The organism is Glutamicibacter bergerei (genome assembly GCF_054495185.1).
Genome location: NZ_CM137131.1, coordinates 2,415,827 through 2,473,497, shown reverse-complemented (window position 1 = coordinate 2,473,497; position 57,671 = coordinate 2,415,827). Strand labels below are relative to the sequence as shown.

At 56.6% G+C, this 57,671-nt stretch carries 54 protein-coding genes and 2 pseudogenes (2 of these 56 running past the window's edge); 44 read left to right on the top strand and 12 right to left on the bottom strand.

Annotation, left to right across the window (positions count from 1 at the left end):
- The 16 genes and pseudogenes from rplE to rplQ all read left to right on the top strand — a co-directional run.
- Window positions 1-224 carry the 3' portion of a 50S ribosomal protein L5 gene (gene rplE / locus ACX5K5_RS11465; protein ID WP_096256887.1) on the top strand. Its footprint begins 346 nt before the window's first position, so the window shows 224 of its 570 coding nt (coding positions 347-570); its start codon lies beyond the left edge, outside the window; the stop codon is at window positions 222-224.
- 57 nt (window positions 225-281) lie between these two features.
- Window positions 282-680 (top strand): 30S ribosomal protein S8, encoded by a 399-nt coding sequence (gene rpsH, locus ACX5K5_RS11460; RefSeq protein WP_096256886.1) that lies wholly within the window; start codon window positions 282-284, stop codon window positions 678-680.
- Window positions 681-700: 20 nt separating this feature from the next.
- Window positions 701-1,237, top strand: coding sequence for a 50S ribosomal protein L6 (gene rplF / locus ACX5K5_RS11455; RefSeq protein ID WP_096256885.1), 537 nt, complete (start codon window positions 701-703; stop codon window positions 1,235-1,237).
- Between the two features lie 2 nt (window positions 1,238-1,239).
- Entirely contained in the window at window positions 1,240-1,611 is a 372-nt protein-coding gene (gene rplR, locus ACX5K5_RS11450; RefSeq protein ID WP_096256884.1) for a 50S ribosomal protein L18, read from the top strand.
- A 29-nt stretch (window positions 1,612-1,640) separates the two neighbouring features.
- Window positions 1,641-2,321 carry a 30S ribosomal protein S5 gene (gene rpsE, locus ACX5K5_RS11445; RefSeq protein ID WP_170947910.1) on the top strand — a complete coding sequence of 227 codons (681 nt, stop codon included), beginning with the start codon at window positions 1,641-1,643 and terminating at the stop codon, window positions 2,319-2,321.
- A gap of 3 nt (window positions 2,322-2,324) precedes the next feature.
- A complete protein-coding gene (gene rpmD / locus ACX5K5_RS11440) occupies window positions 2,325-2,531 on the top strand; it encodes a 50S ribosomal protein L30 (protein WP_096256882.1) in 207 nt (68 codons plus the stop codon).
- A gap of 2 nt (window positions 2,532-2,533) precedes the next feature.
- On the top strand, window positions 2,534-2,989 hold the full coding sequence (gene rplO / locus ACX5K5_RS11435) for a 50S ribosomal protein L15 (RefSeq protein ID WP_096256881.1): 456 nt from the start codon (window positions 2,534-2,536) through the stop codon (window positions 2,987-2,989).
- A gap of 252 nt (window positions 2,990-3,241) precedes the next feature.
- Window positions 3,242-4,546, top strand: a complete 1,305-nt coding sequence (gene secY / locus ACX5K5_RS11430; protein ID WP_324093130.1) for a preprotein translocase subunit SecY — start codon at window positions 3,242-3,244, stop codon at window positions 4,544-4,546.
- The gene (locus ACX5K5_RS11425) at window positions 4,543-5,115 is read left to right on the top strand and encodes an adenylate kinase (protein WP_459174420.1); all 573 of its coding nucleotides are present in this window, start codon (window positions 4,543-4,545) and stop codon (window positions 5,113-5,115) included. The genes secY and ACX5K5_RS11425 overlap by 4 nt, the downstream gene beginning before the upstream one ends.
- Window positions 5,116-5,246: 131 nt before the next feature.
- The gene (gene map / locus ACX5K5_RS11420) at window positions 5,247-6,077 is read left to right on the top strand and encodes a type I methionyl aminopeptidase (protein WP_188684930.1); all 831 of its coding nucleotides are present in this window, start codon (window positions 5,247-5,249) and stop codon (window positions 6,075-6,077) included.
- A 207-nt stretch (window positions 6,078-6,284) separates the two neighbouring features.
- Window positions 6,285-6,506, top strand: coding sequence for a translation initiation factor IF-1 (infA, locus tag ACX5K5_RS11415; protein ID WP_096256877.1), 222 nt, complete (start codon window positions 6,285-6,287; stop codon window positions 6,504-6,506).
- A gap of 133 nt (window positions 6,507-6,639) precedes the next feature.
- A complete protein-coding gene (rpmJ, locus tag ACX5K5_RS11410) occupies window positions 6,640-6,753 on the top strand; it encodes a 50S ribosomal protein L36 (RefSeq protein ID WP_013349661.1) in 114 nt (37 codons plus the stop codon).
- Window positions 6,754-6,901: 148 nt separating this feature from the next.
- Window positions 6,902-7,276: a 30S ribosomal protein S13 gene (gene rpsM, locus ACX5K5_RS11405; protein WP_096256876.1), complete on the top strand. Its 375-nt coding sequence runs from the start codon at window positions 6,902-6,904 to the stop codon at window positions 7,274-7,276.
- 43 nt (window positions 7,277-7,319) lie between these two features.
- Window positions 7,320-7,721 carry a 30S ribosomal protein S11 gene (rpsK, locus tag ACX5K5_RS11400; protein ID WP_096256875.1) on the top strand — a complete coding sequence of 134 codons (402 nt, stop codon included), beginning with the start codon at window positions 7,320-7,322 and terminating at the stop codon, window positions 7,719-7,721.
- Between the two features lie 166 nt (window positions 7,722-7,887).
- A complete protein-coding gene (locus tag ACX5K5_RS11395; RefSeq protein WP_096256874.1) occupies window positions 7,888-8,892 on the top strand; it encodes a DNA-directed RNA polymerase subunit alpha in 1,005 nt (334 codons plus the stop codon).
- Window positions 8,893-8,975: 83 nt separating this feature from the next.
- Window positions 8,976-9,425: pseudogene (rplQ, locus tag ACX5K5_RS11390) on the top strand (50S ribosomal protein L17); the annotation flags it as partial.
- Window positions 9,426-9,560: 135 nt separating this feature from the next.
- Here rplQ and ACX5K5_RS11385 read toward each other — a convergent pair.
- Together ACX5K5_RS11385 and ACX5K5_RS11380 are read right to left on the bottom strand one after the other, a co-directional pair.
- Window positions 9,561-9,983 (bottom strand): hypothetical protein, encoded by a 423-nt coding sequence (locus ACX5K5_RS11385; RefSeq protein WP_443438556.1) that lies wholly within the window; start codon window positions 9,981-9,983, stop codon window positions 9,561-9,563.
- 133 nt (window positions 9,984-10,116) lie between these two features.
- Entirely contained in the window at window positions 10,117-10,527 is a 411-nt protein-coding gene (locus ACX5K5_RS11380; RefSeq protein ID WP_459174419.1) for a hypothetical protein, read from the bottom strand.
- Window positions 10,528-10,820: 293 nt separating this feature from the next.
- Between ACX5K5_RS11380 and truA the strand changes: the two genes are divergently transcribed.
- From truA to ACX5K5_RS11355, 5 genes are all read left to right on the top strand, one after another.
- Window positions 10,821-11,678: a tRNA pseudouridine(38-40) synthase TruA gene (gene truA / locus ACX5K5_RS11375; protein WP_459175439.1), complete on the top strand. Its 858-nt coding sequence runs from the start codon at window positions 10,821-10,823 to the stop codon at window positions 11,676-11,678.
- A 308-nt stretch (window positions 11,679-11,986) separates the two neighbouring features.
- The gene (gene rplM / locus ACX5K5_RS11370) at window positions 11,987-12,430 is read left to right on the top strand and encodes a 50S ribosomal protein L13 (RefSeq protein ID WP_096256869.1); all 444 of its coding nucleotides are present in this window, start codon (window positions 11,987-11,989) and stop codon (window positions 12,428-12,430) included.
- A gap of 38 nt (window positions 12,431-12,468) precedes the next feature.
- Window positions 12,469-12,969: a 30S ribosomal protein S9 gene (rpsI, locus tag ACX5K5_RS11365; protein WP_096256868.1), complete on the top strand. Its 501-nt coding sequence runs from the start codon at window positions 12,469-12,471 to the stop codon at window positions 12,967-12,969.
- A 164-nt stretch (window positions 12,970-13,133) separates the two neighbouring features.
- Window positions 13,134-14,480, top strand: a complete 1,347-nt coding sequence (glmM, locus tag ACX5K5_RS11360; protein WP_443461737.1) for a phosphoglucosamine mutase — start codon at window positions 13,134-13,136, stop codon at window positions 14,478-14,480.
- A gap of 126 nt (window positions 14,481-14,606) precedes the next feature.
- On the top strand, window positions 14,607-15,944 hold the full coding sequence (locus ACX5K5_RS11355) for a UDP-glucose dehydrogenase family protein (RefSeq protein ID WP_459174418.1): 1,338 nt from the start codon (window positions 14,607-14,609) through the stop codon (window positions 15,942-15,944).
- Between the two features lie 73 nt (window positions 15,945-16,017).
- Here ACX5K5_RS11355 and ACX5K5_RS11350 read toward each other — a convergent pair whose 3' ends face one another.
- From ACX5K5_RS11350 to glmS, 3 genes are all read right to left on the bottom strand, one after another.
- Window positions 16,018-17,544: an NAD(P)H-hydrate dehydratase gene (locus ACX5K5_RS11350; RefSeq protein ID WP_443445075.1), complete on the bottom strand. Its 1,527-nt coding sequence runs from the start codon at window positions 17,542-17,544 to the stop codon at window positions 16,018-16,020.
- Window positions 17,545-17,602: 58 nt separating this feature from the next.
- Window positions 17,603-17,953 (bottom strand): holo-ACP synthase, encoded by a 351-nt coding sequence (locus ACX5K5_RS11345; protein WP_096256865.1) that lies wholly within the window; start codon window positions 17,951-17,953, stop codon window positions 17,603-17,605.
- A gap of 355 nt (window positions 17,954-18,308) precedes the next feature.
- Entirely contained in the window at window positions 18,309-20,177 is a 1,869-nt protein-coding gene (gene glmS, locus ACX5K5_RS11340) for a glutamine--fructose-6-phosphate transaminase (isomerizing) (RefSeq protein WP_443461724.1), read from the bottom strand.
- 251 nt (window positions 20,178-20,428) lie between these two features.
- Here glmS and coaA point away from each other — a divergent pair, with 251 nt between their 5' ends.
- The 7 genes from coaA to tsaD all read left to right on the top strand — a co-directional run bounded on the left by coaA (window position 20,429) and on the right by tsaD (window position 25,925).
- On the top strand, window positions 20,429-21,304 hold the full coding sequence (gene coaA / locus ACX5K5_RS11335; RefSeq protein WP_229677066.1) for a type I pantothenate kinase: 876 nt from the start codon (window positions 20,429-20,431) through the stop codon (window positions 21,302-21,304).
- Window positions 21,305-21,426: 122 nt separating this feature from the next.
- Entirely contained in the window at window positions 21,427-21,792 is a 366-nt protein-coding gene (gene mscL / locus ACX5K5_RS11330; RefSeq protein WP_229677065.1) for a large conductance mechanosensitive channel protein MscL, read from the top strand.
- 143 nt (window positions 21,793-21,935) lie between these two features.
- Entirely contained in the window at window positions 21,936-23,135 is a 1,200-nt protein-coding gene (gene alr / locus ACX5K5_RS11325; RefSeq protein WP_096256863.1) for an alanine racemase, read from the top strand.
- The gene (gene tsaE, locus ACX5K5_RS11320; protein WP_229677064.1) at window positions 23,128-23,706 is read left to right on the top strand and encodes a tRNA (adenosine(37)-N6)-threonylcarbamoyltransferase complex ATPase subunit type 1 TsaE; all 579 of its coding nucleotides are present in this window, start codon (window positions 23,128-23,130) and stop codon (window positions 23,704-23,706) included. Before alr ends, tsaE begins: the two co-directional genes overlap by 8 nt.
- Complete coding sequence (tsaB, locus tag ACX5K5_RS11315; RefSeq protein WP_459174417.1) at window positions 23,699-24,376, top strand: tRNA (adenosine(37)-N6)-threonylcarbamoyltransferase complex dimerization subunit type 1 TsaB; 678 nt, start codon at window positions 23,699-23,701, stop codon at window positions 24,374-24,376. The genes tsaE and tsaB overlap by 8 nt, the downstream gene beginning before the upstream one ends.
- Window positions 24,373-24,846: a ribosomal protein S18-alanine N-acetyltransferase gene (gene rimI / locus ACX5K5_RS11310; protein ID WP_096256860.1), complete on the top strand. Its 474-nt coding sequence runs from the start codon at window positions 24,373-24,375 to the stop codon at window positions 24,844-24,846. The genes tsaB and rimI overlap by 4 nt, the downstream gene beginning before the upstream one ends.
- On the top strand, window positions 24,843-25,925 hold the full coding sequence (gene tsaD, locus ACX5K5_RS11305) for a tRNA (adenosine(37)-N6)-threonylcarbamoyltransferase complex transferase subunit TsaD (RefSeq protein ID WP_459174416.1): 1,083 nt from the start codon (window positions 24,843-24,845) through the stop codon (window positions 25,923-25,925). The genes rimI and tsaD overlap by 4 nt, the downstream gene beginning before the upstream one ends.
- A 336-nt stretch (window positions 25,926-26,261) precedes the next feature.
- On the opposite strand, the gene ACX5K5_RS11300 is transcribed toward tsaD, so the two are convergent.
- From ACX5K5_RS11300 to ACX5K5_RS11290, 3 genes are read right to left on the bottom strand one after another with little or no spacing between them, the layout of a single operon-like run.
- On the bottom strand, window positions 26,262-27,557 hold the full coding sequence (locus ACX5K5_RS11300; RefSeq protein WP_459174415.1) for an MFS transporter: 1,296 nt from the start codon (window positions 27,555-27,557) through the stop codon (window positions 26,262-26,264).
- Window positions 27,558-27,593: 36 nt separating this feature from the next.
- A complete protein-coding gene (locus tag ACX5K5_RS11295; protein WP_459174414.1) occupies window positions 27,594-28,499 on the bottom strand; it encodes a carbohydrate kinase family protein in 906 nt (301 codons plus the stop codon).
- A complete protein-coding gene (locus tag ACX5K5_RS11290) occupies window positions 28,496-29,968 on the bottom strand; it encodes a glycoside hydrolase family 32 protein (protein ID WP_459174413.1) in 1,473 nt (490 codons plus the stop codon). Before ACX5K5_RS11290 ends, ACX5K5_RS11295 begins: the two co-directional genes overlap by 4 nt.
- 120 nt (window positions 29,969-30,088) lie before the next feature.
- Here ACX5K5_RS11290 and ACX5K5_RS11285 point away from each other — a divergent pair, with 120 nt between their 5' ends.
- From ACX5K5_RS11285 to ACX5K5_RS11245, 9 genes and pseudogenes are all read left to right on the top strand, one after another.
- Window positions 30,089-31,117 carry a LacI family DNA-binding transcriptional regulator gene (locus ACX5K5_RS11285; protein ID WP_459174412.1) on the top strand — a complete coding sequence of 343 codons (1,029 nt, stop codon included), beginning with the start codon at window positions 30,089-30,091 and terminating at the stop codon, window positions 31,115-31,117.
- Between the two features lie 395 nt (window positions 31,118-31,512).
- Window positions 31,513-32,538 (top strand): LacI family DNA-binding transcriptional regulator, encoded by a 1,026-nt coding sequence (locus tag ACX5K5_RS11280; protein WP_459174411.1) that lies wholly within the window; start codon window positions 31,513-31,515, stop codon window positions 32,536-32,538.
- A gap of 44 nt (window positions 32,539-32,582) precedes the next feature.
- A complete protein-coding gene (locus ACX5K5_RS11275) occupies window positions 32,583-34,259 on the top strand; it encodes an ABC transporter substrate-binding protein (RefSeq protein ID WP_443462053.1) in 1,677 nt (558 codons plus the stop codon).
- A gap of 72 nt (window positions 34,260-34,331) precedes the next feature.
- Window positions 34,332-35,309, top strand: a complete 978-nt coding sequence (locus ACX5K5_RS11270) for an ABC transporter permease (protein WP_096256852.1) — start codon at window positions 34,332-34,334, stop codon at window positions 35,307-35,309.
- Window positions 35,310-35,314: 5 nt separating this feature from the next.
- Window positions 35,315-36,289, top strand: a complete 975-nt coding sequence (locus ACX5K5_RS11265) for an ABC transporter permease (RefSeq protein WP_459174410.1) — start codon at window positions 35,315-35,317, stop codon at window positions 36,287-36,289.
- Window positions 36,286-37,203, top strand: coding sequence for an ABC transporter ATP-binding protein (locus tag ACX5K5_RS11260; protein WP_459174409.1), 918 nt, complete (start codon window positions 36,286-36,288; stop codon window positions 37,201-37,203). The genes ACX5K5_RS11265 and ACX5K5_RS11260 overlap by 4 nt, the downstream gene beginning before the upstream one ends.
- On the top strand, window positions 37,200-38,147 hold the full coding sequence (locus ACX5K5_RS11255) for an ABC transporter ATP-binding protein (protein ID WP_459174408.1): 948 nt from the start codon (window positions 37,200-37,202) through the stop codon (window positions 38,145-38,147). The genes ACX5K5_RS11260 and ACX5K5_RS11255 overlap by 4 nt, the downstream gene beginning before the upstream one ends.
- Window positions 38,144-39,736: a glycoside hydrolase family 32 protein gene (locus ACX5K5_RS11250; RefSeq protein WP_459174407.1), complete on the top strand. Its 1,593-nt coding sequence runs from the start codon at window positions 38,144-38,146 to the stop codon at window positions 39,734-39,736. Before ACX5K5_RS11255 ends, ACX5K5_RS11250 begins: the two co-directional genes overlap by 4 nt.
- Before the next feature lie 631 nt (window positions 39,737-40,367).
- Window positions 40,368-41,141, top strand: a pseudogene (locus ACX5K5_RS11245) (tRNA (adenosine(37)-N6)-threonylcarbamoyltransferase complex transferase subunit TsaD); the annotation flags it as partial.
- 76 nt (window positions 41,142-41,217) lie between these two features.
- Here the strand turns inward: ACX5K5_RS11245 and ACX5K5_RS11240 are convergent.
- From ACX5K5_RS11240 to ACX5K5_RS11230, 3 genes are all read right to left on the bottom strand, one after another.
- Window positions 41,218-43,332: a GmrSD restriction endonuclease domain-containing protein gene (locus ACX5K5_RS11240; protein WP_459174406.1), complete on the bottom strand. Its 2,115-nt coding sequence runs from the start codon at window positions 43,330-43,332 to the stop codon at window positions 41,218-41,220.
- 815 nt (window positions 43,333-44,147) lie between these two features.
- Complete coding sequence (locus ACX5K5_RS11235) at window positions 44,148-45,302, bottom strand: glutamate--cysteine ligase (RefSeq protein WP_459174405.1); 1,155 nt, start codon at window positions 45,300-45,302, stop codon at window positions 44,148-44,150.
- A 133-nt stretch (window positions 45,303-45,435) separates the two neighbouring features.
- A complete protein-coding gene (locus tag ACX5K5_RS11230; RefSeq protein WP_459174404.1) occupies window positions 45,436-46,677 on the bottom strand; it encodes a THUMP-like domain-containing protein in 1,242 nt (413 codons plus the stop codon).
- Window positions 46,678-47,085: 408 nt separating this feature from the next.
- Here ACX5K5_RS11230 and groES point away from each other — a divergent pair, with 408 nt between their 5' ends.
- The 5 genes from groES (at window position 47,086) to ACX5K5_RS11205 (ending at window position 54,985) form a co-directional block, all read left to right on the top strand.
- The gene (gene groES, locus ACX5K5_RS11225; protein ID WP_096253924.1) at window positions 47,086-47,382 is read left to right on the top strand and encodes a co-chaperone GroES; all 297 of its coding nucleotides are present in this window, start codon (window positions 47,086-47,088) and stop codon (window positions 47,380-47,382) included.
- A gap of 101 nt (window positions 47,383-47,483) precedes the next feature.
- Window positions 47,484-49,082, top strand: coding sequence for a chaperonin GroEL (groL, locus tag ACX5K5_RS11220; RefSeq protein ID WP_443438172.1), 1,599 nt, complete (start codon window positions 47,484-47,486; stop codon window positions 49,080-49,082).
- A 311-nt stretch (window positions 49,083-49,393) separates the two neighbouring features.
- Window positions 49,394-51,511, top strand: coding sequence for an acyltransferase family protein (locus ACX5K5_RS11215; protein ID WP_459174403.1), 2,118 nt, complete (start codon window positions 49,394-49,396; stop codon window positions 51,509-51,511).
- Between the two features lie 97 nt (window positions 51,512-51,608).
- Entirely contained in the window at window positions 51,609-53,114 is a 1,506-nt protein-coding gene (gene guaB, locus ACX5K5_RS11210; RefSeq protein ID WP_188686813.1) for an IMP dehydrogenase, read from the top strand.
- A gap of 137 nt (window positions 53,115-53,251) precedes the next feature.
- On the top strand, window positions 53,252-54,985 hold the full coding sequence (locus tag ACX5K5_RS11205; RefSeq protein ID WP_459174402.1) for an HNH endonuclease signature motif containing protein: 1,734 nt from the start codon (window positions 53,252-53,254) through the stop codon (window positions 54,983-54,985).
- Here the strand turns inward: ACX5K5_RS11205 and ACX5K5_RS11200 are convergent.
- Window positions 54,982-55,446, bottom strand: a complete 465-nt coding sequence (locus tag ACX5K5_RS11200; RefSeq protein ID WP_459174401.1) for a VanZ family protein — start codon at window positions 55,444-55,446, stop codon at window positions 54,982-54,984. The two genes, ACX5K5_RS11205 and ACX5K5_RS11200, sit on opposite strands and share 4 nt — an antisense overlap.
- A 178-nt stretch (window positions 55,447-55,624) precedes the next feature.
- Between ACX5K5_RS11200 and ACX5K5_RS11195 the strand changes: the two genes are divergently transcribed.
- The gene (locus ACX5K5_RS11195) at window positions 55,625-56,959 is read left to right on the top strand and encodes a DUF4872 domain-containing protein (protein ID WP_459174400.1); all 1,335 of its coding nucleotides are present in this window, start codon (window positions 55,625-55,627) and stop codon (window positions 56,957-56,959) included.
- 146 nt (window positions 56,960-57,105) lie between these two features.
- Window positions 57,106-57,671, top strand: partial view of a GuaB3 family IMP dehydrogenase-related protein gene (locus ACX5K5_RS11190; RefSeq protein WP_096257372.1) — the start only. The gene runs 586 nt beyond the window's last position; the window shows 566 of its 1,152 coding nt (coding positions 1-566); the start codon lies at window positions 57,106-57,108; its stop codon lies off the right edge, out of view.

Sequence of the window (57,671 nt, the reverse complement as noted above, 5' to 3'; positions counted from 1 at the left end):
TGCCTCGTATCCGCGACTTCCGCGGTCTGAGCGACCGTCAGTTCGATGGCAATGGCAACTACACTTTCGGTCTGACCGAACAGTCGATGTTCCATGAAATCGATCAGGACAAGATCGATCGCGTGCGCGGTATGGACATCACTGTGGTGACCACCGCCAAATCTGACGATGAAGGCCGTGCCTTGCTCAAGGCTCTGGGCTTCCCGTTCAAGACCTCCAACTAATCTCACTACGTTACAGGTCCGCTAAGGAAACCGTAACGAGGAAGGGCTGAAGCCCACATGTCTATGACAGATCCAGTCGCAGATATGCTGACTCGACTGCGTAACGCTAACTCGGCATACCACGACACTGTGTCGATGCCATCGAGCAAGCTCAAAGTACGCATTGCTAACATCCTCAAGGAACAGGGCTACATTGCCTCGTTCGAGGAAGTTGCAGCAGAAGTCGGCAAGACGCTGACCATCAACCTGAAGTTCGGCCCATCGCGTGAGCGTTCAATCGCTGGCGTACGCCGTATCTCCAAGCCAGGCTTGCGTGTATACGCAAAGTCCACCAACTTGCCTCACGTGCTCGGTGGTCTTGGTATCGCAATCCTGTCCACCTCCTCCGGTCTGCTTACTGACCGTCAGGCTGCAAAGAAGGGCGTAGGTGGGGAAGTCCTCGCCTACGTCTGGTAACGGAAAGGGAGCAACAGACAATGTCACGTATTGGACGTCTTCCGATTACCGTCCCAGCAAACGTTGAGATGACTGTGGATGGCCAGAAGGTCACCGCTAAGGGCCCGAAGGGTGAGCTTACGCACACCGTTCAGGCACCTATCACCGTTGCCAAGGATGAGAACACCGTTACCGTGTCCCGCCCGAACGACAACCGCGAATCGCGCTCGTTGCACGGCTTGAACCGCACCTTGATCAACAACATGATCATCGGTGTGACCGAGGGATACGAAAAGAAGCTTGAAATCCACGGTACCGGTTACCGTGTGGTTGCCAAGGGCTCAGACCTGGAGCTTGCTCTGGGTTACTCGCACCCTGTCAAGGTAAACGCCGTTGATGGCATTACCTTTACCGTCGAAGGCAACAACAAAATCACCATCGCTGGTATTGATAAGCAGCACGTCGGTGAAGTTGCCGCCAATATCCGCAAGCTGCGTAAGACCGAGCCTTACAAGGGCAAGGGCATTCGCTACGCTGGCGAGATCATCCGCCGCAAGGTCGGAAAGGCTGGTAAATAATTATGGCTATCGGAATCAAGGGCAAGAGCCGCTCCGCTTCACGCGGACGTCGCCACATCCGTGTGCGCAAGCGCATCGTTGGTACCTCGGTACGCCCACGCCTGGTCATCAACCGCTCGGCTCGTCACATGTTCGTACAGATCGTGGACGACTCACAGGGTCTTACCCTGGCCAGCGCTTCGACCATGGAAGCAGATCTTCGCGCAAGCGATGCAGACAAGACCGCAAAGTCCAAGCGCGTTGGTGAGCTCGTTGCAGAGCGCGCCAAGGCTGCTGGGATTGAAGCAGTTGTCTTCGACCGCGGTGGCAACCGCTACCACGGTCGCGTGGCAGCTATTGCTGACGGCGCACGTGAAGGTGGGCTGGCACTGTGAGCGAAGCTACTAACAAGAAGGAAACTCAGGTGTCTGAAGCTACTGAAGCAGCCTCGACCGCTGCAGCTCCTGCCACGGAAAAGACCGGCGCCGCTCGCGGCGAAGGACGTGGACGTGGTGGAGAAGGCCGTGGCCGTGGCGAGGGTCGTGGCCGTGGCCGCGATTCGAAGGACAGCCGCAATGACGACAAGGACAAGTTCCTTGAGCGCGTTGTAGCTATCAACCGCGTATCCAAGGTCGTCAAGGGTGGTCGTCGCTTTAGCTTCACCGCACTTGTCGTTGTAGGCGACGGCGACGGAATGGTCGGCGTTGGCTACGGTAAGGCCAAGGAAGTTCCAGCAGCTATCGCCAAGGGCGTTGAAGAGGCTAAGAAGTCCTTCTTCCGCGTTCCACGCGTTGGCGGAACCATCCCACACCTGGTCAAGGGTGAGGCCGCCGCTGGCGTCGTCTTGCTCCGTCCAGCATCCCCGGGTACCGGCGTTATCGCCGGCGGTCCGGTGCGTGCCGTGTTGGAATGTGCTGGTATCCAGGACATCCTTTCGAAGTCGATGGGTTCAAGCAACCAGATCAACATCGTGAAGGGCACCATTGCCGCGCTGAAGGGTCTCGAAGAGCCTGCAGCAGTTGCAGCTCGCCGTGGTCTTCCACTGGACGAAGTTGCTCCAGCAGCTATGTTGCGTCACATCCAGACCCAGAAGGCTGGTGCTTAATCAATGGCTAAGAACATTGTTCCAAGCGACGTCACTCTGGAAATCACCCAGATCAAGTCCATCATTGGTGGTAGCCAGGTTCAGCGCGATATCGTTCGCTCGCTGGGTCTGAAGCGTATCGGACACACCGTTGTCCGCACCGCTGACCCTGTGACCGTAGGTATGGTCAACAAGGTCCCGCACCTGTTGAAGGTTGAGGAGGCTAAGTAAAGATGGCTATAAAAGAATCCGCACTTAAGATCCACCACCTGCGTCCCGCTGAAGGTGCCAAGAAAGCTAAGACCCGTGTTGGTCGTGGCGAGGCATCCAAGGGTAAGACTGCAGGCCGTGGTATGAAGGGCACGAAGGCTCGTTACCAGGTCAAGGCAGGCTTCGCAGGTGGACAGCTTCCGCTGCACATGCGTCTGCCAAAGCTGCGAGGCTTCAAGAACCCATTCCGCGTCGAGTACCAGGTTGTAAACCTGGACAAGATCTCGGAATTGTTCCCAGAGGGTGGCGAAGTCACCGTCGAGGCACTTGTTGCTAAGGGCGCAGTTCGCAAGAACCAGCCAGTCAAGGTGCTTGGCACCGGCGACCTAACGGTCAAGGTTGACGTGAAGGTTAACGCCTACTCGACTTCCGCAACCGAGAAGATCGCTGCTGCTGGCGGCCAGGCAGAAACCCTCTAAATCAGGGTTTGAGCTTAAGCTAAATCCCCGGTGAGCTTGTTTAGACAAGCTCACCGGGGATTTTCTTATCTTTCATCATGCGACTATGACGCGAAGTAAATCCACGTAACACGCCGATTTTATGCCAATAACGCTAAAAAACGGCTGCTGACTGTGTGGCGTATTTGGCACGATAGTACATTAGACGGCTAGAATCATTAGGTCATAGCAAGAGTCTTTATCGAGACTCAGGCACATACTTCAGGAGGACGCTTGTTCAGCGCCATAGCCCGAGTTTTTCGGACGCCTGACCTGCGCAACAAATTGCTTTTCACCCTCGGGATCATTGCGATCTATCGAGTCGGCGTTTTCATTCCGGCCCCGGGTGTCGATTACAGCAACGTTCAGCAGTGTCTGGCGATGGGTTCAACCACCGGTGGTCTTTATCAGTTCGTTAACCTCTTCAGCGGCGGCGCCCTGTTGCAGGTATCGATCTTTGCCATGGGTATCATGCCGTACATTACGGCCGCCATCATTGTGCAACTATTGCGTGTGGTGATCCCGCACTTCGAAGAGCTGCATAAAGAAGGCCAAGCAGGCCAAGGCAAACTGACCCAGTACACCCGCTACCTGACCATCGCGTTGGCCCTACTTCAGGGCACCACGTTGATCACCTTGGCGCGTACCGGCGGACTTTTCCCAAGCTGTACCCTTCCGCTGATCCCAGATGATTCCATCATGGTGATCTTGCTGATGATCTTCGCACTGACCGCAGGCACCGGCCTGATCATGTGGATGGGCGAAATGATCACCGAGCGCGGTATCGGCAACGGCATGTCCATCCTGATCTTCATCTCGATCGCTTCGGGCTTCCCATCGGCTATGGGTGCTATCCAGCAGTCGCAGGGTTGGGGCACCTTCCTTGGTGTTATCGCCGTGGGCTTGTTGGTGATTGCACTTGTGGTGTTCGTGGAGCAGTCTCAGCGCCGTGTTCCGGTGCAGTACGCCAAGCGCACCATCGGGCGACGTACCGTGGGTGGAACGTCCACCTACATCCCGCTGAAGGTCAACATGGCGAACGTGATCCCGGTGATCTTCGCCAGCTCGATTCTTGCACTGCCGCAGATGATTGTTTCGTTCAATCAGAATGATGACGGCACGCTGCCTGAATGGGCGATGTGGTTGCAGACCCACTCGGCGTCCTCCTCGCCGTGGTACATGCTTGTTTACACGCTGTTTATCATTGGCTTCACCTACTTCTATGTGGCGATTACCTTCAACCCTGTTGAGGTCTCGGACAATATGAAGAAGTACGGTGGCTTCATTCCAGGCATTCGTGCCGGTAAGCCAACCGCAGATTACCTGCAGTTCGTGATTTCACGAATCACTTTTGCGGGCGCCTTGTATCTGGCGTTCGTTGCGTTGATCCCGCTGATCGCCTTTGTGCTGTTCAACGCTGACCAGAACTTCCCATTTGGCGGCACCTCGATTCTCATCATGGTTGGTGTGGGTCTGGAAACCGTCAAACAAATCAATGCTCAAATGCAGCAACGAAACTACGAAGGGCTACTGCGATGAGTCGACTGCTAATTATTGGTCCGCCAGGTGCCGGCAAAGGCACCCAGGCAGTGAAGATCTCCGAGCGTCTGGAGATCGTCGCGATCTCCACCGGTGACATCTTCCGTGCCAACGTCAAGGGCGGCACCCCACTGGGTGTTGAAGCTAAGAAGTACATTGACGCCGGCAACTTCGTCCCAGACTCGGTCACCAACAACATGGTTGAAGATCGTCTGGCACAAGAAGACGTAGCCAACGGCTTCTTGCTTGATGGCTACCCACGCACCAGCGCACAGGTTGATGCTTTGGATGCAATGCTCAAAGCTCAGAACGTTGAGTTGGATGCAGTCTTGCAGCTCACCGCAGATGATGATGAGCTCGTAGCTCGTCTGCTCAAGCGTGCAGAAATCGAAGGCCGTGCAGATGATACCGAAGAGGTCATCCGTCACCGCCTGAGCCTGTACAACGAAGAGACCCGCATCGTGGTTGACCGTTATGAAGAGCGTGGCATTGTCCGCAAGGTAGATGGCCTCGGTGCCATTGACGAGGTCACCGAGCGCGTGCTCGCGGCCTTGAACGTCAGCGCCTAGCAAATACCAGTTCACACATAGGGACCGAGCCACAACCAGCCTGTGCAGGCCGTGGCCCGGTCCCTATGTAGTTTCAGCGAAGCAAACAACCCGCATGCGGATTGTAAATATAAGAATTAAGGAGCATTACCTTGGCTCTAGGTCAGCCGCGAATTGAGTACAAAACCAATTCGCAGATACTAAAAATGCGCGAGGCCGGTCTGGTTCTCGCCGAAGCACTGGATGAAGCCAGCGCCGCCGCTCGCCCGGGCGTCACCACCAAGTCAATCGACGCGATCTTCGCGAAGGTTCTCGAACGCCACGGAGCTACCAGTAACTTCTTGGGTTACCACGGCTTCCCGGCATCCATCTGTGCCTCGGTAAACCACGAAGTGGTTCACGGTTTCCCCAGCGACTATGAACTCAAAGATGGTGACGTACTCAAGATTGACGGCGGCGCGATTATCGACGGCTGGCACTCGGACTCGGCTCGCACCGTGCTGATTGGCAACGTTGATCCTGCCGACCAGCGTTTGAGCGAGATCACCGAGCAGGCTATGTGGGCCGGCATTGCCGCGTTCTCCAAGGCACGTTTCATCGGTCAGATCGGTGAAGCCATTGATGACTTTGTCAGCTCTCAGCCAGGTGCTCCGCTGGGGATCTTGGAAGACTACTGTGGCCACGGGATCGGCTCGGCCATGCATATGGCTCCGGACGTGTTGAACTACAACACCGGACACCGTGGCCCACGGATCAAGCCAGGGATGGCTTTGGCTATCGAGCCAATGTTGGTTCGTGGCCAGATCGGCACCTCGGTGTTGGAAGATGACTGGACCGTCGTCACCGACGATAAGGCCAACGCCTCGCAGTGGGAGCACACCGTGGCCATCCACTTGGGTGGCATTTGGGTACTCAGTGCCCATGATGGGGGAGCGGCCGGACTGGCACCATTTGGCGTCACTCCATCGCCCATCACAGCGTAATTCGTAGTTCCGGTACCCACGAGGTGCCGGAACTAACATTTTTAGTGCGCCCTTGGATTTGTCCTTGGCTCTGCTGATGGCGTATTCTTAATTTTTGGTTGTCTATTTAATGCGCCTAAAACTCTCAGGAGCTTTGGCGAAGTTGAAACAATCAGAACCAATTACTTGTTAATGGAAAATCATTGGCAACAAAAGTTAGCGGGGAAAATGGGCAAGAAGGAAGGCGTCATCCAGGTAGAGGGCTCTGTGTCCGAAGCGCTGCCGAACGCGATGTTTCGCGTAGAGCTGCCAAACGGTCACGTAGTACTTGCAACTATCTCGGGTAAGATGCGTCAGCACTACATTCGTATCCTCCCAGAGGATCGTGTGCAGGTTGAAATGAGCCCATACGACCTCAACAGAGGCCGTATCGTTTACCGCTACAAGTAAATCTGCAGTCCATAGACATTTTTGACGGACGTTGACGAGAAATCGTTGCTAACGTCCGTCTGACTAATGTTCTTGGGACAAGCTGTTTGTTTACTGCTCCACACAATAACTGCAACCGCCAAAGGACAAAGCCTTGAAGGTTAACCCTAGCGTGAAGCCGATCTGCGATAAGTGCAAGGTGATCCGTCGTAATGGCGTGGTCATGGTGATCTGCGAAAATCCACGCCACAAGCAGCGTCAGGGCTAATTCCGTTCTTCGGAATTTCCCACGCGTAGTCATATAGGCAGTACCGTATCGAGAAATCGATGCACACCCCCGGGTTCGGAGGCCGGGGCCAGGAGAAATCATCCTGGGTGGTACTGTTCCAGACCTCCGTTGGTTGAAAGGTAGCCACTTGGCTCGTTTAGCAGGCGTGGATATTCCACGCGAGAAGCGCGTAATTATCGCGCTGACTTACATCTACGGCGTGGGCAAGACCCGTGCAGAAGAGACCCTCGCAGCGACCGGCATTAGCCCGGACACTCGCGTGAAGGATCTCAGCGACGCTGAACTCGTTCAGTTGCGTGACTTCGTCGAAGGCACTTACAAGGTAGAAGGTGACCTGCGCCGTGAGGTTCAGGCTGACATCCGCCGTAAGGTCGAGATCGGATCCTACGAAGGTATTCGTCACCGTAAGGGCCTGCCGGTCCACGGTCAGCGCACCAAGACGAACGCACGCACCCGTAAGGGACCGAAGCGTACCGTCGCAGGTAAGAAGAAGACTCGCTAAATCTTAGCGATCTAGTTCAAATACTTTTTTCGTAGGAGAAGAAATGCCCCCTAAGACTCGTGGAGCGGTACGTAAGCCGCGTCGCAAGGACAAAAAGAATATCGCGATGGGACAGGCGCACATCAAGAGCACCTTCAACAACACCATCGTATCGATCACCGATCCGACTGGCGCTGTGATCTCGTGGGCTTCGGCCGGCGAGGTAGGCATGAAGGGTTCACGCAAGTCGACCCCATACGCCGCTCAGATGGCTGCTGAATCTGCCGCTAAGCGCGCGCAGGAGCACGGCATGCGCAAGGTTGACGTTTTCGTCAAGGGCCCGGGCTCGGGACGCGAAACCGCGATCCGCTCGCTGCAGGCTGCTGGCCTTGAGGTTGGATCCATCTCGGATGTTTCCCCAAGTGCTCACAACGGTTGCCGCCCATCAAAGCGTCGCCGCGTCTAATTGATTCGCTAGGCTGAGCCTGAAGAAGTCACCGAGCCATTCGAGAGAATGGGTCGGTGACGTTCTTGGACTCTCTTGCCTGCAACAGACGAACGGCCAACTGGCTACCGTCGTTTCCACCCCCGTGAGGCGTCATATAGCGGACGCTCGCTGAAAGGAAATGTAAGTGCTCATTACGCAGCGCCCAACCCTGACCGAAGAAGTAGTTTCCGAGAATCGCTCCCGGTTCGTCATTGAACCGTTGGAGCCAGGCTTTGGTTACACCCTAGGTAACTCACTACGTCGTACCCTGTTGTCCTCGATCCCTGGTGCAGCTGTCACCAGTGTTCGAATCGACGGAGTACTGCACGAGTTCTCTACCGTAGCCGGCGTCAAGGAAGACGTCACCGAATTGGTTCTTAACATCAAGAACCTGTCGGTCTCTTCCGAGCACGACGAGCCGGTCGTCGCCTACCTGCGCAAGCAGGGCCCAGGCGTCGTTACCGCAGCGGATATCACCCCACCAGCGGGTGTAGAGTTCCACAACCCTGACCTGCATATCGCTACCTTGAATGCCAATGGCAAGTTCGACATGGAACTGACCATTGAGCGTGGCCGTGGCTATGTGTCAGCAGCTCAGAACAAGAACGTTGACGCAGAGATCGGTCGAATCCCAGTTGATTCGATCTACTCGCCAGTTCTGAAGGTAACTTTCCGTGTGGAAGCTACCCGTGTTGAGCAGCGCACCGACTTCGATCGTTTGATCGTAGACGTTGAGGCCAAGTCATCGATCACCCCGCGCGATGCTGTGGCATCCGCAGGTACCACTCTGGTTGAGCTGTTCGGTTTGTTCCGCGAACTGAACACCGCAGCAGAAGGTATCGAAATCGGCCCATCGCCAACCGACGCAGCTTTGGCTGCTGACATGGCGTTGCCGATCGAGGATCTGGAACTGACCGTTCGCTCGTACAACTGCTTGAAGCGTGAGGGCATCCACTCTGTGGGCGAACTCGTAACTCGCTCCGAGGCAGACTTGATGGACATCCGTAACTTCGGTGCGAAGTCCATTGACGAAGTCAAGGCCAAGCTGGTTGAACTAGGTCTAGCTCTGAAGGATTCCCCTCCAGGCTTCGACCTTGCCGCTCGTAGCGCCATGGAAGATGGCGACGACGTCTTCGACGACGGTCTGTAAAGACTTTAGTCTCGCGACACACTACTTCACCCGATCTGCCGGTATAAACCGACAGGCTCGGTCATTCATCTAGGAGAATTACCATGCCTACCCCTACTAAGGGTCCGCGTCTCGGCGGCAGTGCAGCACATGAGCGATTGATCTTCGCTAACATGTCAGCACAGCTCTTCGAGAACAAGAAGATCACCACCACCCTGACCCGCGCCAAGCGTCTGCGTCCACACGCAGAGCGCCTGATCACCTTCGCTAAGCGTGGGGATCTGGCATCGCGTCGTCGCGTCCAGGCCGTGATCGCATCGCGCTCGCGCACCAACAAGTCGATCGTTCACGAACTATTCGCGAACATCGCACCAGCAATGGCTGACCGCCAGGGTGGCTACACCCGCATCACCAAGATCGGTAACCGCAAGGGCGACAACGCTCCTATGGCAGTTATCGAACTGGTTATGGAACCGGTTTCGCCAAAGCAGGCCGTAGTCAAGGAAGCCACCAAGGCTACCGAGACCGCTGCTGAGCCAACCACCGAAGAGGCGTAAGCTTCCTTCGAGCTAAAGCTCCGTCACCGTCATAAGTGACATAAAGATTCCCGTTGGATCCGTAAGGAACCAACGGGAATCTTTTATTTAAGCCTTGGAAATCTTGAGGAACAGATGGGCGCTGCCTGGTGGCTACAGGTGGCATATGGTGCCATAGGTTTCCTGAGCTTCGAGCAGCCGCGGTGTTTGTAGTTCCATGAGATGCTCCGACTTTTCTTCTGCGCTCAGATCCTTGTTTGCCAGGAGCTGAGCCGTCTTACTGTCGTTACCCCCGACAGCGATGAGCGCCTGTTTAAGATCCTCATCTTTGGTCTTCTCGGCTGCTTCAGAAAGGACCAATGCTCGATCGCTCATGATGCTGATGTCTTCGGTGAGATCCTCATCCAGCGGTGTCGGCGAAGAATTTTCAATTCTCTGGTTCAATTGGATCTCGCCGAAGCGACTAATAATCAAGGCACAAGTTTCTTCTGCAGACAGTTTCCCTGATCCGCAACCGGAGAGCGCCGTGGCAGTCAGAAGTGTCACCGCTGCTGCAGTGGAGAATTTCTTGATCATGGCATTCCTCAGGGTGATTCGTTGGGGGAGTAACACGGCCCTAAAATCCGATACAGCTTTGGTTTGAATAGATCTTTGTCGGCAACGATATCAGGCGTGGCTCTAACTCGGTTTGACGTTCCAGACCCAAGTTTTACAGATCCGATAACCCGGGGCACGTGGTTTCCAACTTCTCAGAACGTGCACGTGTTTCTTCAGTAGTCATCCGCGACAGTTTCATTTGCATCTGCTGAAGATCTAACGAGTCGTCGGTGAACACAGCAAGTTGCGCGTCTGCATCTTCTGCTACGGCTCGTAAATCGGCGGAGAACTCTGGCTCTGCTTTGTCAGCCACGTTGTGCAGAACGGCTGAGACCTTTTTACCCTGCTCGACGATGTCACCGAGGCTATTCGTAGAACTGTTGCCGAGATTCTGCTCCTTAGCCTGCTTCATGATCTCCTGGCATGCCTCTTCATTCGAGAGTGGCTTCTCTGCGCATCCGGCCACGCTGACGGTGGTTATCAGAGCTAAAAGACTCATGGCGGCGATGCGGTTGAACTTCATGGGTGCTCCGAACAGTAGCGATTGATGATCGTTAGACTCAACACGAAACAGCTGTGAAGAGTCTGCGCTGTCAAGTATAGAGAGTCGTTAGCCTTATTACGTGTACGTGAAGCGTTCAATTAGTTGGACTAGATTCAGCAGTGATGCAGCGCCCGCTGCATGGAGATGAAACTTCAGTTGGAATTCTCCGCGGGTATCAGGGGATAATTGAATTCATGAATTCCAGCTCAGAGATCATTGACCCGTTAGGTACTACCGCTCTGGGTACCAGTGACAAGCCAGCCCTGGTCCGCATGCGGATGGTGCTGGGTTATGACGGTGCCGCCTATAACGGTTGGGCTCGTCAACCAAACGTCACCGGAGTACAACAGCTTGTTGAAGAAGCGTTGGAAACTCTGATTCGGCGTCTCGTTCGCGTATTTGTTGCCGGGCGTACCGACGCGGGGGTGCATGCACGCCACCAGGTCGTGCACTTCGATCTGACCGAAGAAGAATACCTGGGCTTGCCGCGTAATTCGGATCTGGAACCAGGCCCGGCACTGTTGCGACGTATCAATGGCCTATTGGGCCGGCAGCAAGGCGCCGTCTGGGTGCATGAGGTCGACCGTGCCGCCGAAGGCTTTGATGCCAGGTTCTCAGCTCTGGCCCGGCGCTACTCATACCGGATAGCCGATGGCATTCACCGCTGGGATCCGCTGAACCGTCAGTTGACCATGTGGTACCGCGAAGAGATCGATATTGATCTGTTGAATGCCGAAGCCCAATCGGTGCTTGGACGACACGACTTCTTATCTTTCTGTAAGCCAAAGCCCCGAGCCACCACCATTCGTACACTGCAGGAATTTGAGTTCAGCCGTGCCGAGGATGGAAACATTGTGGTTCATCTAAAGGCCGACGCGTTTTGCCACAATATGGTGCGTTCGCTCATTGGTGGCGCGCTACGTGTTGCCAGTGGAAGAGAGCAGCCAGGCTTCCTTGCCGAGCGGTTGGCGCTGATGGTGCGTGATTCAAAATCGATTCTTGCTCATCCTCACCCACTAGTCCTCGAAGAGGTCTATTATCCTGATGATGCCGAACTTGCCGCGCGTGCTGCGCTCACCCGCGCAAGACGCGATGTTTCGCAGACAGATTCATTAAAAAGCCTCGATTAACGACACTCTGGGTGTTGTTGCTCACCAAGAGGTACCTTTGTTTTGGTCGTCTGACCGTTAATCGGCTAAACTTTTATGAGTTGTGTATGTCCACGTTCGACACTACACGCCCAAGCGTGACGGCTTAGTTGCATAGTCGCTGGTCTGCTGGGTGTGCGAACAATATATGGACGGCCGGTCATCTCAGTCCTCACCTGACGTACTGGTCTAGCACAAGAACAACACGACAGTGCTCGACACTGGGGGATCTCACCGCCTTCAGCCAAGCGACTGTTTGACCAGAAACGAATCAACGTAAGGCAATTACTGTGCGTACGTACACCCCTAAGCCGGCTGACCAGACTCGTCAGTGGTATGTCATTGACGCCACCGATGTAGTACTCGGCCGTCTCGCCGTTCAGGCCGCAACCTTGCTGCGCGGCAAGCATAAGCCAACCTTTGCAGCTCACATGGACATGGGCGACCATGTCATCATCATCAACGCCGAGAAGGTCGCACTGACCGGCAAGAAGCTGCAGGACAAGCGCGCTTACCGTCACTCGGGTTTCCCGGGCGGCCTCAAGAGCGTTAACTACGCAGAGCTCCTCGAGAAGAACCCAGTTCTTGCAGTCGAGAAGGCTATCAAGGGCATGCTTCCAAAGAACAAGCTTTCCGATGCTCAGGTCTCGAAGCTGAAGGTCTACCGCGGCGCGGAGCACCCTCACGCAGCACAGGCTCCAAAGGCACTGGAAATCACCCAGGTCGCTCAGTAGTACTGGCCTCGAGAACAAAGACTTAATAGGAGAATATCGTGGCTGAGAACACTGAAGAGACCACTGAATTCGAAGGCGAAACCCCTTCGACTTACACCACCGAGACCTCTGCATCGGCCGTTGTTGCCGATACCGAGCGCGCTCCACTAACCGTCCCAGGCGGTGCCGTTGGTCGTCGCAAGCAGGCTATTGCCCGCGTGCGTTTGATCCCAGGTTCAGGTAACTGGATCGTCAACGGTCGCACCCTGGAAAACTTCTTCCCTAACAAGCTGCACCAGCAGGATGTTAACGAGCCTTTCAAGGTTCTGGGTCTAGAAGGCGCTTACGATGTTATCGCCCGTATCCACGGCGGCGGCATCTCGGGCCAGGCCGGCGCATTGCGTCTTGGCATTGCCCGTTCATTGAACGAGATCGACCGCGATGCAAACCGCGCGACCTTGAAGAAGAATGGCTACTTGACTCGTGACGCCCGCGTCATCGAGCGTAAGAAGGCTGGTCTTAAGAAGGCTCGTAAGGCTTCGCAGTTCTCGAAGCGCTAAACCTTACCCACAGGTTTCCCAAAGGCTCCACATCTTCGGATGTGGGGCCTTTGGCCGTTAAAAGCCCAAATGTGACTTCAAAGCCCATGAACTTTGTCGATATAGCGTCCTAAAGCTCACAATCTCGCCGGTAAATCGATGCGTAGGGCTTATGATTAACGATGATGGCAAGGTTATTTGGGACCGATGGGGTCCGAGGAAAAGCAAACGAGTTGTTGACTCCCGAGCTGGCGCTAGATTTAGCGCAGGCAGCTTCGGTAGTACTTGGTTTAAGTCAGTCGGAAGACGGCCGTAAACCGGTAGCAGTGGTAGCGAAGGATCCGCGTATCAGCGGCGACTTCCTCTCCGCAGCTATCGAGGCCGGCCTGGCTGCCTCTGGCGTAGACGTAAAGGATGCGGGTACTTTACCCACTCCGGCTGCTGCATTCTTGGTAGGTGATCTCAACGCAGACTTTGGCGTGATGATCTCTGCCTCGCACAATGCCGCACCGGATAACGGTATTAAGTTCCTGGCACGGGGAGGCAAGAAGCTTGATGATGCGTTGGAAGACGCCATCGAAGCCTGCCTCGACATGCCAAACCCACGCCCTACCGGCGGGGCAGTAGGACGCATTTCGCGCTTCGCTGACGCCGAAGACCGTTACATTCTGCACCTGCTGGCAGCTATGCCAAACCGCCTTGATGGGGTCAAGGTCGTTCTCGACTGCGCCCACGGTGCGGCTTCAGGCTGTTCACCACAGGTCTTCAAGAATGCTGGCGCAGAAGTTATCGTCATCGGTGCCGAGCCAGATGGCATCAACATCAATGACGGCTACGGTTCCACCCACCTAGAAAATCTCCAGGCTACCGTGCTTGAACACGGTGCAGATCTTGGTATCGCCCACGATGGTGACGCGGATCGTTGCCTGGCTGTAGACCACGAGGGAACCGTTGTAGACGGTGACCAGATCATGGCAGTCATGGCTCTGGACCTCAAGGACCGCGGCGAGTTGAAGGACGACACCCTAGTCGCCACCGTGATGAGCAACCTTGGCTTAAAAATTGCCATGGAAAAAGCTGGCATTACGCTCAAGCAGACCGGAGTGGGAGACCGCTACGTACTCGAAGGCATGCGCGAAGGTAACTACTCGCTTGGCGGCGAGCAGTCCGGCCACGTCATCTTCAGCAAGTACGCCACCACCGGTGACGGTGTACTCACCGGCCTGCTCTTGGCAGCCCGAGTGAAGGCCACCGGAAAGACCCTGAAGGAACTAGCCTCGGTACTCACCGTGCTTCCACAGGTTCTGATCAACGTCCGTGGCGTCGACAAGGCTGCCGCACCAGAGTGCGAACCACTGCTCTTGGAAATCGCTGGCACCGAAGCTCGTCTGGGTGACACCGGACGTGTGCTCTTGCGCCCATCGGGTACCGAACCAGTTGTTCGCGTGATGGTCGAAGCGGCCACTCATGAACAGGCTCAGCTAGAAGCAGAGCTGCTGGCAGCTGCCGTCGCAACTCACTTGGCACTGTAAAGCATCCTCTCAGTAAACATCGAGAAAACTCACACCCCCGTACCGCGTTCCAGTAAGGAACATGGTGCGGGGGTGTGGCATTCTAATGAGTAGTTATTGGGTTAGAGATCTGGGGAGTAATTCTTCGTGACATTGCGTATCAGCGTCATCGGCACCGGCTATCTTGGTGCAACTCATGCCGCATGTATGGCAGAACTTGGCTACGAGGTCATTGGCCTCGACGTCAATGCAGAAAAGCTTCAGGCACTGAGCGCAGGAATTCTTCCATTCCATGAGCCGGGCCTACCCGAGCTGTTGCGTAAGCACGTGGCTAGTGGCCGGCTACGCTTTACCGACTCCTATGAAGAAGTCGGGAAGCACGCTGACATCCACTTCGTGACCGTGGGAACTCCGCAGCGCGCGGACTCGCAATCAGCGGACATGAGCTACGTAGACGCAGCAGTTGATTCTCTCGTGGCAAATATTTCCGGTGAAGCACTCATCGTTGGCAAGTCCACTGTTCCTGTAGGTACCGCACGTCGGCTCAGCGAACGCATCGAAGCGACCGCCAAGCCTGGCAGCAAAATCAGCTTGGCGTGGAACCCAGAGTTTTTGCGTGAAGGATTCGCAGTCAAAGACACGCTCACCCCAGACCGCTTGGTCTACGGTACCCAAGACGATACGTCTCTAGCTAAGCTACGAGAGGTATACGCGCCGATTCTTGCTCTAGATACCCCAGAGGTTGTCACCGACCTAGAAACCTCTGAGCTGGTCAAGGTAGCGGCCAACGCTTTCCTTGCCACCAAGATTTCCTTCATCAATGCCTTCGCTGAAGTGACCGAGACCGTGGGCGGCGACATCAAGACGCTGGCAGACGCTATCGGTCATGACGCACGTATCGGCCGTAAATTCCTGAACGCCGGAGTCGGCTTTGGCGGCGGTTGCCTGCCCAAGGACATCCGTGCACTGCAGGCGCGCGTCAGCGAACTCGGCTTGAGCCAGACCATGGGATTCCTGGATGAAGTGGACCAGATCAACTTGCGCCGCCGTGACCGAGTAGTTTCACTGGCTTCCTCAATCCTTGGCAACCAGCTGGCAGGTAAACGTATCTGCGTGCTTGGCGTGACGTTCAAACCAGATAGTGATGACGTGCGTGACTCGCCGGCCTTGGATATTGCCGTGCGGCTCTACAACTCGGGCGCCGAAGTGTCGGTCTATGACCCGGAGGGCAATAAGAATGCCGCAGGCCGCTTCCCACGCTTGAACTACGTTGAGTCCTGGCGCGAAGCCGCGAAAGAATCCGACCTGGTTCTGTTACTTACCGAATGGAAAGAATTCCGGGCCTTGGATCCGCAAGAGCTTGGCGAAGTAGTTAGCTCTCGTGTCTTGATTGATGGCCGTAACGTATTGGACCGTCCATTGTGGCGGGATCAAGGTTGGGTTATGACCGGTCCGGGCGAAAAGTTTGATCTTGCCGAGGACTAAGAATTAAAAACAGATGCGGTTCATGTGCGAGGATATCGCGCATGAACCGCATCTGTTTTTGGTCAGTATTTAGCTAGAACCCAAAGTCTTTCATTACTGCGGGCAGCTGATCAATCAAGCGCGAGGCGCTGACCGTGCCCTGCTGGGCGGTGACTCTGCCTAGCTGGCCGTGAATGACGGCAGCGCATGCGGTCAGTTCCATCAGGCGGCTATTGCTCACCGTCTCAAGGCCGTGAATACCGGTCAGTGAGCTGTCGGAGAGCATATAGCCGAGAATGCCTGTAAGGATATCTCCAGAGCCGGCAGTGGCCAGCTGAGCCGCTGCATGGCAGACGACTAGGTTTGCACCATTCGGCGCCACCACGTAACTGGTTGGGCCCTTCAACAACACCACAGCGTTATAAGCCAACGCGACCCAGCGGGTCCAACGAATTGGGTCCTGACGAACTTCTTCGGTGGTGACACTTACGCCGGCACGGCGCAGAAGCATCCGCAATTCTTTGGCATGCGGGGTGAGCACCCGTGGCTGCTCACTCGGGCCGGTAGGAACTACCTCTAAACCACTGGCATCAATAACCGCTGGCTGGCGGCTATCAAAGACGTTGGCAATCACTCCGGTTGGGGGAGTGCGACTATCAATTCCAGGGCCAATAGCCCACGCCGAAATCTTGGCTCCGCGACCGTGCAGGTGACGGCGAGCCAATGAGAGTGCTTCGGTGATTTGTTCATCATCCAGCGGCACGGTTTCCGGGGCAGCCAAGGATAGTAGAGACTGTACTTCTTCCGGAACGTGAGTGCGCAACAATCCCACACCACAGGCCACCGCGGCGCGCGCGGTCAGCTGGGCAGCTCCAGGGTAGAGAGCAGAGCCTGCAATAAGACCCAATACACCGCGCTCATACTTGTGCCTTCCGGCGTCTCGCCAGCTGCGATGAACATTCAGTAGCTCTTGAGCCGAGTTTTCATCGACTAGATGTGTTTCTGGGGTAATCGAGGAGAAATCAAAATCCAGAGTCGCAACTTGGATTTCACCGGTAACCAAAGGTGCATCCTGAGAAATAAGTCCCGTCTTCATCGCGCCGAAGGTCACGGTCCGCTCGGCGAGCAACACGTCATCATCAGCACTACCGGTTTCGCAGTTCAGTCCCGAAGGTACATCGCAAGCTAGTACTCGGGTACCAGCAGGAAGCTTTGGTAGCTGTGCTCCGGTGCGGTAGCCAATGCCGTAAATTGCATCAATAACCAACGAGGCTGACGATAGAGCTTCTTCGCCCTCGGACAGAGACTTCACGGTGCCAGCAACGGAGGCATAAGCCTTCAACGCTTCTGGATGACCGGTTTCGGTGCACTGCAGGGCAAGAGTCTGATAACCGCGTTGAGCTAGCTCGGTCAGCGCGTAGAGACCGTCGCCACCGTTATTACCTGGACCAATCAAACCGATGATCAGAGCATCGGTGGGGGAGGCGGTCTGGGCGAGCATCGCTTCGGCTGCGGCAGCTAATTCGCTGGCGGCAGCGCGCATCAGCGATTCACTTCCACGCTTAGAGATCTCTTGGGCCTCGACCGCACGTACTTGCGCAACACTGTAGACAGGGATCATAAGACAAACTTTACTCACCTATCCGGGGATACGTCCGTTTTAATAGCGAACGTGTCGTTTATCGTTCAGCGACTACCATCGCAATGGCCATGTCCCCGTCATGTGACAAGGTCAAATGCCAGGAAGTAATTCCACGCAATTCGCTGGCGGCAGCTACCGTGCCACGAATCAGTACCTGCGGATCTCCGGCTTCGTCTTTAGCAATAGTGCAGTCTTGCCAGTTCATCCCAACCGGGACACCAAGTGCCTTGGCGATAGCTTCCTTCGCAGCGAAACGTGCAGCCAGGGAGCGCAACGGCAGATCACGTTCTATGGAAGTAAAAAGACGTTCACGCAAGCGTGGGGTTCGTTCGAGTTGGCGGCCAAAGCGTGGCACGTCGACAATGTCGACACCGATACCTGCAATCATGGGTTCCAGTCTATCTAGGCTTGCTTCAACACTGTAAATTGAGGCGACCATACAACGCGGGCCATACGTATTGCATTATTGATTGGTAGATGATGGTTAGAGATTTCTGATTTCTCGACTTTGCCTGAAGTGCTAAGTCGAGCACGGTATCCGAAATGCTGGACGGCCAACCGTAAGACTCTTTGAGTTAGAGAAAGCGGAAATGAGTTTGGCCATCGTGGCAGGCCAACCACAAGTGACAGCTATAGTTCGCAATGGATGAGTCTTGATAGCCAACACGTTGTGTAAGAAGTTAAACAAATGCGGGCAGCCTTTCCATCAAAAAGGGTGCCCGCAAAAGTTCGAAGATCGTGGATTACTCCACGGTCACCGACTTAGCCAAGTTACGTGGCTGATCAACATCAAAGCCCTTCGCCGAGGCAAGCTCGCAAGCGAAGATCTGCAGCGGTACGGTGGCCAGTAGTGGCATCAGCAGAGTTGGAGTCTCAGGGACGTAGAAGACCCACTCGGAGAAGTCCTTGACCGAGTCATCGCCGTCTTCGGCAATAACGAGGGTCTTGGCACCACGGGCGCGGACTTCCTGAATGTTCGAGACAACCTTAGAGTGTAGCGAGTCACGACCACGTGGGGAAGGAACCACTACGAAGACCGGCTGGCCATCATCAATCAAGGCAATCGGACCGTGCTTCAGCTCGCCAGCGGCGAAACCTTCAGCATGGATGTACGCGATTTCCTTCAGCTTCAGGGCGCCTTCCATGGCAACTGGGTAGCCTACGTGGCGACCCAAGAAGAGTACCGAGGAAGCATCCTCCATGGAGCGAGCAAGTTCCTTGATTTCATCCGAGCGGTCCAAGATGTCCTGGATCTTCGAAGGAATCTTTCCAAGGTCAGCCAAGATGTCCTTGATCTGGCCCTGGAACAGGTTGCCACGCAGCTGAGCCAGGTACAGGCCAAGCAGGTAGGTGGCGGTGATCTGTGCAAGGAAAGCCTTGGTGGAGGCTACTGCGATCTCTGGGCCGGCGTGGGTGTAAAGCACCGCGTCAGATTCGCGAGGAATGGTAGACCCGTTGGTGTTACAGATCGACATGGTCTTCGCGCCCTGTTCCTTGGCGTAACGCACGGCCATCAAGGTGTCCATGGTTTCGCCGGACTGGGAGATCGAAACGATCAAGGTGTTCTCGTCAACGATTGGCTCGCGGTAACGGAACTCGTGTGACAGCTCAACCTCAACCGGGATACGGCACCAGGACTCGATGGCGTACTTGGCAACGGAACCGGCGTAGGCGCTGGTACCGCAGGCAAGGACAACAATCTTCGAGATCTTGGTGAGTTCTTCTGCATCAATACGAAGCTCATCAAGGGTCAGGCGGCCATCGGCGTCCGAACGGCCCAACAGGGTGTCGGCCACGGCGGCTGGCTGGTCAAAGATTTCCTTTTCCATGAAGGATGGGAAGCCACCCTTCTCGGCGCTGGCTGCATCCCAGTCAACGGTGAATTCTTTGCCTTCGGCTGGGTTGCCGTCAAAGTCGGTGATGGTGTGGGTCTCTGGGGTGATCGTGACGATCTGGTCCTGACCCAGTTCCACGGCGCGACGGGTGAAATCGATGAAGCCGGAGACGTCTGAACCGAGGAAGTTCTCGCCATCGCCCAAGCCCAGTACCAGTGGGGAGTTGCGGCGAGCTGCCACAACGAGACCCGGGTGGTCCTGGTGTACTGCCAAGAGGGTGAAAGCACCTTCAAGGTGCTTTACTGCAAGCTGCATGGCTAGGGTGAGGTCCCCATTTGCTTCGCCGTACATCTTGCCCAGCAACTCTGCGGCAACTTCGGTATCGGTATCAGAAAGGAACTCTGCGCCTTCAGAGACCAGCTGCGCCTTGATGCCAGCGAAGTTCTCAATGATGCCGTTGTGGATCATTGCAAGCTTGCCGCCGTCGGCGAGGTGTGGGTGAGCGTTCGAGTCGCTCGGTCCACCGTGGGTGGCCCAACGAGTGTGGCCAATTCCGGTGTAAGACTGGGGTAATGGTTCTTCAGCGATCACGTTTTCAAGGTTGACAAGTTTGCCAGCCTTCTTCCGTGAGTGAATGGCACCATCGGCTACTACGGCTACACCAGCCGAGTCATAACCGCGGTACTCCAACCGACGTAAACCTTCAATTAGAACGTCAAGGGCGCCGTGATCGGCGACTCGGCTTGAGGCTCCTGCATATCCAACAATTCCGCACATAGGAAAAAGCGTACCGGTTGATTCCCCAATGATGGGAGAAATCGTGGCACATCACTCAAAAAGTTGCGTGTCATAGGTCACCGCGAAGAGCTAATTTGCTGAATTTCCAATGAACTCTACAAGTTGAATTTGGGGTGTAGACCATATTCTTGGCACAATTTGACCTCGTGGAACCACAAGGAACGTTAGAGACACCTATAACCCCTTTTGTTGAGCTTGAGCGAGACACCTGGGCCAGACTTTCTAACAAGATGGAACAACCCCTCAATGAAGAGGACATCATTCGGCTTCGTGGTCTAGGCGATGGCCTAGACCTAGATGAGATCCGAGATGTCTATCTACCATTGAGCCGTTTGCTGTACCTCTATGTACAGGGCGCCGGTGCTACACACCGCGCCACCACCACGTTCCTTGGGGAACAAACCCGGCAGACTCCGTTCGTTATTGGCGTGGCAGGTTCGGTAGCAGTTGGTAAATCCACTACTGCCCGTGTGTTGCGCGATATGTTGCGCCGTTGGCCAGAAACGCCCGACGTCCAACTAATCACCACCGACGGATTCCTTTACCCGAACGCGGAACTGAACCGCCGTGGAATTATGGACCGCAAGGGTTTCCCAGAATCTTATGACCGGCGTGCGCTGCTGCGCTTTGTCTCTGCGGTGAAGTCCGGTGTTCCGGAAGTTAGTGCGCCAGTCTATTCACACTTGACTTATGACATCATCCCGGGTGAACGTAACGTCATCCGTGCGCCTCAGGTACTTATTGTTGAGGGCCTGAACGTTTTGCAGCCGGCGCGTACTCGCACCGATGGCAAGGTGGGTCTTGCGCTCAGTGACTTCTTTGATTTCTCCGTCTACGTGGATGCTCGGACCAAAGATATTGAAGAGTGGTACATCAGCCGATTCATGAAACTACGCTCCGGCGCGTTCTCTGACCCAGCCAGCTACTTCCACCGCTACGCGCAGCTCTCCGATGAGCAAGCGCGCGAAACCGCGCACGGCATTTGGAAATCCATTAACGAGCCGAACCTCGAAGAAAACGTGTTGCCTACCCGTGGCCGGGCTCAATTGGTCCTTCGTAAGAGCGCTGACCACTCGGTTCACAGAATGCTGCTTCGTAAGATCTAGGCAATTATCCAAACGCGAGCGGAATTTCTCACAAAATTTAAGTTTTTCGCCCAAATGTCCTGCTTTGCTATGTTTTCCCTGTGTATGCTCAAACCATGCTAAAGGGATTCCGCGATTTTATAATGAAGGGCAACGTCGTCGATCTGGCGGTTGCCGTTGTCATCGGTGCCGCCTTCGGCGCCGTCATCACCGCCCTGGTAGACAATGTGCTGATGCCATTGATCGCTGCCTTGGTCGGTTCGCCATCATTTGATGGCTTCCTACTACTTACCATCAACGGGGTTGACATCAAGTTCGGTGTCTTCCTCACCGCGCTGGTCAACTTCCTGTTGATCGCCGCAGCAGTCTACTTCGCACTGGTTTTGCCAATGCAGAAGGCTACCGAGCACCTCGAGCGTCGTCGCGGTCTCACCGAAGAAGAAGAAGAGGTAGACCCGCAGCTTGCACTGCTTGAGCAGATCCGTGACGAACTGCGCACGCTAAAGTAACCAACTTCAAAAACTTCTCAGAGCCTGTTCCCGCAAAGAAATTTTGCGAGAACAGGCTCTTTACTTTTGCCCCAAATGAAGCTCACGTTCCCTATCGTTGCCATGGCGCGGCAAGAGCGTGCGAAAAGTGCGAAGATGTATAGGTGAACTCTGAATCTCTTGAGGAAATCAACGCGCCGGAAGCCGGTGACACGGCTCCTTACATTGGTTGGGAACGTCGCGCTGTCATTGATCTCTCCGCAATCCGCAGCAACGTCAAACAGGTTATGGATCTGGTGGCCCCCGCCAAGGTCATGGCAGTCGTCAAAGCAGACGGCTACGGACATGGAGCCGTACAGGTAGCCAAGGCGGCTCTAGAAGGTGGCGCCCGCTGGATTGGTTGCGCACACGTTGCCGAGGCCCTGGCGCTACGCGACGCAGGTATTGAAGCTCCGATGCTCGCCTGGTTGCACACCAACGACACCCCATTTGAAAAAGCCATCTCTGCAGGTATTGATTTAGGTGTCTCAGGATGGGACTTAGACTTAATCGCAGCGGCAGCCCAGGCAGTGCAGACGCCTGCGCGTATTCATCTCAAGGTTGATACCGGGCTGGGACGCAACGGCTCCACCATGGCTGATTTCCCGGGCTTGATTGAGCGTGCCGCTAAGTATCAGTCTGAAGGACTGCTGCGTGTGGTCGGGGTGTTCTCCCACCTAGCTGTCGCCGATGAGCCGGACCGCCCCGAAACTGACATTCAGCTTGCCGCTTTTGACGAGGCCATCGATATGGTCGAAGCTGCAGGCTTCGATCTGGAAATGCGCCACATTGCCAATACTCCGGCCATCTTGTCCCGTCCGGACACCCACCACGAAATGGTGCGGCTCGGTTTGGGACTGTATGGCCTGAGCCCGTTTGAGGGGGAGAGCCCTGCAACTTATGGTCTGCGTCCGGCAATGCGGCTGATGACTAAGGTTGCCAACGTCAAAAAGGTCACCCTCGGGCAAGGAGTCTCCTACGGGCTGCGTTACCAAACGACCGCAGAGACCTACCTGGCGCTGGTCCCGATGGGATACGCCGACGGGCTGCCACGAGTTGCCACCGGGGCACCGGTAACCATCAACGGGAAAACCTACCCGGTACGCGGAACTATCGCCATGGACCAGTGCGTGATTGATCTAGGCCCAGATATCAACCCCAACGAATTCTTAGGTGCCGAGGCAATCATCTTTGGTGAAGGTGGAGAATCGGTAACCACTTGGGCGCACGCAGCAAACACCATCAACTATGAGGTTGTCACCCGGATCTCTCCACGAGTTCCACGCTTCTATGTTGAAGGAACCTGGGGCGAAGCCGGTGAATGAGCACATCAAAGAATTCTCTTGCCAGCTGGCGGACCTCACGGTCACTGAAGCTCTGGGCGAAGCCTTGGGCAAGCAGCTGAGTGCAGGGGACTTAGTGATCCTCACCGGGGCGCTGGGAGCCGGGAAGACCACCTTGACGCAATCGCTCGGGCTGGGCCTGAACGTCCGCGAGGGAATCATCTCGCCCACCTTCGTACTCGCACGCCAGCACCCCTCGCTGGGTGATGGGCCAGCACTAATCCACGTGGATGCTTACCGGCTAAACGGGGAACATGACGTGGATACCCTCGACCTTGAATCCACCTTGGCCGACTCGGTCACCGTGGTGGAATGGGGTCTGGGCAAGGTGGAGCACCTGTCCGACTCCCGCCTGGAAATCCAGTTGGACCGCGAGATCTGGGCCGCACCTAGCAGCAACCCGTGGGAAGAATCCGACGAGGAGCTCGATGAGCCAAGGCAGTTCACACTCAAGGCCATCGGACCACGCTGGGACGAAGAGAATTTCACCGAACTGAAAAACGCCTTGCTGCAGGCCACCGGGCTGCAGCACTCGGGAGAACCACATGCCTAACTACCTGTCCATCGACACCTCGGCGCACGCCTCGGTGGCTTTGATCGACTCACAAACCGGCGCGGTGCTCGGCGAACGCACCTCACCACGCGGTAACGACCAGACCGAAACCCTCGCCGGGCTTGTCCGCGACCTGCTGGCAGAGCACCAGCAAGTTGGTGCGGAGCTTGCCGGCATCATTGTCGGTGTGGGTCCTGGGCCCTACACCGGACTGCGAGTGGGACTTGTTGCGGCACGGACCTTCGGCTTCGTCTGGCAGGTCCCGGTGCATGGGGTGATGTCCCTGCACGCGCTCGCCGAACGAGTGTTGGATACCGAGCACGTACCGGCAGAATTTGTGGTTGCCTCCGACGCGCGCCGCAAGGAAGTGTACTGGGCCAAATACGATGCCTCGGGCGAATTGCTGGACGGTCCCCATGTGGCGACCGCCGCAACCCTGCCTGCCTTGCCGGTCTACGGCGTGGGTGCCTCGCTGTATCCAGAGCAACTGGCCGAAGCAGGAGCACATGGCGTCGAAGAGTCGCTGGACTGGATCGCACAGGCCGCAGAGCTGGGCTGGCGCGGGATCAAGGATCTTGCCAAGGGTGTGGACCTGTCCGATACCTCACCGCAGTACCTGCGTGAATCAGATGCCCAGGTCCCGGCATTCATGAAGAAGGACAAGGCATGAGCATCACCCTCCGTACGATGACCACTGACGACATTGCCGCAGTCCATATTCTGGAAACGCAGTTGTTCCCCGAAGATGCGTGGCCGCTGGCCGGATTCGAAGCTGAGCTGGCCCAGCTGGAAACCCGGAAATACTGGGTCTATGAGGATGCCGACAAGATCATCGGCTATGCCGGGCTCTGCACCGTGCTGCCCATTGCAGACGTGCAAACCATCGCGATCATCCCCGAATACCAAGGTCAAGGTCTGGGCAGGGCGCTGCTGACGGAACTGATCACCACTGCACGAGCCAACCGCGCCTTAGACCTGATGCTCGAGGTGCGCTTCGACAACCCCACCGCCATTGGACTCTATGAGTCCATGGGATTTGAGACTATCCATCGACGCCCGCGCTATTACAAGGGCGGCATCGATGCGCTGATCATGCGTCTGCGACTGGACGAGCTAGACACCCCGGAGGCTTCCGAATGAGCACCCCACAGCACCCGCTAGTACTGGGCATTGAATCCTCCTGTGATGAAACCGGAATCGGGATCGTGCGTGGCACCCAACTGCTGGCCAACACCGTGTCCAGCTCCATGGATGAGCATGTCCGCTTTGGCGGCGTGATCCCGGAGATTGCGGCACGCGCGCACCTCGAAGCGTTTGTGCCCACCTTGGAGCAGGCGCTCGCCGAAGCCGACGTGACCTTGGAGGAAATCGATGCGATTGCCGTGACCAGCGGCCCCGGGCTAGCCGGGGCACTGATGGTAGGCGTGGCCGCGGCCAAGGCACTGGCGCTGGCCACCGGTAAACCGCTGTACGGCATCAACCACTTGGTGGCTCACGTGGGTGTCGGGGTGCTTGAAGGTACTGCGCTTCCACCGACCTTCGGTGCGCTGCTGGTCTCCGGTGGCCACACCGAAATTCTGAAGGTCACCTCGCTGACCAACGATGTGCAGCTTCTTGGCGCGACCATCGATGACGCGGCTGGCGAAGCCTATGACAAGACCGCCCGCTTGCTGGGTCTGGGGTATCCGGGCGGACCGGCCATCGACAAGGCTGCCAAAGACGGAGACAAAAAGGCGTTCCGTTTCCCCCGTGGGCTGTCGCTGCCAAAGTTTGTGGGCTCTGCCGAGGAACCGGGCAAGCACCGGAACAACTTCTCCTTCTCCGGTCTGAAGACCGCCGTGGCGCGTTGCGTGGAGCATTTTGAAGCGGCGGGGGAGCCGATCCCGGTAGCGGATATTTCCGCATCTTTCCAGGAAGCTGTGGTGGACGTGATCACCTCCAAGGCAGTGCGCGCTATGCAGGAGAATGGCCTGAAGACTTTGCTATTGGGTGGGGGAGTCGCGGCGAACACGCGACTGCGAGAGCTACTGGCAGCGCGCTGCGCTTCGGCCGGCATCACGTTAGTGGTTCCGCCGTTTTCGCTGTGCACGGATAACGGTGGAATGGTTGCCGCTCTCGGCGCCCAGCTGGTGGCCGCGGGCGCCGAACCTTCGGGCCTGGATTTTGCTACAGATTCTTCGCAACCGGTCACTAATATTGTGCTGAAGCCACGCGGCTAAGAATCTGGCTAGAGATGCAGTAAGCGTCCGTACCCTTCTGGGTGCGGACGCTTATTACGTTGGATATATAGGGGAGTAGTAACCTGCAATAGACCGGTTGCGGAGTTCGCGAACTCCCGCAACACAGCAGATGACCTCATCGTCCGGGGTGTTCTGGCGATCTTTAGCATACAGGCCAGTCAAAACGACGGTGCCCGGGCGCGGCATCATGAATGAACGATGTTGATGTTTTAACACGAGCGAGATTCTGGCAAACGGTTGACAACGTATTAACGCAGCGGGGGCGAGCTGCTGTAAGTCTCTATAGCAACCCGCCCCGCTTGAACGAACGCTCAGTTAGGCGTCAACAGCAGTTTTTGAGTGACGAATGAATGGGTCACCCATGACTTGCTGATCGTCCTTTTTCAGCGCAAAGAATCCATAGACTCCAGCAAGCAGCACTACCAGCGAGATGGTGATGAAGGTCTGGCGGTAGCCCACCTGGTCGTGGAGCATGCCCAACGGTGTGGAGAGCAAGACGTTACCAATCTGCGAGGATACTTGGAACCCCACCATGTACAAGGTTGCAGACAACGCCGGGTTGAAGTGCAGGGTGAAGTAACGGAACACCGGAAGAATGAACAACGGCGTTTCGATGGCGTGCAGCATCTTAATTGCGGAGACGAGCAACGGATCATCAACGAGCGCGCAGCCCAAGATGCGAACAAACATGATGGCGACACCGATGAGCAGTGCAGAACGCACGCCCACACGGCGCATGAGCAGAGGCACGAGTCCCAGCATGGCCGCTTCAACGAAGACCTGCACCGAGTTCAGGATGCCATATACCTGCTGACCGGTTTCTTGGTCTTCAAAGAGTCCGGTGTAGAAGTCGGGGAACATTTGCTGGTCAAAGACCGTGTAGAACGTCCAGGACAGCATCACGAATACGATAATGAGCCACAGACTAGGTAAACGGAAAAGGCCCAGCATTTCACGGAAGCCCGGTGTAGATGCTGGAGACAGTTTTCCGTTGCTTGGGAGAGGAGCTACTGGTTTAGCTTCGAAGCGCCAAAGCAACAACAGCAGCAGGTGGATTACTCCGATTACCGAGCCGATCCAGAAATTCAGCATTGGGTTGATGGTGAACAGGAAGCCTGCAGCCAGTGCCACGACGGCGTAACCGAATGATCCCCACATGCGCGCTTGCCCATATTCGAAGTTAAAGCGGCGGCTGTAACGTTCGGTGAGCGCTTCAAAGAGGCCTACGCCTGCAAGGAATCCAACGGAGAATACGACTGCGCCGGCAATAACACCCATCATGAAATGCGACTGCAGCAACGGCTGGTAGACCCACATGCAGAATGGTCCGGTGAGCGCGGTCACCGCGGCAATCACGACCGCAAGATGCTTTCGCAGACCTAGCCGGTCTTGTAGAGCACCGTAGCCGAACATCAAGAACAGCGTCACGAGCGAGTTCACCGAATAGACGGTACCGACCTGTGCGCCGCTGAGCCCCAAACCGTTGGATTCGCTGGTGAGCCAAATTTGGAAGAATGACCACCAAATTCCCCATGATGCGAAGAACAGCAGCATCGAGAAGGAACTGTGAAGGTAGGTAGGGTTTCTAAGAGTTGTGCTTAGTCCAGTCATCTTTGCCCTGGTTTCTTTGTCATCGTTGGAAAGTTCTTAGTGAGCTAAGGCGCGGGAGAAATCGTTGAACCACGGCGGATTTGCACCGGCCTGTGCCACGGTTAGTGCTGCCGAAGTTAGTGCGTGGTGCAGCGCTTGCCTGATATCAGCTGGTTCGCAGGCGGTTCCGGTGCGTAGCGCTTGCGCTAGTTCGGGTAGCGCGAGCACACCGTAAAGCAGTCCGGACATGAACGCGTCACCGGCACCGATGGTGTCTTTGAGCTCTGTCGGCAAGGCCGGGATGTCATATCGATTTCCGTGGGCAACAGCTAGGCAACCCTCCCCACCTTGGGTCATCACGGCAAAAGCCGGCCCGAGGCTGGAAACATGCGCCAGTACGTCCCACAGGTCCAGCTCAGGGTAGAGCCATTGAGCGTCCACATCGCTGAGCTTAACGATATGACTCAGTCTCATCAGCAATTCGATTCGTTCGATGGCTGCTTCGCGGTCTTCCACCAGATCTGGACGAAGATTTGGGTCGTAACTGCGCAGTGAACCAGTTGCAGCATGAGTGAAGGCATCAACGATGCACTGCCCCGAGGGCTCAATCCACGCGGCAATGGATCCGGTATGCAAAAGTTCGGGGACGGCGTCTACTGCCACTGGTGGAATCTGCTGGTGGATATCAAAGGTGTAATGGGCGTTTAAGTGCTCATCAACGTGAACCTGAGCCACCGAGGTGGCCCGCTCAGTGACCGAGCCGGAAGCCACCTTCACACCCGCTTGCAACAGATGCTCGGCGATTTGTTGCCCATGAGCATCTTGACCAAATTCGGTATGGAATTGCACAACATGTCCTAGGCGCGCGAGTCCGACGGCAACGTTCAGTGGTGAACCACCGGGGTGGGCCAAACCCGAGACGACGTCTACTAAAGATTCTCCTATGATGGTAATACTGCTCATGCGCTGCGCTCCAAGCTCTTTTCACTCAATGGCAGGACACCAACAACTGCGCCCGTGCTGCCGGAATACTGGAGTACCCCATAGGCTGGCGCAGCTTCGCCGGTGAGCTGATCGGTCAGTGAGCGGCGGCCATCCGCGCCCAGGATTTCAATGGAACCATGATCCAGAAGAACCTGGATGACTAGCTCGGTGGAATCCTCCGGTAACGGCATGCGTTGGCTGGAAGCGTAGAGCTCATGGGCAACCTTGCCTGCGCCGCGGTGGTGCTGAATCAGAGATGGCTCAACGCTCACCTCGCTCATCACGCTGTGATCTGCGCGGTGCAGGAGTAACCGTGCCCGGCCGGTGAAGTCACCGGGGAGGCTCAGTTCCACAAGAGCCGGTTCATTGAGTTCAATGCGCGTCTCGCCGGTCAGCACCGCGCTGGTTGGTACAGGGGAGTCGGGCAAGCCGCTCAGGCGTTGACGAATTTCAAAACCGCCGTCGCCAAGCTGCACCAAGTCCAGGGTGCGAGCTGCGCTCATGGAACCGCGCCAGCCGTCGTGGGGCAGATCGCGGGCGTAGTCCCAGTTGCTCATCCAGGCGATGATGGTTTGCTGCTCCACCGGCATGCCGTGGAAGCTGACGCCGGCGTAGAAGTCGCGACCCCAGTCCAGCCAGCTGCCCTGGCTTAGCTGCTCGAAGGCCAGTGAATCATTAGCTTCCTGCTGCTTGTAGGGGGTGAATGTGAAACCGTCAAATTCTCCCACGAAGTATTGGGTGCCGGAGCCACCTGCCACGCCGCCGGGATTCAGTGAAACGAGCAGGACCCACTTGAGCTGGTCGCTGCCGGCGACCGGCAGTTGGATGAGGTCCGGGCATTCCCAGATGCCGGCGGTGGCAGCTTGCGGGCCGAAGCTAGATGCCTCGGTCCAGTCGATGAGGTTTTCCGAACGGTAGATCAGCACACGGCGTTCGATGGCTTCTACAACCACCATGACCCAGCACGGGCCCTGCGCGGATTCGTAGCGGAAGACCTTGGGATCACGGAAGTTCTTAGAACCACGGTCCAATACCGGGTTCTGTGCGTACTTGGTGAAGGTTGCGCCACCGTCCAAGGAATAGGCCAGCGCTTGGGACTGGTTGCTATCGTCCTTGGCTGCCGCGGTGTACAGCGCGATGATCGGCGCGGTGCTTCCGTCTCCGAGGCCGCTGGTGTTCTCCTGGTCCACAACGATGGAGCCGGAGAAGATGTCTGCAACATCCCCGTGCAGGATGGCGATGGGAAGTTCGGTCCAGTTCACCAGGTCGGTGCTGACCGTGTGTCCCCAGGACATGTAGCCGTGGCCAACTCCGTGGGGGTTGTGCTGGAAGTACAGGTGGTATTGCTCGCCATCAAAGAACAAACCGTTGGGATCATTGATCCAGTTTTTCTTGGGGGAGAAGTGAAGCTCTGGTCGCATGACCGCGACTTGTTGTAGTTCGGGCAACGCCGCCATCCTTAATCAAGATCTGCTAAATGGATTTAGCACAAGACTCTAACAGCGACGGGGCCACCCTGCAATAGGCTAGGCTCGAATAATTGCAGGTACCAGTCGCAAGAAGGACACGTGAATACGCAAAAAGCCAAGCGGGTAACAATAGCTGACGTCTCAGAAGCTTCAGGGATGTCAAAGGCCGCAGTCAGTTTAATCCTGAACAACAAGCCTGGGACCAGGCTTTCCGTAGAGGCCACCGAAAGGGTTCGCGCGGCAGCCAAGGAACTGGGCTACCGTCCAAATGCTGCCGCTCAGTCATTGCGCAGTGGCAAGACGCGAACCCTGGGGCTGATTTCTGATCAGGTCACGGTCACACGTTTTGCTTCCGGCATGATCACCGGCATTCTTCGCGCGGCCGAGGAGCGCGGCCATACGGTGTTGATTGCAGAGACCTTCGGGAAACGTGATCAGCTGGCTGAAGTCATCCAGCAGATGGCTCATCGGGACGTTGATGGTCTCATCCTAGGATTTATGGATTCACGGAAACATGACTTAAAAATCCCAGCCACAGGTCTGCCCACCATCTTGGTTAATGGGCTTGATGACAGCCCCTGTACCGCGGTGCTACCTAATGAGCTGGATTCCGGTGCCCGTGCGGTGCACCGAGTTCTGGAAACCGGTGCTAGAAGTGTCGCGCTGATCGGGGCGCATCAAAATGCTGAGAATGACTCGAAGAGCTATCCGAGTATCACCCGCCGCTTTACTTCGCTGCGCAACGCCTTGCAAGAATCGAAACTTGAGGTACTCGGCGAATGGGTTCTTGAAGACTGGAATCCCACCGACGGCTATGCGGCGACCGCTCAAATGCTCACCGATGGGCACAAGCCTGATGCTGTCATCTGCGCGAATGACCGCGTGGCCATGGGAGTCTTCCAGGCATTGGCCGAACAAGGACTAGTTCCCGGCAAGGATCTTTCGGTTCTTTCCTTTGACGATGAGATCATCGCTAGCTACCTGCGTCCGCAGCTGACCTCGATCAGACTTCCTTATGAAGAAATGGGAGCGCTCGCCGTTGAGCTACTTCTTGATGGGAAGCTGGATCCTGTTGAACATCAGGTGGAAATGCCGCTGATTGAGCGCGATTCAATGAAGGCCCGCTGAACTAAGACTGACCGAGCTTGGGAGCTAAAGATTCTTAGGGCTCGAACTGTAGGGAAGTGCCACGGCCTCCCGGTATGACTCATGAAGCAGCTTTGCCGAGAGTCGAATTGGCTAGCCTCTTCAGCTCGTCTGATCTTCAAATTCCTGGATACCCAGAATAGTTTCTGGGTCGTTCCGTGCGCCCAAATACCGTGCTGCGGGCGATGCCGGTTCTGTCGAAAGCGCGCGATCTTCGCAGAGATCTGCATTTACGCGCAAATAAGAATTGACTGCTTGACACCCGCAAGTGATGTGCGTTACCTTATTTCTCAGCGTAGTAACGCGCGTTACTGAATCGTGTTAGCAAATCTGCAATACGGCCAGTTTCGCTTTGATCTCAAGGGGGAGGAGGGGAAATGACGCAGCAATCCGTGACCATGGCCGATGTCGCCAAGGCAGCCGGCGTAAGCCGAACAACTGTCTCATTTGTGCTCAATGGCCGGATGGAAGCAAATATCCCCGAAGCCACGAGAGAGAGAATCAACCAGACGGCGCGCATGCTGGGCTACCGCCCCAATGCGGCCGCACGAACTCTGGCTAGCAAACGCAGCGCCTGGTTCGGTCTGGTGACCGAGATTGCTACATCACCCTTTGCTACCGACGTGATCAAGGGAGCGCAACGCTCGGCATGGAAAGATGGAAACTTTCTGCTCATCGCACCCAGCGATGACGACCCTGGCATGGAAATGCTCGCGGTGGAGAAGCTCCTTGAGCAACAAGTAGGCGGGCTGATCATTGCAACCACCTGGCACCGAGAAATCATCGTGCCGGAGAATGCAAAATCGGTTCCCTGCGTTTTGGTCAACTGCTTCGACGCCGCCGGAGAATTTCCATCAATCGTCCCGGACGAAGTCGCAGGTGGTTACGCCGCCGCCGAGATCCTCGCACGGGCCGGACACACCAACATTGGCCATATCACTGTTGCCCAAGGAATCCCTGCTCAGATCGGGCGCCAAACCGGTATGAAGCAGGCTCTGCGTGATCACGGACTTAGCCAAGAAGAGTCAAAGATTGTTGCCGGTGACGGTACCGCCGATAGCGGATACCACGGAACTCAAGAGTTACTGGCTCAACCAGATCCGCCAACCGCAATTTTTTGCGGTAATGACCGGATCGCCATGGGATCCTATGACGCAATCAAGGAACTCGATTTGCGAGTGGGGGAAGACATCTCAATCGTCGGTTTTGATGATCAAGAGATTCTGGCACCACATATGCGACCAAAACTGACAACCATCGCCTTGCCCTTTGAAGAAATGGGTATGGCAGGGGTGTCATTACTGAATCAAATGGTAGAGGGCTCACCGATTGAGAATCGCCAAATTACCATCGGCTGCCCTCCACGCATTCGTTCATCTGTGGCCATGCACGGCCAAAGATGAGCTTCCCCTCCGCTACACATCACATGAATGGATGAGGAACTTCCATGATAGTCAAATACTTACGCCGCGCGCACCTTGCCGTGGCTGCGACCGCAGCGGTCGGCGCATTCGCGCTGACCGGATGCGTCGCATCAAACCCAGGCGGAACCGAAGCTGACGGAGCAACAACCAGCTCAGCGTTCCTCACCATCCCGCGTGAAGACATGGGTACCTTCTCCAAGAACTTCAACCCGTTCTCGCCCAACGCCGCGCCAATGACCGGCCAGTCCATCTACGAGTCCATGCTGGTTTACAACCCTGCCGGCGGCGACACGGTGCCTTGGCTGGCCACCGACTGGGAAGCGGGCACCGACGGCAAGTCGCTGACCTTCAATCTGCGCCCAGGAGTCAAGTTCTCCGACGGCACCGAGCTGACCTCCAAGGACGTGAAGCTTTCGGTGGAGCTGCAGAAGGAACTGCTCGGCGGCTATGACTACCTGAAGTCCATCAAGACCCCGGATAAGACCACCGTTCAGTTCACCTTCAAGAAGTCCTTCGCTCCGGCACTGTACGAATTGGGGCAGCAGGTCATCGTGCCTGCGCACATCTGGTCTAAGTTCGACAAGCCAGGCAACGAAGAGAACCCGACCCCGGTCGGCACCGGCCCGTACACCGAGATCGCCAACTTCCAGGCCCAGTCCTTCGAGCTGCAAAAGAACCCGAACTACTGGCAGCCCGAGAAGCAGAAGCTTGGCGGCATCCGAATGCTCGCCTTCGCCGGCAACGACGGTGCCAACTTGGCCGCCATCTCCGGCGATGTCGACTGGACCCAGACCTACATGCCAGACATCCAGACCACCTATGTGGATAAAGATCCAGAACACCGCCACTACTGGTTCCCAACCACAGGCTCCGAGATCAACTGGCAGCTAAACACCACCAAGGAAGAATTCTCCGACGTGCGGGTGCGCAAAGCACTAAGCATGGCCGTTGACCGTGAACAGGCGGTCAAGGTTGGCATGAGTGACTACACCGTTCCGGCCGACTGCACCGGACTGTCGGGCAACTACGACAAGTGGCGTGATGCCTCGGTCGTGGAGAAGTGTGACTGGACCAAGCGCGATCTTGAAGGCGCCAAGAAGCTGCTGGATGAAGCTGGCTACAAGGAAAACGCCCAAGGACAGCGCACCACCCCAGACGGTAAACCATTCACCTTCGACATCTCCGTGGGTTCAAGCTCCACTGACTGGCTGTCGGTAGCAAATATTATCGCGCAGAACCTTCAGGACGTGGGCATTAAGGCCACCGTTGATTCTCCTGACTGGGCCGCGGTGACCGCAGCCTATGAGACCGGTGAATTTGATACCGGCATCGTCTGGACTGCTAATGCTCCGACCCCGTATCAGTACTACCTGAACCTCATGGGAAGCGAGAACGTCAAGCCGGTCGGCAAGCAGACCTTTGACAACTACCACCGCTTCAGCGACAAAAAAGCAGATGACCTGCTGAACAAGTTTGTGGCTACCGGTGATGAAGGCGAGCAGAAGCAGGTCATCAATGACTTGCAGTCGCTGTATAGCGAACTAGCTCCGGTTGTGCCGTTGTTCCCTGGCCCGGAGTGGGGTGCCTACACCACCGAGAACTTTGTTGGTTGGCCCACCGAGGAAAACCCTTACGCGACTCTGAGCAACCGCGCACCGACCACCGTGCTGGTGCTCACCAACCTAGAACCCGCGAAATAGCATCAAGCTCCCACGTGGTGGGCGGCCTCTAGCTGCCCACCACGACGCGAACTTTCGTGAAGGACACATATTATGAGCTTCCTCTTCCGGCGTCTGGGCTTTTACCTGCTAGCCTTCTGGGCGTCCATCACCCTAAACTTTCTGCTGCCGCGGCTGATGCCCGGTGACCCGGTCACCCGCATGCTTTCCCGCTCGCAGCAACGCCTCGAACCACAGCAGGTCGACGCGCTACGCACCATGATGGGCGTAGACGGCGGCCCGCTCATCCCCGAATACTTCAGCTACCTTGGCCGCATCCTCACCGGCGATTTCGGAATGTCGATATCCCGTTTCCCCACGCCAGTCTCCGAAGTTATCGCCTCTCAGCTGCCGTGGACCCTGCTGCTAGGCATCACCTCATTGGTGATCGCGGTGATCCTCGGCAACCTGCTGGGTATCCTGGCGGCCTGGCGCCGTGGCGGTTTCCTGGACTCGGTGGCTCCGCCGCTGCTGGTATTCATCGGTTCCTTCCCGTACTTCTGGCTCGCCATGGGTGCGCTGTACATCTTTGGCATCAATATGGGTGTCGCCCCGATGCGCCACGCCTTCTCCGTGGGTCTGGTCCCCGGATTTAACCTTGAATTCATTTTGGATGTGGCAGCTCACCTGTTCTTGCCGGCACTAACCATTGTGCTGGTGTCCTTGGGTGGCTGGATGTTGGGTATGCGCAACACCATGATTGCTACCAACTCCGAGGATTACATCCTGATGGCCGAGGCCAAGGGCCTGCGCCCGCACCGCATCATGCTGAACTATGCGGCACGCAATGCAATGCTGCCCTCAGTGACGAGCATGGGCATGAGCATCGGGTTTATCGTCGGTGGAGCCTTGCTCACCGAAGTAGTGTTCGCCTACCCGGGCGTTGGCTACCAGCTGCTCGCTGCAGTCCAAGGCCTTGACTACCCATTGATGCAGGGCATGTTCCTGACCATTACCGCCGCGGTGCTAATCGCGAACTTCCTTGTAGACCTGGTCTACGTCCGACTTGACCCTCGTGTGCGGAAGGGCTGAACCTCATGAGCCAGATAACCACAGATACCCTGACCTTGACTCCCAAGGACCCGGCGGCAGAAAGTGCCACGGACCGCGCTAGGCTGGGCGCCACACGCCTGCTGCGTACCTTGTTGCGCAACGGCAAGGCGGTGGCCGGGCTGAGCATCCTTGTAGTGTTCATTGCGCTGGCGCTGCTGGCCCCGGTGTTCTTCCCGGGAGATCCGGCGCGCATCACCTCTGCCGGTGCCGCAGCTCCGAGTCTGGAGCACTGGCTGGGAACCACCACTAAGGGCCAAGACGTCCTCGGTTTGACCTTGTGGGGAGCACGCTCTTCGCTATTTGTCGGCTTTGCCGCTGGGATCTTATCCACCGTGATCGGCGTGCTGATCGGTTTGAGCGGTGCCTACTTCGGCCGAGGCCTGGACGAGGCGCTCTCGTTGGTGACCAACGTGTTCCTGCTGGTTCCGGGTCTGCCGTTGTTGGTCATCCTGGCAGCTTTCATGCCGCCGGGCCTTGGAACGGTCATCGTGGTGCTGGTGATTACCGGTTGGGCCGGTAGTGCCCGCGTCATGCGTTCTCAAGCCATGTCCATTCGGGGCAAAGATTATGTGGCGGCCGCTCAGGTATCCGGTGAACGTCCACTGCGCATTATGGTGCGCGAGATTTTGCCGAATATGGCCTCGGTGGTCATGACCACTCTGCTGGGCTGCATCATCGGTTCCATTGGTGCCCAAGCCGGACTCGAATTCCTGGGTCTGGGAGACGTAAACACGCTCTCCTGGGGCACCAACCTGTTCTGGGCTACCAGCGATGGTTCGCTGATGCTCGGCCAGTGGTGGATTTTTGTTCCATCGGGTCTGGCTATTGCGTTGGTGGCCTTCGCCTTGGCGTTGTGCAACTACGCGGTAGATGAGATTACCAACCCGCGCCTGCGCCGGCCTAAGCATGCAACGAAGAGCACCGCGGCAACCACCGTGGCGCGAAAGGAAGAAAAATGAGCGTCCCGGTATTGGAAGTTCAGGACCTGACCGTCGAATACGTCAGCGACGAGCGTGCGGTCCGCGGCGCGGACCGGGTCAGCTTCACCATCCATTCCGGCGAGATCTTTGGCCTCGCCGGTGAGTCCGGCTGCGGCAAGTCAACGATCGCGAACTCGATCATGCGTTTGCTCAAGGACCCTGCCCGGATCAGCAACGGCAAAGTCCTCTTTGACGGCACGGACGTGCTGGGCATGGATGAGGCAGCGTTGCGTGCCTGGCGTTGGAATAACGTGGCCATGGTGTTCCAATCGGCAATGAACTCCCTGAACCCGGTCACCCGTATTGGTGAGCAATTCATCGACGTGATCCGCACCCACCGTGGCGGTAGCCGGGCGGCCGCGCTGCATCGTGCCCACGAACTGCTTAAGATGGTGCGCATCGATCCGGTACGGTTGCGCGCTTACCCGCACCAGCTTTCCGGAGGCCAGCGCCAACGCATTGTCATCGCCATGGCCTGTGCTTTGAATCCGCGGCTGTTGATTCTTGATGAACCTACTACCGCGCTAGATGTGGTGGTGCAACAGGAGATCTTGGAGCAGATCCGTGAACTGCAAAAAGAACTCGGCTTCGCGATTTTGTTCATCACCCACGACATGTCGTTGATGCTTGAGCTCTCTGACCGTATTGGCATCATGTATGGCGGTCGTATTGTGGAGCTGGCTCCGGCAACAACGCTGCGCCATGGTTCCCGGCACCCCTATACTCAAGCGCTGCTGGGAGCTTTCCCGCCTCTGCATGGCCCAAGGGTTAAGCTCACCGGGCTGGCAGAAGGCACCAAATTCACCAACATCCAGGATCTGGAAGACACCGGCGAGGGCCATTGGGTGGCTCCCTCGGATCAACCTGTGCTGTCGCAAGGAGAACTGCTATGACTTCAACTGCTACCCTGCGGACCGCAGTGGGTCCGGCCGTTCGAATCCGTTCGTTGAGCAAATCATTCACCAGCTCAGCGCTGTTTAGTCGAAAGAAAATTCCTGCCTTGCGGGATATCGATTTGGAGATGCAACGCGGGGAAATCGTGGCACTGGTGGGGGAGTCAGGATCCGGCAAGTCAACGCTGGCCCGTTGTCTTGCGCTGCTTGAAACTCCGGATTCCGGCGAAATTCTAGTTAATGGAAAAGATATTGCGGGGCTGAGGGGGGCAGCGGTGCGTAAGTACCGCAGCGAAGTGCAGATGGTCTTCCAAGACCCCTTCGGTTCGCTGAATCCTACCTTCCGCGTGGAGCATATCTTGGAACGTGCTTTGGCTCTGCACCAGCCAGAAATTAAGTCAAAGCGCAGTGAAATGGCAAAGCTGGTGAGTACCGTGGGTCTCAGCCCGGATGTGCTCTCCTCCTTCCCGCATGAGCTCTCTGGCGGACAGCGTCAGCGCATCGCGATTGCTCGAGTGCTGGCGGCCAAGCCGAGCATCATTCTGGCCGACGAACCGACCTCAATGCTGGATGTCTCGGTGCGCATTGGTGTGTTGAACCTGCTGCATAAGCTGCGTGACGAGCATGGGATCACCATCTTGTATGTCACCCATGATCTGGCTTCGGCCCGTTATCTTTCGGACCGAATTGCTGTGCTCAACGAGGGGCGAATCGTGGAATCAGGAGAATCCGTGCAACTGCTGGATAACCCGAGCCATCCGTATACTCAGCTGCTTGTGGGTGCGGTGCCTGACCCTGACCGAGACGGTAGCCTCGACGCACCAAAGCGCGCGGCTCTACGCGAACAAATCCAGCGCTGGTCCACCAGCGCCAACCTGCAAAAGCACATTATCGATGAATCAAGCCAGCACTGGGTGTTGGCGGACGAAAGCGAAATGACATGAGCTCAAATAAAGACATGACCCATGGCGGGCCGTCCAGACGAAGCATTGTTGCCACCATGGCCTCGGCCACTGCCTTGACTCTGACCGGACTAGGCGCTGGGGCGGCCGTTGCGGCCCCTGCAAAGCGGGGAAAAAATGACAAGAAGGGTTCTGCTGCGATGAGCTACCGTCCCAGTTATCACTTCAGCGTTCCGGATAATTGGAAGAATGACCCGCAACGTCCGGTGTATCTGGACGGTGAATACCTGTACTACTACCTATACAACGAGGACTACATTCTCGGTGGCAGCGGTACAAGTTGGCGTTTGGCGACCACCACGGACCACGTGAACTTCACCGACCACGGCGTAGCCATCAGCAAGCATGAAAGCCCTAACGGGGATTGCTGGTCCGGCTCGATTGTCATCGACGAAAAGAACACCGCGGGCTACGGGAAAGGAGCGTTGATTGCTCTGGTCACTCAGGCACCGGGCGGGGTGCAAGCCCAGTACCTCTGGTACTCCACCGATAAGGGACGCAGCTTCAAGCCCGGTGGAACCAAGCCGGTGCTGGCTAACCCAGGCGTGGAAGCCTTCCGAGACCCGAAGATCATCTGGCATGAGCAAAGCTCACAGTGGGTCATGCTTAATGCTGAGGGGGACCTCATCGGGTTGTATACCTCGGTGAACCTGAAGCGGTGGAAAAGAACCAGCGAATTTGTGCGCACCACCTTGGGCACCCTCGAATGCCCGGACCTGTTCCAGATCCAGGCTTCTGACGGAACCAAACAATGGGTGCTTGGCACCAGCGCCAATGGCAAGCCACGTGATCTGCCCGCAACTTACGCATATTGGGTGGGCGACTTTGACGGAAAGGCCTTCATCACCGAGGATGATGATCCGCAATGGCTTGACTGGGGCTTTGACTTCTATGGTGCTGTGACCTATCCGGATCATCGTACCGACGGGAGCGAAAATCCCAAACTGCGTCGTGTTATTGGGTGGAACAACTTCTGGGATTACCCGCACAATGCCCCAAGCATGGCCACAGATGGCTACAACGGAGATGACATGATTGTGCGCGAGGTGCGGATGATCGCCGGTGCAGAAGGCTACTACCTCGCCACGGTGCCGGTAAAGCAGTTGGACAAGCTGGCCGGCCCCGCTAAAAGCTTAGGCAGCCTGGCGGTATCTGGGGAGCAGGTCCTGGATTTCTCGAGCAGTGCTTATGAGCTGGAATGCGAATTGAGCTGGGATCCAGCTAACCCGCCAGAGAACGTGGGATTTGAGCTGTGCCGGGCAAAAACCGGCACGCGTCACGTGGCCACCGGAATCTTTCTGGCCGGAGGGTTCGCCTACATGAACCGCAAGCCGAGCTTCCATCCCGGGGATAAGAGCGAAACCAAGAGCCCATTAGAGGTACCAGGCGGAAGACTCAAGGTACGCATCCTGGTGGACCGTTCCAGCGTCGAGGTGTTCTTGGGGGATGGCAGGATCGTCCACTCACACCGGGTATTCCCGCTGGCTTCGGATTCCGGGATCAAATTGTTCGTTTCGGGCGGGACTGCAACGTACAAGAACCTCACCGTGCGCAAGCTGGCATTCGCTTAGAAGTTTGTCGCGGGCTCGGGCAAGACTGGCATGGTGAGCGGCAGTTTCCCGAAACCCGGTGATGGCCCGGGGAACCTTGCTTCCCCGGGGCTTATAGGCTTTCCCCGGGCAATACCTATTTTTCCGAGCGCAAAGAGGAATATCCGGCCGGTCGTGCGATCGCCTGCGACGGGGATTTGTGGAACTCGCTGAAGAATTTGTAAGTCAAGATGAGTGCAGGCATCAGGTTGCGGCTTAACAAAGTACCACTAAGTTCGGTGAAGTCCTGAACAGGCCAGTTCGAGCGGAACCAGCCATTTTTAGGGCCAGTTGGTCATTTGTCAGGCAAGTTTTTCCGCTGCGATTACCGGATTTTACAGGTCACCATAACCTTGCACTCGGCAACTGAATTCGTCACCATTGGTGAGCCGACGACATTGCGCGGGGGAAGCCAGTCAAAATGACATCACCGGGTTGCAGGGGCATGAACCACTGAGATACACCAAAATCTCTTCCACACCCCAACCTAATCCTTGGTTGTTGCAGGAACTAGTGGTTCTCCGTTACGGACAACGCTGATTTTCTAGCAGGCAAGCGCAGCATCGATTTTGATAGCAGCTGGCGTGGAGAACGGGGAATCGAAAATAGTCCAGCGCTGGTCACCAGTAAACTGCTGTACGGCATCAACCACTTGGTGGCGCACGTGGGTGTCGGTGTGCTTGAGGATACGGTACTTCCACCGACCTTCGGCGCGCTGCTGGTCTCCGGTGGCCACACCGAAATTCTGAAGGTTACCTCGCTGACCAATGATGTGCAGCTACTTGGCTCCACTATTGATGATGCCGCAGGCGAAGCCTATGATAAGACCGCACGTCTGCTAGGTCTCGGTTACCCGGGTGGTCCCGCAATCGATAAGGCAGCCAAAGAAGGCGACCGAAAGGCGTTCCGATTCCCGCGTGGGCTGGCACTGCCAAAGTTTGTGGGAACCGTTGAAAACCCAGGCAAGAACTGACATAACTTCTCGTTCTCTGGGCTGAAGACTGCAGTCGCCCGCTGTGTGGAGCATTTCCAAGCCAACGGCGAAGAAATACCGGTCGCGGACATTGCCGCTTCTTTCCAAAAAGCTGTGGTGGACGTGATTACTTCCAAGGCTGTACGCGCCGCGCAGGAGCATGGGCTAAAGACCTTGCTTCTTGGTGGGGGAGTAGCCGCGAATACACGCTTGCGTGAACTGCTGGCCGCACGTTGTGTATCTGCCGGTATCAGCCTGGTGGTTCCACCATTCTCGCTGTGTACGGATAACGGTGGCATGGTCGCTGCTTTGGGTGCCCAGCTTGTTGCAGACGGAGTGGAATCTTCGGGGCTCAACTTCGCCACGGATTCGTCGCAGCCGGTGACTAGGCTCGTTCTGAGTACACTGGGGTAGATCTATTCACTATGAGCAGGAGGCATCGACAATTTCGAGATGCCGGCCCCTGCTCAGTGAAGTACACATAGTCGGTCTAGTCGTCGTTTAATGTCCCTTTGCTGAGCTGCCGATCAAGTGATTGCCGGACGAGGCTAAGTATGTACGGAATGTCATCATCATCCCCGACTCCAATTTCAACGTCGCCATTTCCCCAACGGCCCAAGTTCGTAACATCTTTCGCGATGCCACGTGGATCATTCAACTCAGGGAACGGCATATTCAGCGAAAGTCGGAGACGCGCCATTTGCGGGACGATATCAACTACGTTTGTTTCCGCCTTGTACGCGACGTAGAGTTTCATGAACTCTTCCGTGATATTAGGATCTAGGATCAGCAGTTGTTTTCGTAGTTCGTCGAAGAGTGCGCGCATCGGCTTACCGGGTAGAAGATAGGGATGATCTGCGAGAGTATACGCGCCGATGCCAGTGGCTTTTGGCTGAGTGCGATATTCACCTAGAACAGGATCTGTTAGTTCGGGACGAACCCAAACGTTTAGAGCCGTTGAAGACAAAATCGAGGCACGTTTTTCAATTTGTTGGAGATCCCAACGTTCGATTTTTCCTAAACCGTGGTTGAGTCGTAGGGGGCTTTCATGGAATCCACCTTTCATGTCTCGCTTTTCTGTAAACGCGCGGTCACTGTACTCGCTGTTGTAGCCGGTAAGCGTCAAGTTTCCTAGGGTATGCAGTTTCGATGCGTGTATAGATTCCCAATCTAACCCCAGATCTTGAATCCAACGGTCTGACAAATTCGGGTTCTGCGGCATGATGTGTTCGATAGTATATTCATCCACATAGACGCGTTCTTTTCGTTCGTGGTTCTCAATCTTCCGGAGCCAGTAGCTACGACGGGGGATGTTATACATATCTCTCGACTCTAGTTCGCGTCGAAATTCCTCATTATTTGGGAGTCGACGGTAGGTAGGAAGCAACAAAAATGCAGCTTGAAGGCTTTCCAGATACCGATCCTTCCTAAGCGACTTTGAAACGTTAGCGAAGGTCTTGTTCATGGAGTTGGTCGGGATAGAGCAAATCGCGCGACGAAAAACGTATGACTCGATTAGACGTAGGCTGGCGAGAAAGTCATCTCTGCTGAGTAAATCGTGCGCGTAGTCGGAATAGAGCTCTAAGAGCAATGGGTAAGCTACGTCGACTCGCAGATCTCGTAGGTCTTGGAATGCAGTTTTGAGCTTCGGGTCTTGCTCTTGGCCGAGTGCCATGGCGCAGTAGAAACCAGCGTAGGCCTTTACATCTTTAACTAGTGCGTCTACTCCCTCAGCGGCTACGGTAGTACGACGCGAGTAAGCTTTGAAAGCCTCATAGACTGCGCGAACATTGGGAATTTCTCCAGTCTTTACAGTCAGGTAGTGACGGATGAATGCATCAAAGTAGGCTGTATAGCTCTCTTGGCCAAAACGTTTTTCCATTGGATGCCAGTGCCTCTCGTAGAGGTCCGTTTGGTGTTTTGGCTCCAAGCCCATAAGCACATAATTGCGTATGAGATCGGCTTGACTAAGCTCGCGTCCAGTCGAATTCATGCTTTCGAAAATTAGCTGAGGGTTGTCTTGCTCTCGATTCAAAGCGACATCGACAATCACGAGTTTTTTGAGTCCCAGACAGAGTCTTCTGAGGTCTGGTGTGAGGGTTTTGATTTTTTTATCAAAAAAGTCGAAGTTCTGGGCCACCCGAACAGAATGATTCTCCGGAATCGCGCGTTGCTGCACGATGGCATTAAGCGTTTCTCGGTCGGTTTTAGTCAAGAGAAGTTTGAATGCCTTGTCGCCGTCTTCCAGAGGATTCAATAGATGATAATGACGAAGCTTTTTTGCCGAGAACCCTTCAATGGGCTCAGTATCTCCAAGATGGCGGCATAATGCTTCGAGAAGTAGCGTTACGGTGGTCAGCCGTTGCTGACCATCAATGACCAGCAGAGGCGACTGGTTTGAAACTTGATAAATTCCTTTTTCAATGTAAACGACAGAGCCAACAAAATGTGCTGTTGAATCTGTATTTTCGCCGGCACGAATAACATCTGACCAAAGTTGCTCACATTCCTTCTCTGTCCAGCTATATGTCCGTTGGTAGATAGGAATGACGAATTGTGGTGAAGTTTTGAGGAATTGCAGGAGGGAGGCTTCGGATGCTTTCATATCTTCAGTTAACCACTAATCACCAGCGGTTGTATGGATGCGAATAGTGTCTCTTGTGCCTGGGCGGGTATCAAGATGGAAGGCCTCATGGCATTGTTGTCGCGTCGTCATGTCGGAGAGATCTAAGTTTTTATCGAATAAATAACCAGTGAAACTAAATTATGTGAATCGCAAGCTCAAATGCGTTCAAAATATATGAGAAGGAGTATGTGGGCTCTTAAAAGTTACGCGTGGTGCAGACCAACTTACTGATATCTCACGGTAAAGCGTCGGGAGCGTGAGTTAAGCTGTTTGCGTCCGGTACTGGACCGGCACGACGCGATAATGGTGCAGAGAGTGAACCAAAAAATCATCGAGTCAGCGTGCAGTTTAGATGCCGCATTGGGCACGAACATCTCTTGTATGTGCCAATTTCGCGAGGGGTCCCGCCTGAATTGCGCTGTAGTTCGGAGCACGGAAGCGGATATGGAGGAGGGGTGTTGGAGGATACACAATTCCACCGAATCTTGTGGGCAAAGTTGAGCTCAAGCTCCGGGATGAATTTCAAGAGAGTAAACGTCAAGGATTTGTTCTAGTGGTTGTATGAGTTCTCTCCGACGGGCCAAATGAGTGCAGGCTACCTTGCGTATGCATTTAGAAGTTCCTGTGCTGTAGTTAGCTGAAGGACCATAGCGTTCAAATTATTGAATATTTTCGGCAAAATTGAGTCGCGCGAGCACAACGGTTTACTCAAATTGGCAGAGGAGAGTACAGGTCCGTGAGATCCCGATAATTCGGAATCTCACGGACCTGTTTTCTTTTTGGGTCTTAGCTATTTAGACAGCGTTCATTTGCGCAACGTTGTCCTTGACGACGGCTTGGAAGTCGCCGCCGGTGGTCGCAAAAATCTGTCGTTGGATCTGGTATCCGGCACCGCGCTCAATGAGGCGAATGATTCCTTGAAGTTCGTCTTGGCATCCGAGCTGTTCAGCTACAGGTGCTAGGCGTTTGACCTCGTTACGGAGGTGGTCCGTTACCAACATTTCATCGCCTTGGGCGTTGAGAATAATGATCGCGTCGAGTCCGTAGCGGGCTGCACGCCATTTATTCTCTACTCGGTGCCAAGCCGGCATAACAGGGATCTTGTATCCCGCTTCAAGAGACATTGACATGTCGTGGACCAAGCACTGGGTTAGTGCAGTGATGGCTGAGATGTCTTCCAACGAGCTCATGCCGTCGCAGATACGCATTTCCACGGTACCAAGGCGGTTGACCGGGCGGACGTCCCAGCGAATTTCGGAGATGTCATCGATGACGCCGGTGTGGAGCATGTCGGCCACGTAGGCCTCGTACTCGGACCAGGAATTAAAGTGGAAAGGGATTCCTGCGGTGGGAAGCTGCTGGAACATTAACGCACGCTGCGAAGCGTAGCCAGTATCTTCTCCACCCCAGTAAGGGCTAGATGCGCTGAGCGCTTGGAAGTGTGGCTGGTAGTTGATCAGACCGTCGGTGATTGGCAGAGCCTTTTCACGGTCGTCTAGTCCTACGTGTACGTGGATGCCGTAGATGACCATTTGGCGTCCCCACCACTGGGTGCGGTCAATGAGGTTTGCGTAGCGTTCTTTGTCAGTCACTGGCTGAGAAGTTGGTGCGGCAAAAGGGTGCGAGCCTGCGCAGTAGAGATCTACGCCCATGGGGTCGGTGACTTCACGGAGCCGCCGGACGTTGGCGCGTAGCTCATCGGCAGCATCTGCCACGGTGCGGTGCACTCCGGTCACAACTTCCACGGTATTCATCAGCAACTCAGGCTTGATGGTGGGATGCTCTTCATCTGCTGGAATTCCAGCATCTTCTTTGAGCTTGTCCAACACCTTTTCGGCCACAGAACTAAGGTCAGCGTTTTCACGATTGACCAACGCAATTTCCCATTCAACACCGATAGTTGATTGGGGCGAGTCGGCGAATTCGATCTTTTGCACGTAACTCCTCATTGCGTGATGGGCTCGAAAAACTACCGAGCCAGTTGGCGGGTGGGTGGTGGCTACCCGCGCAAAAACGGAGGATATCCATACTTATTGTATTTGCTCCCCGGGCTTGCTCAGTGCAAGACATGGAACGTGGGTCTTAGTGGGGCTGCACTTCGAAGGCTACGCGCTTTTCTCCCAGCCGGGCCAAGATGAGAGTCGCCTTATTCCTGGCGCTCTTTGAGGATCCGGACAGCAAGATGCGGCGCAACTCTTCGGGGGTGACATCGACACCGCGCTTCTTGATGTCCAAGGAACCAATACCGTTGGCCTTCACCCAGCTGCGCAACTTTTTCACGTTGTAATCGTGGACCGCGAGTACTTCGAAACCACGTGCGAAAGGTGTGGTGATCTTTTCTGCGTGGGTGAAGTATGCGATGTGCTCATCTAAGAGATGTCCACCTGTCTGCTCAAGCATGGTGCCAATGAGATGTGAACGAATGACCGCGCCATCTGGTTCATAGATGTGCGCCGCTAGTTCTCCCACAGGTGCCTTGGCATCTTGCTCTACGGTGACCGAGCTGATTAGCTCGTGTGCGCCATTCTTATCAATGACTAATGCGGCACGGGCAATATCTTGACGTTTGAGTTTGCCGAACCACAAGCAAACTTCAATGACCGAGCCATGATCTGAAATCCAGACGGCTTCGGCACCTGCAGGGATTGCTTCGTGAGGTATTCCTGGACCGAGCTTTACACCTACATCCATACCGTTATCGACGAGTTTCTCTACAAACGATAGGGGAGGGGAGAAGGCCTCAGGATCAAAGAGTCGGCGTGAAGCACCAGAAATATCAGTTCGCCGCGCTGGGTCTAGCCAGACAGCGTCAATTCCTGTTAGGTCAGTGTCTTCTGCGGTGCCGTGGCGTACCTCGGCGTTGTCAAAAGGCATGAGGTTGAGCGTGACCGCAGCTGCCGTCGTCTCATCCTTCTCTACCGCGGTGACCTTCAAGCCGGCGCTGGCCATGGCAATGGAGTCGGCGCCAATGCCACAACCTAGGTCTGCCACGTGCTGGCTTTGTGCTTGCTCAAAGCGGCGTGTATGCAGTCCAGCGATCATCAGACGAGTGGATTGCTCCAACCCAGCCGGGGTAAAGATCAGCGTGTCGGCAAAGGGACCAAACTTAACCCGCCCGCGGTAACGAAGTTCTGCTTGAGCGATAACAGCACGAACTACCGCCGCATCGTGTCCGTCTTTGCGTAGCTTCTCATTCAGAGCCCATGCAGAATCTTTGGATGCCGCCATGGAAGGGTCAATGGTAGCGAGCAACGACCAACCTGCGGGGGAGAGGAGCGCTGCGAATTGGTCGTTAAGAGTTGAGTCATTTGATGCCTGAGCCATAAGTTCCAGCCTATCGGCATTCCTTGCTTATCCATGCGTACCAGCTCTACTGGGTGGTGCTGTGTGAATCACGGAGGTAAACGTGGTCTTGTGCGCGCAGGGATAGTTGGAGTGCTTTGCATTTAATAGTGTGCTGCCCCTAGTTCCGAGGCGTTGGCCGGGAATAGCTAATCAGCGAAAGTCCGCTCTGCGCGAACCGGTGTGACGAACTAGGGCAATCATTAGCACTCACCTTGACCGAGTGCTAATTCACGGCCTAAAGTCATCAGTGGGTGCTAAGCGCGAGCTCTGCTTACGCGACGCACACCGCCTGACTGGATCACACCAACTGGCACCGCGACGACGGTTGGTCCAATGCCATAGGGCGAAACCCTACATTCATTGGTTCATACACGAAAAGGAGAGACCATGTCTGTCTCCATCAAGCCACTCGAAGACCGCATTGTCATCAAGCAGGTCGAAGCCGTAACCACCACCGCATCCGGTTTGGTCATCCCTGATTCCGCTAAGGAAAAGCCACAGGAAGGCACCGTTGTTGCAGTGGGCCTTGGCCGCATTGACGACAAGGGCAACCGCATTCCTTTGGACGTTGCTGAAGGCGACGTAGTTCTGTACTCGAAGTACGGTGGAACCGAAGTTAAGGTCGGCAACGAAGAGTACCTAGTACTTTCGGCTCGCGACGTTCTGGCAGTCGTCGTAAAGTAACGCCAACCTCGTAGTTTTACGGCCCCAATCCTTGGATTTGATCAATGATCTCAAAGGGTTCGAGGCCGAACTGCGACCTATGCTATTTCAGGAGTTAGTGCATGGCTAAGCAGCTAGCATTTAATGAGGAAGCGCGACGCGCCCTCGAAGCGGGCATTGATAAGCTCGCAAACACCGTGAAGGTCACCCTCGGCCCACGCGGTCGTAACGTGGTCCTCGCCAAGAGCTGGGGCGCACCAACGATCACCAACGACGGTGTCACCATTGCGCGTGAGATCGACTTGGAAGATCCATACGAGAACCTTGGCGCACAGCTGGCCAAGGAAGTTGCCACCAAGACCAATGATGTTGCTGGCGACGGCACCACCACCGCGACCGTGCTGGCACAGGCACTGGTCAAGGAAGGTCTGAAGAACGTAGCAGCCGGCGCTGCACCAGGCGATATCCGCAAGGGTATTGAACTGGCAGTGGAAATTGTTGCCGAACGCCTGAAGGCTAACGCCGTGGCAGTCGAAGACAAGGTTGCCAACGTGGCATCGATCTCCGCACAGGATGACGAAATCGGCGACCTGCTCGCCGAGGCCTTCAAGACCGTGGGCACCGATGGTGTCATCACCATCGAAGAGTCGTCCACCACCGCCACCGAACTAGTCCTCACCGAGGGCATGCAGTTCGACAAGGGCTACCTGTCCCCACAATTCATCACCGACGCAGAACGCCAGGAAGTTGTCCTGGAAGACGCAGTAGTGCTGATCAACCCATCCAAGATCTCCACAGTGGCAGAATTCTTGCCACTGCTGGAAAAGGTCTTGGAGACCAAGAAGCCACTGCTGATCATTGCCGAGGACGTAGAGGGCGAAGCCCTTTCCACCTTGGTAGTCAACAAGCTTCGTGGCCTGCTGAACGTGGTTGCCGTAAAGGCTCCAGGCTTCGGTGACCGCCGCAAGGCAATGATGCAGGATCTCGCGATCCTCACCGGCGCCCAGGTAGTCTCCGCCGAACTAGGACTGCAGCTAGACCAGGTTGGCACCGAGGTTCTTGGTTCCGCACGCCGCGTAACCATCACCAAGGATTCCACCACCATCGTTGATGGCGCCGGAACCGAAGAAGACGTTGCAGAGCGCGTAGCCCAGCTACGTGCAGAGCACGCCCGCACCGACTCCGAATGGGACCGCGAAAAGCTGGCCGAACGTCTGGCTAAGCTTTCCGGTGGCATTGGTGTCATCAAGGTAGGTGCCTCCACCGAGGTTGAACTCAAGGAACGCAAGCACCGTATCGAGGACGCAGTGTCCTCGACCCGTGCAGCGCTCGAAGAGGGCATCGTTGCCGGTGGCGGTACCGCACTGGTTGACGCACTGTCAGCACTGGACGAAGACGCACGCGTCACCTCCGCCGAAGGCGATATCGCCGCCGGTGTAGGAATCGTACGTCGCGCCCTGGTGCAGCCATTGTTCTGGATCGCTACCAACGCCGGCTTTGACGGTGCAGTAGTTGTCTCCAAGGTCAAAGAGACCGGACCGAACGAAGGCTTCAACGCCAAGACAGGTGTTTATGAGAACCTGCTCAGCGCAGGCGTCATTGACCCAGTAAAGGTCACCCGTTCAGCGCTGGTCAACGCATCCTCGATTGCTGCCCTGGTCTTGACCACCGAAACCTTGGTTGCCGAGAAGGCTCCCGAGGAAGAGGCTCACGCCCACTAAGGGATCAAACCCTTGACCGAATGCCGTCACTGCTCAGAGCTTCTGCTCTGGCCGGTGGCGGCATTTTGTTTTCTTTATTCACGGCTTTATCTAAGGCACGCCCACTGCATGCTATTTGGTTCGCCGGTACCTCGTAGCTAAAGCGCACAAGTCAGCCCATTATGGGAACTTCACTAATTAGGTCCTGCGTGGTGGCACACAGCAAGTACCAAGCTCATAACGAAGTTCACTTGGTAAAATTGATGGTTGTCCGCTGAGACCACAGTCTTGGTGGAGCACTAACCACAGAACCGACAAGGAAAGTCGCACCCGTGTCCCCAGCGATCAGCAGCACTCAGAACACCGCGCCAGCCGCGGGTTTTCGTGCCGATTTGCAAGGACTACGCGCGCTCGCCGTGCTGTTGGTGATGTGCTATCACATCTGGTTTTCCCGAGTCTCCGGCGGGGTAGACATCTTCCTGATGCTCTCAGCCTTTTTCCTCACCGGATCGCTGACTCGCAAACTAGGCAGTGGTCAGAAAGTCTCGGTTCTGGGTAACTGGTTGCACCGCTTCTCCCGATTACTGCCACAGGCGGCACTGATCATCGTTGCTACCGCGGTCACCGCCTGGCTGGTGCTGCCGGCCACCGGGTGGTTAGCGCTGATCAATGAAGCTTTCTCCTCACTCTTCTTTAAGCAGAACTGGGCCTTGGCCGAGACCAACGTGGACTACTACGCGTTTAACACCTCCGCTTCCTCACCGCTGCAACACTTTTGGTCGCTGTCAGTGCAGGGCCAGATCTTCATCATCTGGCCGGTATTGCTGGTTGTTTGTGCTTTCATCTGGCGGCGGTTCTTCTCGCGGTTCCGGTTCGAGCTCATCGCGTTCACCATGTTCGCCGCCGTGTTTGCCGGTTCGCTGAGCTACTCCATCTACTTGACCGCGGCCGATCAGCGCCTGGCCTACTTTCACACCGGCACCCGGATGTGGGAGTTTGCGCTGGGCTCCATGCTCGCCCTGGCTCTACCGCTGCTCTCACGATTGCCCTCATGGTTACGCCGAATCGGTGGCTGGAGCGGGTTGCTGGTCATCGTTTCTTGCGGCGCACTACTAGACGTTGAAGGACAATTCCCCGGGTATCTGGCCTTAGTGCCGACGCTGGGCGCAGCCCTGCTGATCATGGCTCCGGAACCCCGATCATGGAAGAACCCTGCCGGGATCCTGAGTTTGGCACCGCTGACCAAACTCGGTGCGTTGTCCTACGGGATGTACCTCTGGCACTGGCCACTACTGGTCTTCTACCTGCAGCTGGCAGGGGTAGACCAAGCCTCACCACTAGCAGGTACGGTACTTATAATGGGGTCGATCGGCTTGTCGTGGCTGAGCACCCGATGGGTTGAAAAACCCTTGCTTCGTTTAGAACGTCCGCAGCGCTTGCCGATACTGGCCATGGTGCGCCGTCCGCAGCTGGTGTCACAAGCCTTCGTCATCACGCTAGTGGCGCTGGTGGCTGCCGCGCCCATCGCCGTATGGGACTCCAACGTGCAACAGCGCAAGGTGCAGGCAGCTTCGCAGTCTCCAGAGGAAAACCCCGGCGCTCAGGCTACCGCCGACTGGGATCCGTCTCCGGCCGCCCTCACCTTGCCGCTACGCACCGATTTAGACACCGAATGGCAGACGCCGGGGGATCACTGCGCGGGGAAGTACACTCCGCAAGATCCGGCGATCATGTTCTGCAATCAGGGCGGGGACCCCAACGCCGCCCCGGACCTGGTCCTGCTCGGTGATTCACATATCCAGCACTGGTCCGATGCCGCCGCGACCACCGTCGAAGCGTCCGGTGGCAGCTGGGTGATGATCTATCATCCAGGCTGTCGTTACGGTTCGAGCACCATGCCTTGGGATGCCCAAGAGTGCGCCGCGTTCCAAGAGGCCGCGCAAGACTACGTCACCAAGCTGGCGCCCTCGATGGTGCTCACCGTCGCCACCCAAACCGTGGGCGCACCGGACGAGTTTGGGAACTCCGCAGCCTCCCAAGAAACCATGGTTGATGGCTACGCGGCGGCGATCGATCCGTTCGTGGCAGCCGGATCCCAGGTCATCGCGATGCGGGACACCCCGCGCTTTGAGTCCTCCATTCCGGACTGTGTGGGCCGGCACCGATCCGATGATTCTGCCTGCGATGCACCGGTGGCGGATAAGCTCGCCGCGGTCAACCCGGTCGATACCTTCTTGGCCTCGCATGATTACGGCTCATCTGTCCGTCCCTTTGAGATGACCTCACTGCTCTGCCCGGAGGGTATCTGCAAGGCGGTGATTGGCAACGTGCTGGTTTACATTGATGATTCACACCTGTCCAAAACCTTCGTCAACAGCGCCGCCACCCGCTTCGCCTCGGCGTTTAGCGTGGCTACCGGATGGCCGCGGGAAGAAATGACGTCCCGCTGACGTTAGCTTAGACACAGATCTTCGACGAGAATCGTCTATAGGCCAAAAGAGATCTACCATTTAAGCAACCTCCGCTTTCGCTCCGAAAGGTTCTTACGTGACTGAGTTCAACCCCTTTGCCTTTGAAGGACTCACCTACGACGACGTCTTGTTGTTGCCTGGCCCAACGGACGTGATCCCCTCAGACGCGGACACCACCACCCGTTTCACCAAGCGCATCAACATTGCGACCCCGATCAGCTCCGCCGCCATGGACACCGTCACCGAGGCCGGCATGGCCATCGCGTTGGCCCGTCAGGGCGGTATCGGTGTGATTCACCGTAACCTGTCCATCGAGAACCAGGCCAGGCAGGTTGACCAGGTCAAGCGCAGCGAATCGGGCATGATCTCGGACCCGGTCACCGTGCACCCAGGTGCCACCTTGGCCGAATGGGATGACCTCTGCGCCCAGTACCGTGTCTCGGGCCTTCCGGTCATCGATGAGAACCGCAAACTGCTGGGCATCATCACCAACCGCGACACCCGCTTTGTGCCGCGCGAAAACTTCATGACCACCAAGGTCTACGAGGTGATGACCGGCATGCCGCTGATCACCGCCAAAGAGGGCGTGCCCCGCGACCAGGTCATCGAGCTGCTCTCCAAGAACCGTATCGAAAAGCTGCCACTGGTTGATGACAACGGTGTACTGACCGGATTGATCACCGTCAAGGACTTCGACAAGGCCGAGCAGTACCCACTGGCCACCAAGGACGACGACGGCCGGTTGCGCGTAGCGGCCGCCGTAGGCTTCTTCGGTGAAGGCTACGAGCGTGCGATGACGCTGATCGACGCCGGCGTGGACGCACTGGTGGTAGACACCGCCAACGGCCACAGCCAGGGCGTGCTGGACATGATTGCCCGCCTGAAGAAAGACCCAGCCGCCGCACACGTGGACGTCATTGGCGGCCAGGCTGCCACCCGCGAAGGTGCCCAGGCACTGATCGACGCGGGCGCCGACGCCATCAAGGTCGGCGTAGGCCCAGGTTCGATCTGCACCACCCGCATCGTTGCCGGTGTGGGCGTGCCCCAGGTCACCGCAATCTACGAGTCCGCCAAGGCTGCCATCCCGGCCGGCGTGCCACTGATCGCCGACGGCGGTCTGCAGTACTCCGGTGACATCGGCAAGGCCCTGGTGGCAGGCGCCGACTCGGTGATGCTCGGTTCGCTGCTCGCAGGCACCGCAGAATCCCCAGGCGACCTGGTCTTCATGGGCGGCAAGCAGTTCAAGGCTTACCGCGGCATGGGTTCCATGGGCGCGATGGAAACCCGCGGCAAGAACACCTCCTATTCCAAGGACCGCTACTTCCAGGCCGACGCACCTTCCAACGAGAAGCTGATCCCGGAGGGCATCGAAGGCCAGGTCCCGTACCGCGGCCCGCTCTCCGCAGTGGTCCACCAGCTCGCTGGCGGCCTGCGTCAGACGATGTTCTACGTCGGCGGACGCACCATCCCGGAGCTGAAGGCCCGCGGCAAGTTTGTCCGCATCACCTCGGCAGGCCTCAAGGAGTCGCACCCACACGACATCATGATGACCGTCGAGGCGCCGAACTACCGCTCACGCTAAACCCCGCACGATCAACGCCCCGCACCTGTCCAACAGGTGTGGGGCGTTCTCGTCCCCGCCAAAGAAACTTTCTGCACTTATCCACAGTCGGTCCCACCCCCACCTACCCGGTCCACCCTTCCGCGCATACTCAAATCATGAACACCACCGCCGGGGCCGCCCTCACCGAACTGCACACGACGCTCACCGAGCTCACCGCAGCCACCGGCGAGCCAGAAAACCTCACCGGCGAAACCCTGCGGACTCTCGCCACCACCGGCACCGCACTATTCACCTTCCTGCGCTTACACCTCGCCAACACCACCGATCCCCGCCTCGCCCTAGAGCTCGCCACCACCGGACAGGCATTGGAAGACGAAGCGGCCCGCATCCGCGTCACCGGCGCAGACCGGCTCGCCGCCACCAACGCCCACACCCTGGACGAAACAGAACTCGACACGCTGCGCACCACCGCCCCTGACACCAGCCGCCAGGCGCACCGTTGTGCTGGTAAATCAAGCTTTCAAACACCCGCAGCGCTCCTAGCGTCCTGGACACATATCCCGTTTGGTGAAGCGAACAAACTCATCGGCGACGCCAGCGATCTTATTAGCCGCCGCGATATGGCAGGCAACCAGCTCCCACCACGCTTTGAACACCTCGCCACGTTATTCACCACCCCAGACCCGGCACAATCACCGGCACTGCACCCATCGGTGGTGCGTGAGACCAGTCAGAAACTCGCCAAACGTGAACCGAAAGATCAAACCTTTGACGGGGTCCGTACCGAGCCGACGTTGTTTCATGCCGACGGCCGCCCGGTCGAAGAACACGCGGCCAATCTGTTGTCTACTGGGCAGAGTGTCTCCGAAACGAATAAACAGGTCAAAGAGCTGATCACTACCGCCAGCACCACTGCCGGCACTGCGACGTCTTCCTCATTGCGTCGGGGGTTCTTCCCGCTGCCAATCAAGAACGAGTTCACCCGCGAGTTTTTACTACGGGTCACCACCGTGGAAGGTGAGTATTTTGATTCGTTGGCAGCTCATGCAGCTAACGGACGCACCCGCGCGGGGGCGCAGGCTAGGGTCAACCGGCCGCCACAGGCCGGCCCGGTTGATGAGTCGGCTAGTGCTACGGACTCTTCCTCCACTGAGCAAGCTATTGCCGAACCCGCCCCCGCACCCGCTGAGCCAACCGCCACACCAGAACCACAAGACGAAGCACCAGAGCAGACAACCCCGGCAGAACCCACAGTAGAACCCAGCATCCTGGATTTCTTACCCGAAGGGGCACAGGAGGAAGCAATCTGGGAACCAGAAACCATGGAACGCCCAGCTACGGTCCCCGAACGAGCGCTCAACGCGTTGATGGACCTCCTCACCACAATCCCCACGACCGGGGGTGGTAGCCAACGGATCAGACCTGAAGTCCTGGTGCATTTGAAGCTCGAAAATTTGCAGGACCTCGCCTCCGGGGATGCCCGCACCGCCCACGGAGTGAAACTTCCGCCCGGGGATTTGAGACGGTTGTTATGCGAAGCCGATATCATCCCGGCAGTGTTCAACTCGAAGAGTGAACTGCTCGATTATGGTCGAGCTCAACGGTTGGTGCCGGAGAAACTCAAACGCGCGGTGCTCGCGCGTGATCATGGGTGTATTGTGCCTGGTTGTACCGAGCCACCGGAGAAGATTGAGTTCCATCATATTGATCCGTGGTGGATGGGCGGCGAAACGAAGTTGATCAATTTGAGTGGCCTGTGCCGGGGTGCGCATATGGATGCTGATTCGGGTCGGATCAAGATAGTGGTGGTTGACGGGCTACCGCACGTGATTTTGCCGAAGCATATTGACCCGGAACAGTTACCGCGACGTAATACTTACTGGGACTAACTCCCGATCGGGGCAGCGTCCTGCCCCTCGGCCCGAACCTTCCGACGACTACGCGACCAAAACAACCAACACAGTGCGCCAAGCAGCGCGCCCAAAGAATTGGCGAGAATATCAAGGCCCGACGCAAAACGCTGGGGGAGAAATAACCACTGGCTCGCTTCGATCAGTGAAGTTGCGAGCACTCCAAACCCCACCGCCAGCCAGAAGCGCCGCAGCCCAAAGCCCAACAACAACCCCAACGGGATGAAAAGTGCGATATTCGCGCCGAACTCCACCAGGTCATAGCCAACAAAGTTCGGCACGCCCACCGAATGCAGCCAAGCTAAAACGCTATCCAAAGCACCCCGGGCCGAGGCATCAACCGGCGTTGGCCAGAGCGCAACACAGATCAGCCCGAGCAGATATAGCGCAGGCAATACCCACAGGGCACGAAGGGGGAGGCGGGAAGAAGAAATCGGCACGGTCCTTGGAAGCTAGTTTTGAAGAATTGACGAGCTGCCAGCGGCGGCATGTGTCGGGACCCTCATAGTTTAGCCAGTCGCGGGTACCGGTGCGGAAGAAACACCGTGCCCACCCCACGTAGAATGTAGGCACGACGCCACGCAACGGTGCGCGTCACCGGCAACGAAGGACATGATCTTGGCACAACCCGCGAATCTGAAGAAGCTCGCCCGTGAACGCATGGCTCGAACAGGCGAGAGCTACACGACCGCGCGCAAGAACATCCTGACCGATAAGCCCGAAGGCCCTCGCGCGGCCCGCGCAGCCGCCGCACGCAACTACGCCCAAGAGGCTAAAGACGCGCGATACGCTGAAAAGCACGGCAAACCCAAACCCAAGCCAAAGCCTGCACCGGCACCAAGCCCGGCAGAAGAGTTGCCCGAGTACCCGGCTCCGACCGAAGTTGTGCAGTACGACGCGGGCCTTTGGCACCGAGTCCTCACCCAAGCCGGAGTGACCAATCCAGCCACCGGTGAACCACTAAGCGAGGCACTGCTGGCAGGACTTGCCGGCGGCATCGGCTTCATGGCCTTCACCTTCGAGTACGAGCAGGCCACCACGGTCACCCTCGTCACCCGCGCGCACCCAGAGCCATACACGCAGAACCTGTTGCGTCGCTGCGGCGCCAAGGTCACCGAACGCACCACCGGTTCATCGGATAGCGCTACCGAGTACCTTGATGCGGGGCTGGACGCAGGCCGCGCGGTTGTCGTACGCGTTGCTGTTAGCGCACTGCCATGGATCGAAGCCGGCGAGGTGGATGAGGCAGACATCATCGACGTCGCTATCGTCGGTGAACACGAAGATGACCTGCTCATCGATGATGGCTCCGGCGCACTGATGCCGATCAGCCCGAACGATCTGGCCGTCGCCCGCGCCAAGCGCAAAAAAGAAAAGAACTGGCAAGCCTGGATCCCGTCGCGCCGCTCACCAAACCTGGACACGCTAAGCGCCAACGTACTGGAAGCGGTCACCGAAACTAACGGCCGCCTGCTTGGCACCTTGGAGCTCAAGGGCATCCCGGAGCATTTCGCCAACCGCGTCGGTATCGCCGGAATGCACACCTGGGTTGAAAGCCTGCGCGACACCGACAGCAAGAAGGGCTGGACGCAGATCTTCGCCGATCCGCAACGTCTGGAAACCGGACTGGCACAGCTGCACTGCTTCATGACCGATACCCGCTTTGGCGGACTCGGTGGCTTGCGCGGACTCTACGCAGACTTCCTCGATGAGTGCGAGCAGTTCCCGGGCCTTGAACCGCTGGCCGAGCACGCCGCGGATTATGCGCAGCTCGCAGCTGACTGGATTGACTTGAGCGAAATGGTCGATCCAGAGATAGACCCAGAATCACGCAGCGAGCTCTTTGCCCGCATGGCCGATCAAATGGAAAAGATTGCAGCCGCTGAAGAACGTGCCGCCACCGCACTGGCCAGCACGCTCAGTAGCCTGAAGGCCAGCAAAACCGAGCGCTAAACGCGGTATTGATACGCCACATTGGGTAACTTGCGGTGAACTTGCTCACCGTAAATCAGCCAAATAACGCCCCGTACCCGTAGTGGTGCGGGGCGTTGCGCGTTGACCGAAGCGGGAATCTCCGCGGAACTTGGTAACCTTGTTAGGTGAGTAACGAGATTGAGATCGGCCGTGGCAAGCGCGCCACGAAGGCATATTCCCTGGACGACGTAGCGATCGTACCGAATCGCCGAACCCGTGATCCCAAGGACGTATCGGTCTCTTGGCAGATCGACGCGTTCGCGTTTGAAACCCCCATCTTGGGCGCACCCATGGATTCGGTGACCTCCCCGGCCACCGCAATCGCCCTGGGCAAGCTCGGCGGCTTAGGCGTGCTGAACCTTGAAGGACTGTGGACCCGCTACGAAAACCCGGAACCGGTACTGGCTGAAATTGCCGGGCTGCGTTCCGAGGCGAGCACCCGCAACGATTCGAAGATCACCGCGAAGCTGCAAGAACTTTACGCGGCTCCGATCCAGCCTGAGCTGATCGGCACCCGTTTGGCAGAAATCCGCGAGTCCGGCGTGGTCGTGGCGGGCTCCCTGACCCCACAGCGCACCAAGGAATACTCCCAGGCGGTCATCGATGCCGGCGTTGACATTTTTGTCATCCGCGGCACCACCGTCTCGGCCGAGCACGTCTCGCAGAACACCGAACCACTGAACCTCAAGCA

What these genes read in the sequence shown, in the direction of transcription:
- rpsH (WP_096256886.1), top strand. Translation starts at nt 282, where the DNA reads ATGTCTATGACAGATCCAGTCGCAGATATGCTGACTCGACTGCGTAAC.
- rplF (WP_096256885.1), top strand. Translation starts at nt 701, where the DNA reads ATGTCACGTATTGGACGTCTTCCGATTACCGTCCCAGCAAACGTTGAG.
- rplR (WP_096256884.1), top strand. Translation starts at nt 1,240, where the DNA reads ATGGCTATCGGAATCAAGGGCAAGAGCCGCTCCGCTTCACGCGGACGT.
- rpmD (WP_096256882.1), top strand. Translation starts at nt 2,325, where the DNA reads ATGGCTAAGAACATTGTTCCAAGCGACGTCACTCTGGAAATCACCCAG.
- rplO (WP_096256881.1), top strand. Translation starts at nt 2,534, where the DNA reads ATGGCTATAAAAGAATCCGCACTTAAGATCCACCACCTGCGTCCCGCT.
- ACX5K5_RS11425 (WP_459174420.1), top strand. Translation starts at nt 4,543, where the DNA reads ATGAGTCGACTGCTAATTATTGGTCCGCCAGGTGCCGGCAAAGGCACC.
- infA (WP_096256877.1), top strand. Translation starts at nt 6,285, where the DNA reads ATGGGCAAGAAGGAAGGCGTCATCCAGGTAGAGGGCTCTGTGTCCGAA.
- rpsK (WP_096256875.1), top strand. Translation starts at nt 7,320, where the DNA reads ATGCCCCCTAAGACTCGTGGAGCGGTACGTAAGCCGCGTCGCAAGGAC.
- ACX5K5_RS11385 (WP_443438556.1), bottom strand. Translation starts at nt 9,983, where the DNA reads ATGATCAAGAAATTCTCCACTGCAGCAGCGGTGACACTTCTGACTGCC.
- ACX5K5_RS11380 (WP_459174419.1), bottom strand. Translation starts at nt 10,527, where the DNA reads ATGAAGTTCAACCGCATCGCCGCCATGAGTCTTTTAGCTCTGATAACC.
- truA (WP_459175439.1), top strand. Translation starts at nt 10,821, where the DNA reads ATGCGGATGGTGCTGGGTTATGACGGTGCCGCCTATAACGGTTGGGCT.
- glmM (WP_443461737.1), top strand. Translation starts at nt 13,134, where the DNA reads ATGGCAAGGTTATTTGGGACCGATGGGGTCCGAGGAAAAGCAAACGAG.
- ACX5K5_RS11350 (WP_443445075.1), bottom strand. Translation starts at nt 17,544, where the DNA reads ATGATCCCTGTCTACAGTGTTGCGCAAGTACGTGCGGTCGAGGCCCAA.
- ACX5K5_RS11345 (WP_096256865.1), bottom strand. Translation starts at nt 17,953, where the DNA reads ATGATTGCAGGTATCGGTGTCGACATTGTCGACGTGCCACGCTTTGGC.
- glmS (WP_443461724.1), bottom strand. Translation starts at nt 20,177, where the DNA reads ATGTGCGGAATTGTTGGATATGCAGGAGCCTCAAGCCGAGTCGCCGAT.
- coaA (WP_229677066.1), top strand. Translation starts at nt 20,429, where the DNA reads ATGGAACAACCCCTCAATGAAGAGGACATCATTCGGCTTCGTGGTCTA.
- mscL (WP_229677065.1), top strand. Translation starts at nt 21,427, where the DNA reads ATGAAGGGCAACGTCGTCGATCTGGCGGTTGCCGTTGTCATCGGTGCC.
- tsaB (WP_459174417.1), top strand. Translation starts at nt 23,699, where the DNA reads ATGCCTAACTACCTGTCCATCGACACCTCGGCGCACGCCTCGGTGGCT.
- rimI (WP_096256860.1), top strand. Translation starts at nt 24,373, where the DNA reads ATGAGCATCACCCTCCGTACGATGACCACTGACGACATTGCCGCAGTC.
- tsaD (WP_459174416.1), top strand. Translation starts at nt 24,843, where the DNA reads ATGAGCACCCCACAGCACCCGCTAGTACTGGGCATTGAATCCTCCTGT.
- ACX5K5_RS11300 (WP_459174415.1), bottom strand. Translation starts at nt 27,557, where the DNA reads ATGACTGGACTAAGCACAACTCTTAGAAACCCTACCTACCTTCACAGT.
- ACX5K5_RS11295 (WP_459174414.1), bottom strand. Translation starts at nt 28,499, where the DNA reads ATGAGCAGTATTACCATCATAGGAGAATCTTTAGTAGACGTCGTCTCG.
- ACX5K5_RS11280 (WP_459174411.1), top strand. Translation starts at nt 31,513, where the DNA reads ATGACGCAGCAATCCGTGACCATGGCCGATGTCGCCAAGGCAGCCGGC.
- ACX5K5_RS11275 (WP_443462053.1), top strand. Translation starts at nt 32,583, where the DNA reads ATGATAGTCAAATACTTACGCCGCGCGCACCTTGCCGTGGCTGCGACC.
- ACX5K5_RS11270 (WP_096256852.1), top strand. Translation starts at nt 34,332, where the DNA reads ATGAGCTTCCTCTTCCGGCGTCTGGGCTTTTACCTGCTAGCCTTCTGG.
- ACX5K5_RS11265 (WP_459174410.1), top strand. Translation starts at nt 35,315, where the DNA reads ATGAGCCAGATAACCACAGATACCCTGACCTTGACTCCCAAGGACCCG.
- ACX5K5_RS11260 (WP_459174409.1), top strand. Translation starts at nt 36,286, where the DNA reads ATGAGCGTCCCGGTATTGGAAGTTCAGGACCTGACCGTCGAATACGTC.
- ACX5K5_RS11255 (WP_459174408.1), top strand. Translation starts at nt 37,200, where the DNA reads ATGACTTCAACTGCTACCCTGCGGACCGCAGTGGGTCCGGCCGTTCGA.
- ACX5K5_RS11250 (WP_459174407.1), top strand. Translation starts at nt 38,144, where the DNA reads ATGAGCTCAAATAAAGACATGACCCATGGCGGGCCGTCCAGACGAAGC.
- ACX5K5_RS11240 (WP_459174406.1), bottom strand. Translation starts at nt 43,332, where the DNA reads ATGAAAGCATCCGAAGCCTCCCTCCTGCAATTCCTCAAAACTTCACCA.
- ACX5K5_RS11235 (WP_459174405.1), bottom strand. Translation starts at nt 45,302, where the DNA reads ATGAGGAGTTACGTGCAAAAGATCGAATTCGCCGACTCGCCCCAATCA.
- ACX5K5_RS11230 (WP_459174404.1), bottom strand. Translation starts at nt 46,677, where the DNA reads ATGGCTCAGGCATCAAATGACTCAACTCTTAACGACCAATTCGCAGCG.
- groES (WP_096253924.1), top strand. Translation starts at nt 47,086, where the DNA reads ATGTCTGTCTCCATCAAGCCACTCGAAGACCGCATTGTCATCAAGCAG.
- groL (WP_443438172.1), top strand. Translation starts at nt 47,484, where the DNA reads ATGGCTAAGCAGCTAGCATTTAATGAGGAAGCGCGACGCGCCCTCGAA.
- ACX5K5_RS11205 (WP_459174402.1), top strand. Translation starts at nt 53,252, where the DNA reads ATGAACACCACCGCCGGGGCCGCCCTCACCGAACTGCACACGACGCTC.